Here is a 56,445-nt window from a genome sequence, read left to right on the forward strand (position 1 = left end):
AAACAATGCGGGTGTCGCATGTCTGAAGTTCGTTTTTTCCATAACAGTGACCCGTTCGTCACTCCTGATTTTCCAAGCGAGCTGGTTCGTTCCCACATCAAGTGCATAACAATGCTCCGCGCCGTTCTGTAATGCACAATCGGTAAATCCGCCTGTAGAAGAGCCGATGTCCAATACTATTTTGCCTGTCACGTCCAATTCGAAGACTTCTAATGCTTTCTCAAGTTTTAAACCACCACGACTCACATATTTCAAAGCGGAACCTTTCACATGCAATGGTGCATCCACTTTAACCTTTTCTCCTGGTTTGTCCATTCGTGTTTCAGCCGAGTATACAAGGCCAGCCATGATAGACCGTTTCGCTTGCTCTCTCGTTTCAACGAGTCCTCTTTGGACAAGTAAAATATCAACTCGTTCTTTTTGTTGCCCGTTCGTCATATCTTTTCCCTTTTTCTCACAAGCGTATTTTCGACAGCTTTTTCCATCGTCGCTACGATCGCTTCCGCAGTAACGTCAATTTCCTCTAACAGTTTATCTACACTTCCGTGTTCAATATATTCATCAGGAATTCCAATGCGATCGATGGAACCAGTTGTTGCCTTCGTATCATGGGCATATTCAATGACCGAACTGCCAAATCCACCAGCTAACACTGCCTCTTCGACCGTCACAATTGGTTTACCTGCCACAAACAAAAGATCCAACATATCCGTATCTAGCGGTTTAATGAAACGAGCATTTACAACTTTCACAGAGATTCCTTTGCTAGAGAGCTTTTCAGCTGCTTCCAACGCCATCGGTATCGTTGTTCCAAACGTCAAGATTGTCCCATCCGTTCCTTCGGTCAAAACTTCCCATGTACCAATTGGAATCGGCTTAAGCTGTTCATCCATTTTTACGCCTAATCCATTCCCTCTTGGATAACGCATTGCAATCGGCCCTTCATTGTAGTCAAAAGCCGTTTTCACCATATGTTGGCCTTCATTTTCATCTTTAGGCATCATGATCACAAGATTCGGCAAGTGTCTTAAAAATGCAATATCGAATACACCTTGATGTGTCTCACCATCTGCACCGACAAGCCCAGCACGGTCGATGCCAATGAAAACATTTAACTTTTGCCTCGTAATATCATGTAGCATTTGATCGTATGCGCGTTGGAGGAACGTTGAGTAAATCGCTAAAAACGGTTTCATCCCTTGTGTCGCTAAGCCACCTGCCATCGTAGCAGCATGTTGCTCAGCAATCCCGACATCAAAGAAGCGTTCAGGAAATTCTTCAGCAAAGGACTCCAGTTTCGAACCAACCGGCATTGCAGGTGTAATGGCCGCAATCCGTTTGTCCTCTCTCGCTAATTTCCTTACCGTTTCTGCAACTAGTCCACTCCAAGACGGCGCTGTTGTTGGCGATTTCACAAAATCACCCGTTTCGATCTTGTACGGTCCAGTTCCATGCCATGTGCCCTTCTTATCTTCTTCGGCAGGTTGGTAACCTTTCCCCTTTTTCGTGATGACATGAAGCAACACTGGCCCTTCCATCTTTTTCGCATACAAAAGGTTACGTTCAAGATCTGCGAAATCATGTCCATCAATTGGCCCTAAATACGTAAATCCGAGCTCCTCAAAAAACACCCCTGATACGAGCAAGTATTTTAAACTGTCTTTCACTCGCTCAGCAGCAGCCGCTACTTTTCCACCAACCGCAGGGATTTTCTTCAGAATATATTCCAACTCGTCTTTTGCACTGTTGTATTTGCCTGCAGTACGCAATTTGCCTAGAACTGTATGCAAAGCTCCTACGTTTGGCGCAATTGACATCTCATTATCATTTAACACAACGATCATATTCGTTTTCAAATGGCCAATATGATTGAGTGCTTCTAATGCCATACCACCCGTTAAGGCACCGTCGCCAATTACCGGAATGACATAATTGGATTTGCCTTGCATATCTCTTGCAGCAGCCATTCCCATCGCAGCAGAAAGAGATGTCGAACTGTGTCCGGTTTCCCATACATCGTGTTCACTTTCAGCCATTTTAGGGAATCCGCTCAACCCTTTATATTGTCGAAGTGTCCCAAACTGGTTTGCTCTGCCTGTTAGGATTTTATGCACATACGCTTGATGACCGACGTCCCATATAAATTTGTCTTCAGGGCTATGAAACAGTTTGTGCATCATGATTGTCAGTTCGACTACACCTAGATTCGGTCCAATGTGCCCACCTGTCGAAGCAAGGTTTTCAATTAGAAACTTTCGTATTTCCTTCGCTAATTCCGTCAATTGCTCTTTATTCATCTTTTTCAAAAAGAACGGATTGGTTATTTGATTCAGATCCATAACGATCACACACCTTTGTAAATTGATTGCCTCTGTTAGTAAGTAATTGTATTCATTATAACAAGAAGGCCTTCCAATAGAAACTTTCAACATTGTTCTGTTGATTAACCACGTATTTACAAGTTGACTTCTTCGAACCCATTGGCTTGCGTTCCGGCGCACGCTTTCCGCGGGGCACGGGTGAGCCTCCTCGTCCGCTTCGCTCCCTCCGGGGTCTCACCAATCGTGCTATTCCCCCGCTGGAGTCGGCGCCTGCACTCCAGCCAATTAGTTTGTGACAGGACTTTATTTACCACACACATTAGAAGATGCTCATCAGGATTGGAGTTCAAAACGGGCGAAGTGCTAAGATGTTCTCTCAACACTCCACTTTTTGTTCGCAAAAGCCGTTCTTCGTTACTGCACTTCCTGCGAGAACAGCACTAGCTGAAAACCCTTGAGCGAGCGAAACGACAGAATAAATTGCTGTTTTAGTTTCTGTAAAAGCACAGAAATACGACAAAGCTCAACTTACACAGTTCGCTTGGCTGAAGTGGTGCCCGCGGAACGCATCCATCTGGACCAAAAATCCAATGTATATCGACGATAATTTGGAAAATCACATAGTCTTACATTCATAAATTTTAATCATCAAGCCTGTTTCAACATTGTTCTGATTGAGCGACGTAGACGTTTCTCCCAATTCTGAGCAATTACCTTTGCAAATTAAACCTACTTACAGTTCCCTTTGAACAATATAATCTGCGAAAAGCGCTAAGTAAGATTTATTACTCGGTAAGAACGAAAGACATTCAATTGCATTCGTATGGTATTTTTCCAGTTGTAGACGGGCACCTTCTAATCCAAGTAAGGATGGATAGGTCGATTTTTCACTATCGGTATCACTGTTCGCAGGCTTTCCTAGTTGTTCGGTCGTTGCGGTTACATCTAGAATATCGTCCTTTATTTGAAAAGCAAGGCCGATGTTACGCGCGTAACTTTGTAATTGAGCGATTTGGTTTTCATTTGCACCTGCAAGGATTGCACCTGCTTCAATACAAAATGATAATAAGGCACCTGTTTTATGCAAATGCACTTCTTCTAGCTGTTCGAGTGATAGGGATGCTTTTTCCCCTTCCATATCAAGGATTTGACCACCGACCATTCCTTTTGCACCTGAAGCTTCCGCTAACAATCGAACTAATGCAAGCGCTTTTTCTGCTGAGGTATGTTCTAATGATGCCAATGCATTGAATGCAGCCGTTTGAAGTGCATCACCCGCTAATACTGCAGTCGCTTCACCGAAAACTTTGTGATTTGTCAATTGACCTCTTCGATAATCATCGTCATCCATGCAAGGCAAATCATCATGTATGAGTGAGTATGTATGTATCAATTCCACCGCGCTAGCGACTTTCAGTGCATCCGCAGACTGTACACCAAAATCCTCTAATACCGCTAAAACGAGAAGAGGACGAATTCGTTTGCCGCCTGCTTTGACAGAATAGAGCATGGATTCCCTCAAAGAGATCGGTGAATAGCCTCCTGTTAATAACTGCTGTAGTTGCTCATCAATCATAGGTATGTGTTTTGTCATGAACATCTCTAACTGTTTATCCATTCGTGTCCTGTCCTTTCGAAGGGTCAAATGAGCTCGATTGACCATCTTTATCAATTATTGTAATGAGTTGCTTTTCTGCATCTTGCAGTTTCCCATGACAATACGCTGACAATTCCATTCCTTCTTTGTATAAAGTGATCGCATCTTCCAATGGCACATCACCTGATTCCAATTTTTGAACGATGCTTTCCAGCTTACTCATTGCTTCTTCAAAACGAAGCGTCTCCTTGCTCATTTGTCTTCCTCCTTTTCCTTCAACTGTATTGACTGAATTTCAGTTTGTAAAGTTCCATCTTGTAATTGAACGGTTAGTTGATCGCCTACTGTCAATGTATTGACAGATTTTGCGACATTCCCTTCTTTATACACAATCGAAAAGCCTCTGTCCATCACTTCCAATGGATTTAGCGCTTTTAACATCCGAAGAGAAGCAGTGAAATGATCTGTTTTATTGCGAAGTTCGATTTGCATTGCTCTCGTCAATCTTTCTGTCAACAACGTTGTGGAGCGACTTTCTTCTTTAATGCGCACATTGGGTGAATAAAAAGCCAACATCTTTGCTAATCGTGAATGTTCTGCAACTCTTGTAGCAGTCAACTCATGTCGACTACGCACGAGTCGATCGTCTAGAGCACTCATTTTCTCAATAAATGGTCGATACAATCGTTCTGGGTATTGGAGAGGATAAGATTGTTGAACGTTTACCAACCTTTTTCTTTCCGTTTTAATTTGATTGGAAAAAGAGCGATAAATTGACCGCTTCCTTTGCAATATCCTGTCAAACAACTCTTCTTTTGAAGGTACTGCTAATTCTGCTGCTGCTGTTGGAGTAGGTGCACGCATATCTGCTACAAAATCTGCAATTGTCGTGTCCGTTTCATGGCCGACTGCACTAATAATCGGGATTTTACATGAAAAAATGGCACGCGCAACAGATTCTTCATTAAATGCCCATAAGTCTTCAATTGACCCGCCACCGCGACCAACGATAATGACATCGATCTCACCGTATTGTTCCGCTTGAATGAGCGCTTGGTTAATAGACGGTGCTGCTTGAGGTCCTTGTACAACAGCCGGAAACAACACAATTTCAGTTAACGGGTATCGACGTTGGATTGTCGAACAAATATCTCGAATTGCAGCTCCAGACTGCGCTGTAATGACACCAACCTTTTTAGGTAAAGTAGGGATTTGTTGCTTCCATCGTTGATCGAATAAACCCTCACTCGCTAATTGTCTTTTCAATTGTTCAAATGCCAAGTATAATGCCCCCACACCATCAGGTTGCATGGACTGGACATATAGTTGATATTGTCCACTCGCTTCAAAGACATTTACATCCCCATTGATAAGAACGTTCATCCCTTCTTCGGGTTTGAACTTTAACTGATTGGCTGCACCTTTGAACATCGCTGATTGGATACGGCTCTTATCGTCTTTGAGTGTAAAGTAGATATGGCCACTTGGGTGAATTTTCACATTGGATAACTCCCCTTTTACAAAGACGTTTCGTAAGTGGGGATCAGCTTCAAATTTGCGTTTTATGTATTTTGTAAGTGATTGTACAGTCAGATATAGATTTTGACTCATCCTTCATACCCCCAAGTCGCTTACGTATAGAAACGCTGTCTTTCTTTTGAAAAACAGCGCTGTTTTGAAATGCTATTGACATCTGACACAGTTAAGTTAACTGTGTTTGCTTACGCTTGTTGCTTGCATCGGCCTTCTTGCAGTGCCGTTTCAGCACTTAACACTGTATTTTTTAACAGCATTGTAATGGTCATTGGCCCTACACCGCCAGGAACAGGAGTGATTGCGGAAGCCACTTCTTTCACCGTATTAAAATCTACATCTCCACACAATTTGCCGTTTTCATCCCGATTCATACCGACATCGATTACGACGGCACCTTCTTTTACAAAATCCGCAGTCACAAATTTAGCTCTACCAATCGCTACAATTAAAATATCTGCTTGTTTTGTAAAAGATGGAAGATCTTTTGTCCGAGAATGACAATATGTAACAGTAGCATCTTTTTGAAGTAGTAATTGCCCCATCGGCTTGCCAACAATGTTGCTTCGCCCGATAATGACAGCGTGCTTTCCAGCTACTGAAATTCCACTGCGTTCCAACATCTCCATAATGCCATATGGTGTACAAGGTAGAAAGCCCTCTTGGCCAATAATCATTTTTCCGACATTCTGTGGATGGAATCCGTCAACGTCTTTATTCGGGTCAATGGATCGGATGACCAAATCTTCATTAATGTGCTTCGGCAATGGTAATTGAACTAAGATTCCATGGATGCTATCATCACTGTTTAACTCTTCGATATGTCCTAACAGTTCTTGTTCTGAAACTGTGTCGGGAAGTTTTATCAATTGTGATTTCATACCAACTTCAATACTGGATTTCTCTTTGTTTTTCACATAAGTTTGAGAAGCCGGATTTTCACCGACAAGAATGACCGCTAGACCAGGTTGGCAACCCTCTGTTGTCAAATCAAGTACACTCGTCGCAATCTCTTCTCTTATTTCTTTTCCAATCGTCACACCACTAATCAATTTTGCAGTCATCTACTTTCCCTCCACACAACCCGTTTTTTATTTCTCTTCGAATTTAGAGAGGACGCCATTTACGAAGCGGCCTGATTTTTCGTCTCCAAATTGCTTGCAGAGTTCGATCGCTTCGTTCAAAATGACACGATGCGGAACGTCTTCATTATGCAGTAGCTCATAAACAGCTAATCGGAGTACCGTTCTTTCAATTTTAGGTAATCGGTCGAGTGACCAATTTTCTAATTTGTCTTTTAACACAGCGTCAATTTCTTGTCGGTTTTCAATCGTCCCTTTAACGAGCGATTCATAAAATGCATTGACCGGTGAGTCTGTAATATAAGCAATGGCTTCATCCACAGTCATTTCAGTGTTGTCTAATTGAAAAAGGGTTTGTACCGCTTTTTCACGTGCTTCTCTTCGTTTCATTGTTTCGTCTCCTTCATTCCTATATCTCTTGGGCTTTATCATAGCATACTCAGTTGATGAAGATATAGTAGGACAAGTTGAAAAGCACCATCCTATGGACGATGCTTTTCAACTTCACTCTGTGTCAGCCATTGATTCAAATGCGATTCCTGTAATATGAACGTTCACTTCTTTCGTTTGGAGTGAAGTCATATTGTAAACGGTTTGGCGAATTTGCTTTTGGATGTCGGTTGCAACGTTCGGGATCGAATAGCCGTACCGAACGACACAATACACATCGATTACAAGTTTGTCGTCAACCCACTCCGTTTTAACGCCTTTTCCGTGGAATACTTTCCCGAACTTCTCAGCCACTCCTGTTGCAAAGCTACCTTTCGTCGTCGCTACACCCTCGACTTCGTTTGTAGCAATACCGATAATGACTTCGAGCACTTCAGGAGCAAGCTGGACTCGACCTAATATTGCGTCACCTTTTGAACTCATTCCAACGAACGAAGGATTTGTTTTTTCAGCCATTCACTGTTCCTCCCTTACTATCGTGTACGGTCCTATAAAAGCATGCATTACTTCATTACTTGGTATTTCTCCAGGAATTTCGTATCGAAATCACCCGATTTAAATACTTCATGATCCATTAAATTCACATGGAATGGAACGGTCGTATGAACACCTTCAATGATAAATTCTTCCAGTGCTCTTTTCATTCTTGCGACAGCTTCTTCACGTGTATCAGCATGTACAATGAGTTTTGCCACCATAGAATCATAGAATGGCGGAATCGAATAACCTGGATATACTGCAGAATCGACCCTAACGCCGAAGCCGCCTGGTGGCATATACATTTTCACTTCACCAGGAGAAGGCATGAAATTCTTCGATGGATTTTCTGCATTTATGCGACATTCGATTGACACACCCGTAAACGTAATGTCTTCTTGGCGATACTGCAATTTTTCACCCGCAGCAACACGCAATTGTTGTTTAATCAAATCGATGCCAGTAATCATTTCAGTAACCGGATGCTCAACTTGAATCCGTGTGTTCATTTCCATGAAATAGAATTTCTCATTTACATGGTCGAAGATGAACTCAACAGTCCCTGCACCTCGATAATTAACAGCTTGTGCAGCTTTAACAGCCGCTTCACCCATTTGCTCACGCAATGTAGCCGTTAACGCTGGAGATGGTGCTTCTTCAACGAGTTTTTGCATTCGTCTTTGAATGGAACAATCGCGTTCCCCGAGGTGAATTGTGTTTCCATGCTTATCTGCCAACACTTGCACTTCAACATGGCGGAATTCTTCAATGAACTTCTCCAAATAGACGCCAGGGTTACCAAAAGCAGCAGCCGCTTCTTTTTGTGTAATCTTAATCCCTTTGACAAGCTCTTCTTCGTTCATTGCGACACGGATTCCTTTACCGCCTCCACCTGCTGTCGCTTTGATGATGACTGGGAAACCAATTTCTTTTGCAACAGCCAATCCTTCCACTTCATCAGCAACAATGCCTTCTGAGCCTGGAACAATCGGGACACCCGCTTGCTTCATCGTTTCTCTTGCGACGTCTTTTGTACCCATTTTTGAAATGGCATCTGCAGTAGGACCGATGAATTCAATATTCACTTCTTCACATAATTCAGCAAAGCTTGCGTTCTCTGCAAGGAAGCCGTAACCCGGATGGATTCCATCACATCCAGTTAACTTTGCAATGCTAATAATGTTTGAGAAGTTTAAATAACTATCTTTTGACAGTTTAGGGCCGATGCAGTAGGCTTCGTCAGCAAGTTCAACGTGAAGGGCTTCACGATCCGCTTCGGAATACACCGCAACCGTTTCAATATCCATTTCTTTGCACGCACGGATAATACGTACCGCAATCTCTCCACGGTTTGCTATTAACACTTTTTTCATCTTTACATTCCTCCTCAGTTTTGTTTGACGAGGAAGAGAGGTTGACCGTATTCAACAAGTTGTCCATCTTCCACGAGAATCTCCACAATTTCACCGGATACTTCTGCTTCGATTTCGTTGAAGAGCTTCATTGCTTCTACGATGCAGACGATTGTATCCGCTTTGACGGAATCTCCTTTTTGGACGTAAGCTGGTGCGTCCGGTGCGGAAGATTTGTAGAACGTTCCTACCATTGGTGAAGGTATTTTGTGCAAAGATGCATCGTCAACAGACTTTTTGCTTTCCGCTGCTGGCGATTCTTCCACTTTTTCAGCAACTTCCTGTTTCGGCTCCTCTTTCTTCACTTCTACAGCAGCAGGCGCCGCTTGCTGAACCGGTTGCTCACTTTGTGGTTGAGCGACCATTTGATGTGTTGCTCCTTCATTCTTTTTCTCGAGTTTAATTTTTGTACCATCTGATTCAAAAGTGAATTTGTCAATGGATGATTGATCAATTAATTTAATTATTTCGCGAATTTCTTGAATTTTCAACATTAGCGATTCTCCTGACTCATTAATATTTATTGGGTTCAAACCTATTTTAGACGTTTTTCGTACATTTTGAAACAGATAACATGTTTTTTGTTTCAAAAACCTTTCAACCAAAAGAAAAAGACCCTTTTCGGGCCTCTAACAAGTTTTATTGATTCATGAAATCAACTTGGACAGTTCGTGCATCGTCCCAGCTCGTCATGACATATTGTGTAATTTCAGCAGCCATCTTCGAGGAATGACCACCATCTTCGGAAATGACAGTAATCGTCACTTTACCATTGTCCTTCTTGACGAACGCTTCAGGGTAACCAAGTGCTCGAATTTGCATCTCCATCATTTCTTCAGCAGATGACGTTTTTGTCAATTCCGCAATTGCGTCATATGCAGCACTTTTTTCTTCTGCTGTCGAGTCCGCTGACGTCATCTTGTCCGTCAACTGACTTTTCAAGTTGCTGCGCTCATTTTGAACGGTCATTCTCATTTCTTCTAACAACATCGAATCCGCATACACGGGCTTTTTAGCACTGTCCGCATCTCCCGGCTTTGATACAGTGACCTTATCAGCATCTCCGAATATTGCCATTGCATCCAAATCCATTGGTGCTTCCTTTTTTAAATAGTAGATTGAGATAACCGCTACGAGACTTAGTAAAGTTAAAAACCACACAGTACGTTTATTCGCTTTCAAGTTGTATCCCCCTTTTTTCATGTTCAACGATGACAATTCGATGTTCTGGCAATTGGAGCACTGCCGATAGAATGCGTGTCAATTCATTTTTCTTCTTACTATTTTCTACACCTTCCGCTACAACTAAAATCCCTTGTAATGAACTAGCTTTTTTCGGAGATGAGCCACTAACCGATAACATATCCGCGAGCGAACTCGACGTGTCGACGTGCTCATAGTGGAAGTAGATAAACACTTCCCCGATTCCTTCCATCTTCATCAGCGCCGTTTCAAGCGCTGCCACTTCCCGGTTCTCTTCCCCCTTCTTTTTCTCCCCTCCAATCGAACCAAAAGTCGTATTGATGAAAATGATGAAGAGCGCGAGCAGTGTACCGATGAAGAGCATATGGATTTTTCGTTTTGGTTTTTGCATTTGATCACCACTTCATCCCTTCGAGCCGGATCTGGTTCGTGTCATCTATGATGCATAATATGCTTGTTCAAAAGAGGGTATGACCAAAAATTCGCGTGATTGAATGAATGATCCAAATTCCTATTGCTATTTTGACAAGTGGAAGGAAATCCGACTCCGATTCCTCAGGTAACAGCAACAATAGGCTAGTAGACAATAAAATAATGAGCATAAGGCCATTCAAAAACTCAAGCATGCCATCCCTCATTTCACTGCGGTTATTAATTTGATTAGAATGACGGTGAACAATGCAGTATAAATAAATGCGAATGCGACCAGAAATGAAACTGCGCATAAGACAAACAATGTTTTACCGATATCATCTAGTACGCCAGTGATTTCCTCATGTGCGAATGGTTCAATCAATGCAGCCGTCCATCGGTAAAGAAACCCTGTCAGTAAAGTTTTAAGCGTCGGCAAAAGAGCGACCGTCCAAATCGTAATAATAAGCCACGCCCCAACAAACACGCTAGCACCAGAAGAATATCTTCCGATCGCCCCCATACTATCTGTTAGAAATGATCCAATGAGTGGAACATTTTGACGAACGAGTTCTTTAATCGGTTCACTCGTAACACCCGTCAGTGCCCAAGATAGTGTGCCACCAGCCGTGATGAAAATGGAATAAGCGGCTACAAGTGCTGAAACGACACCTAATAATGTCGTCCGAAGCAAGTCTGACATCTTCGAAAAAGAGACATCAGGGAGAATCCTTGTCAAAATATCCAATAAGATTGCAGCCGCCAACATCGGTATTAATACTTTATCCGCTAGAAGAACAGCGCCATTGGCAAACAGCAGCATGGCAGGTTGGAAGTTCAACATACTAAAAGAGCCACCGGATGCAATGATACTTGCCGTTAACAACGGATAAATTGAAATGAAGATCGTTGCAATCGATTGGGTAATGGTGCGGATCATTTGGAGGTGTTCAAAAGCTGGTTGCAATACGATTGTCAATATAATGAAGAACAAAAAGAGCCTCGTCCATCTTTTAAAAGACGGAAAAAGGAAATCGACGATAAGTGCCATGAATGATGTAAGGATTACAATGAGGAAACTGGAGAGTACTGTTCCAACAACAGATTGCAGCATATTGAGCATGAATGTAACATCCAATCATTTAATGATTAATTTGGAGAGCGTGCCGATAAGAGTTGAAAGTTGTGGCAACCACAATGACAGAATAGCAATCTTAATAGCAACTTGCGCAACAGAAGCAATTGATTCGTATCCTGATTCGGCAATATGTTTGCAAATTAATTCTGCTAAATAATAGAGAACGACACTTCCGATTAATAACTTTGCAAAAGGGGTAGGCAGTGGGTCGAATAATTGCATGAATGTTTTTCCAAACGGCACGATAATCGTCATACTGACATACGCCAGAAAAATGAAAAAGACTGCCGCATAGAGAACAGGTTGTAGGCTTTTCGACGTAAACGACAACATGATCAGTAGTAAATAAACGACAATTAATTGGAACAGTATACTCATTAGAACGCCATGGACAGCCATTGGAAGAATTCAGCGATTTCCGAGAAGAAAATCCGTAGGAAGCGAAGCATTTCTGCAGCGATATAAATGTATGCTACAAAAAAGAGAAAAAAAGAAAATTCCTTCTTGCCGGTCTGCTCAAAAAAGACATGAAGAAAACCAATCACCAAGCCAATGCCTGCAATACGCAATAGATCATTTAATTCCATTCGGGTGCCCCCTTCATGTAACACCTTATGAGGACGGCTGAGGGATTATGAAGATTTGTTCAACCGAAACTTCATACGGATGCAAAAAAAACACTCCATTTCTCTTTTGTCGAGAAATGAAGTGCCTGTTAAATACAATGTATTAAGCTCTTGAAACGTATGCGCCTTCTTCAGTATTGATAATGAGTTTGTCTCCGATGTTTACGAAGAATGGTACTTGGACGACTAATCCGGTTTCCATCGTTGCTGGCTTCGAACCACCACTCGCTGTATCACCTTTAATGCCTGGTTCAGTCGCTGTTACTTCCAAAGTAACGGTTGAAGGAAGTTCTACGCCGAGAATCTCATCTTTGTAGGAAATGATATGCACTTCCATGTTTTCACGTAAGTAGTTCAATTCTTCCTCAATTTGTGCGGAAGGTAATTCAATTTGTTCGTAGGATTCGTTATCCATAAATACGTGATCGTCAGCGTTTGCATACAAGTATTGCATGCGACGGTTATCGATTTGGGCTTTTTCTACTTTTTCGCCTGCACGGAATGTTTTTTCATTGACGTTACCAGAACGAAGGTTACGTAATTTTGAACGTACAAATGCTGCACCTTTACCTGGTTTCACGTGTTGAAAATCAATTACACGCCAAATGTCTCCGTCAACCTCTATTGTCAAACCCGTTTTAAATTCGTTTACTGAAATCATGCATGTTCCTCCATTATGTCGTTATAGGATTATTAATTCTTTTGGTGAGTGCGTCAAACGGACATTACCTTCTTCGGTAATGATGATATCATCTTCGATTCGAACGCCACCTACTCCTGGTACATAAATACCTGGTTCTACTGTTACAGCCATATTCGGTACAAGTACTGTCTCTGAACGGAAAGACAAAGCTGGACCTTCATGCACTTCTAACCCAATACCGTGCCCTGTCGAGTGTCCAAAGGCTTCACCGTACCCTTTTGACTTAATATAGTCACGAGCAATTGCATCCGCTTCTATTCCAGTCATACCCGGTTTAATCTCTTCTAAAGCTTTTTGTTGAGCAGCACGGGTAATTTCGTAGATTTCTCTCATTTGCTCTGAAGGCTCACCTACAGCGACTGTTCGTGTAATATCGGAAATGTACCCATTATAAGAAGCTCCGAAATCCAAAGTGACCAATTCGCCTGATTGAATGATTTTAGCAGAAGCTACACCATGTGGCAATGCGCCTCTTTCTCCTGAAGCAACAATGATATCGAATGAAGATGAAGTCGCTCCCTGCTTCCGCATGAACATTTCTAATTCGTTTGACACTTCAAGCTCAGAAACGCCTGGTTTAATGAATGTGCAAATATGTGCAAATGCGTCATCGGCAATCTTTGCTGCATCTTTTAGGATTTCAATTTCTTCAGCAGATTTGATCATTCTTAGCTTTTCAATGATTCCCGAAACAGGTTTTAATTCCGCTTGCACCTTTTCATTATACAGTTCGTACATGCCGAATGTCACATCGTCTTTTTCAAAACCGAGCGTTTGAATATTCATTTCTTGCACTTGCGCAGCAACTTCTTCAATGATCGTCCGTTCGTGCTTAACGATTCGGAAACCTTTCACTTGTTCAGCTGCTTGTTCAGTGTATCTGAAATCCGTAATGAAAACTGCATCATTTGCGGAAATTACTGCAACACCTGAACTACCTGTAAAACCAGTGATGTAGCGACGATTATACGAATTGGTTACGAGAATTGCATCTAAGGCATTTTCTTTAAGTGCTTCACGTAATGTTACAAGATTCATAGCTCTACCCCTTTTCTGCGGAGAAGGAAAGCTTGAACTGCTAATTCATACCCATGTGCCCCAAAACCGGAAAGCTGCCCAATGCAGACGGGTGCAATGACTGAATGTTGTCTGAAAGACTCCCGACTATGTATATTGGAAATGTGGATTTCAATGACAGGTACATTTACCGATGACACAGCATCCCGCAAAGCGATACTCGTATGTGTATACGCTCCCGGATTGAAAACGATACCATCGTACCCATCGTCTTCGGCTTCATGTATTTTGTCAATGAGAGCTCCTTCATGATTCGATTGATAAAAGGAAATGTCCACAAAGTTTTCAGAAGCAACTTTTCTTAGATGGTTTTCAATATCTTCCAAAGTTTCCGCTCCATAGATGCCAGGTTCCCTTTTGCCTAATCGATTTAAATTCGGTCCATTCAGAACGAGCAGTTTCACAGCTACATCATTCCCCTCACCTTTTTCTTTCCCATTTTATCACACTGTCCAATAGTCGCAACCTATTTTATCGTGCTTAGCGGAAAGATTTCTTCATATACACAGCGGTTCCAGTTACAAACCTGCTTACAATTGCAAGAATTGAAAAGAATGGGATGGAAAGTGTTTTGAACCCTTCTGTTACGGAAGTAGGTGCATGGATGAGCCACTCAATCGTCACAGCAGCAATCGCACTGATACACAAAGCTGTTACAGACGGTGGAATGCGGGATGTCCGTACAGCTACTTGATAAAATATACCGAAAATGATGAACAGGACAATAAAGAGAACACTCCATTTCCACCATTCATGCGTAGAGCCAAAGAGTAACCATTTCTTCGCCCATCCAATCGGCGACCATTTAATAAAATTAAAATAATGCAACATCTTAAGTGATGCAGTCGTGAACAATGCTGCTACAACAGTTGTCCATATCATTGTTTTTGTCATTGTGCAATTCCCTCCTCACTCGAAGTGTAGGAATGCGACGCAATTTTTAAACCTTTATGGTGGAGTAGCTCTTCGTTTTTTTGTACAATAGAAAGATATAAGATTTGCTATATGAAAGGTATACAACGAACTACAGGCAATTACATTAGCGTGGCATACCAATAAATAGATGAAGGTCAATTGAAAAGAGAAGGTGTTGGAAAATCCATGAGTAAAAAACAACAAGCCCCCACATACGGTGGTCAAGCTTTAATTGAAGGCGTCATGTTCGGAAGTAGGAATCATACAGTTACAGCGATTCGGAGAAAAGACGATTCCCTTGACTACTATTACGTGCCCAAAGAGCAAAAACCACTTGCTGCGAAGCTGAAAAAGATTCCTTTCGTGCGTGGTATTGTTGCACTAATTGAATCTGCTGGCATCGGTTCCAAGCATCTTACTTTTGCAAACGAACGTTACGATGTTATGCCTGGAGAAGAAGTCGACCACACTGAAGAAGAATCATCAAAACTCGCAATGGTACTCGGTGTAGCAGCTGTCGGTGTTTTATCATTCATTTTTGGTAAATTCGTATTTACGCTAGTGCCTGTTTTCCTTGCGCAAATGCTTGAATTCATCGCACCTGGTAAAACAGCTCAAATCCTACTCGAAAGCTTCTTTAAACTCGCGCTTTTATTGACGTATATTTCGTTGATCTCGATGACACCTCTCATTAAACGTGTGTTTAAGTATCACGGTGCAGAGCACAAAGTGATCAATGCTTACGAGAGTGGCCTTCCTCTCACCGTAGAAAACGTCCAAGCCTCTTCTCGCTTGCACTATCGTTGCGGCAGTAGTTTTCTATTGTTTACGGTCATCGTCGGTATGTTCATTTATTTCCTCGTACCGACCGATCCTTTTTGGCTTCGTATTGTGAACCGCATTCTGTTAATACCTGTTGTCATCGGTGTTTCTTTTGAGGTGTTGCAATTTACAAATAGCCTTCGGAATATCCCAGTCTTGAAGTTTCTAGGGTATCCCGGACTCTGGTTGCAATTGTTGACAACCAAAGAGCCTGACGACAAACAAGTGGAAGTCGCAATTGCTTCGTTCAACAAGTTATTGGAGATTGAAGAAAAAGGCATTGAAAACATCGACATCTTAAAGTCCACAACTGAAAAAACAGTGAATACAACTGTTGCTGCGAACTAAAAAGGAAGTGCCGCTAATGGGAGACCACTGAAAAAGTCCGCTAAGAGGTTTTTTGCTGGAACTGTTGATTTGCGTTCCGAGCGGACGCTTTCCGTGGGGCGGGCGGTGAGCCAATCGAACAACGAAGAGTTCGATTTGCCGTATTTCTGCGTACTTCGCGGAAATTAAGGCATCCTTGCTCCCAACGCTGCGCTTTTGCTCGCAAAAGCCGTTCTACGTGACGGCTTTTCCTGCGGGGTCTCACCTGTCCCGCTAATCCCACAGGAGTCGCCGCTCTCCACTCCAATCAACGGAACTCACCTGTATTTAAAGTGATAATTAAACAGTGACCTATCCATTTTCACAGGAAAGGGTCACTGTTTTTATTGTATATGCAGAAATCCTAAAATGTGCTAAAAGCAGTCTATCAAATCGATGAGTCTTATGAAAGAAAAGTTTCCACCTAGAACCACTTCTGACGAAGGGAAAGACGAAATTGAGTATTACCAAAAGGATATCTCCACTGTTGAAAGTAAAGCTCACATTATGTGAATACCAGCTTTACAGGAATAATTGAATGTATTAAAAGAAGTAGTCGAAGATTACACGGATCTGCTTTGGATCTAGATGCGCGTGTTGGTCATTAAACGGCCTATTCTTCATTCTTTGGCTATAAAACTTCTATCGCAATATGGTATGAAGATTGATACAGTAATCGGAGACACAGCTTATTCGGAAAAAGATAATATCCTCTACGCAAATGAAAATGAGCTCCAGTTAGTGTCGAAATTACATCTGCAAATTACACAAGGCACCCGAGCGCGAAAAAGATGAATTTGAATTCAATAAAGATTCAGGCATGTATATATGTAAGGCTGGGCATATGGCCATTCGCAAAGCGCGTACAGGAAAGAAAAACCAGGGAAGCTACCAATCGCGCACTTACTATTTTGACGTTGAGAAATGTTTGCCTACTCCGCGAGGGTTATTACAAGGAAGGGGGCAAAAGTAAAACATATTCAGTCACCATTAAATCGAAAGAACATGAGGAACAGGAAGCGTTTCAAAATAACAATGAAGTTAAGGTAAAATCCAAATCTCACTATAAGATTGAAGCGAAGAATAGTGAAATAAAACAAAGACACGGGTATGATGTAGCCACATTCACGGGCCTATTTGGCATCCAGATGCAAGGAGCGATGACGATATTTGCAGTCAATCTGAAGCGAATACTTACCTTAATGAGGGAAACAGAGTAAGAAATATCAAAGTAAAAAAGGCACCCTTTCGTTCAAAGAAAGAACGAAAGGGTGCCTTTTTATTACAGAGCGCCTTGAAAGATAAAAAACGGAGGTTTTTAAGTAGCCTAGCTAATGGCACTTCCTTTTTTGCATGTTCTATAAATTACAAACCACATTTCAACTGTGCGTTACAGTTTGTGCACGTGTTACAGCCACCCATTTCTTCTACTGTCCCTTTTCTACATACCGGACATGTGTTACCGACTTCCGAGCCAATTGTCACATTTGTAGAACGTAAATCGTGAACAGTATTCACAAGAACGACTTTGCGTTGTTCAATGACTTCTTCCGTCATTTCATTGTTGTCCATGACATTCTCTTCAGCTTTTAGCGTCAACACTTGTGAATCACGGCTTCCGTCCACATACACAGTACCGCCCTTTGCTCCACCTTTGTAGAGACGCTCGTACACACTTTCCACTTGTTCGACTGTATAGCCCCGTGGTGCATTGACTGTTTTAGAAATCGAGCTGTCAATCCAACGTTGGATGATGCATTGGACGTCAGCGTGCGCTTCAGGAGATAAGCTCATTGACGAAACAAACCAGTTTGGCAACTCATTTGGATCCGCTTCAGGATGACGTGTTAAATATTCTTCAACAATTCCCGCTTTCACTTCAATGAACTTCCCTAATCGACCACTACGGTAATACGTGAATGAGAAATACGGTTCCAATCCCGTACTGACACCTACCATTGTGCCAGTCGATCCTGTTGGCGCGACCGTTAATAAGTGCGAATTTCGAATGCCGTGTTCCAAAACGCCATTTCGGATATCTTCCGGCATTTTCTTCATGAACCCTGTTTGGATGAATGCATGACGCAATGCAGCCGTTTCCTCATCATTTTTACCGATTAAGAATGGGAAGCTCCCTTTCTCTTTAGCGAGTTCAATAGACGTCCGGTAAGCGGTCGTAGCGATCGTTTCAAACACTTGTTCAACGAGTTCGTTCCCTTCCGGTGAACCGTACTCTTTTTCACAATAAATCAGCAGGTCGGCTAAGCCCATTACACCTAGTCCTACACGTCGTTCACCAAGTGCTTGCTTTTTATTCTCTTCAAGGAAATAAGGGGTTGCATCAATTACGTTATCTTGCATACGCACACCGACGCTTACGGTTTCTTTCAATTTCTCAAAGTCTACAGTCTTCGCTTCTTTATCCGCAAACTCTGCTAGATTCACTGCTGCAAGGTTACAAACGGAATAGGGTGCTAACGGCTGCTCACCGCATGGATTCGTTGCAACAACTTGTTGCCCGTATGCTTTTGCATTCGTTTCCTTGTTCGCATTATCAATAAAGAAGATACCCGGTTCCGCTGAATACGTAGCACAGATATTGATGAGATCCCATAATGCTCTTGCTTTAATTGTACGGTAGACACGCACTTCATGTCCTAAACGCTCCCACTCACGGACGTCTCCAACTTTGTGCCATTGTTCGTTATAGACATTCATTTGTTCTGCTGTATACTTTTCAACTGCTGGAAAACGAAGCTCATACGCCTCGTCGTTTTCTACAGCTTTCATGAAATCGTCCGTTAACGTTACGGAAATGTTTGCACCCGTCAAGAATTCAGGGTTGTGGACAGAATACGTACCGCCATCTTTTAACTTCATTTCTGCATCACGGATAATTGCTTCATTGAAACCACCCATGCCAGGAATTGTTCGGTAGTTCAGAATCCCTTGATACATCGCTTCCTCTTGTGGAGTTAGAGGTGTGAATTTCAATTTTTCATTCGCTAGCTTTTTAATCAATTCCTCTTCTGTGTTTTCCAAAAGAAAACGGAGAATTCTCGGGTTCTGCATTTTCGAAATGATAAATTCACAAATATCCGGATGCCAGTTCGCAAGCATGATCATCTGTGCACCGCGGCGGCTTCCGCCTTGTTCCACTAGATGCGTCAATTTTGCAATGTCATCTAGCCAAGAAACAGATCCAGAAGACTTCCCGTTCACACCTCTTGCCAGCGTGTTGCGGGGACGTAGTGTTGAGCCGTTTGTACCGACTCCACCGCCACGACTCATAATTTCCATCACTTGTTTACGATGATCTGAAATACCTTCACGCGAATCCGCTACGAACGGCATCACGTAACAGTTAAAGAATGTCACTTCCGTTTCAGAACCAGCCCCATATAGAACACGACCTGCCGGGATGAAGTTCAAGCGTGCCAGTTGATCGTAGAACAGTTCAAAGGATTGTTGACGCTTGTCCTCCGTCGATTCAACGGAAGCTAGACCTGTTGCATTTCTTTTAGCGATTTGCTCGTAAAACACTTCCAACGGTTTCTCAATGACATCTAGCGGTCGAGTGATAACTCCGTTTTCTTGCTCATCCACATTGTCGATAGACGTTCGGTATTCAGGTTCAATCCAGATAGAAGCAGTGCCTTTTTCCATGTCAATGGATTTGATAAAACCTAGTCCTCGTGCAGGAAATTTCGGATCCTCTTTCACTGTCAGAACGACAAAGTCACCCGCTTTTAAAGTCTTTTTCTCTGTGTCCTTGAAAGAGTAGCGATCAATCATGACGAGACGAGATACACCACTATGTACAATCTTCATGTCATCCGTGATTGGATGTACCTGTGGAAACACCGCAATATCCTCATTTAATTGCGCAATGTCCAACACAGGATTTTGTCCACTTGAAACTACAACCATCTTACATTCTCCTTCACGGAATATATTACACACCACATCTAGTGTGTTAACTAGTAAATAATCTACTACATATTGACACCCGCTTCAACTTGTAGCATTTTACATATTTTAACGAATCGCATACCTACTCGATTTCATTCATGAAAAATAGAACAAAAGATATAGGGTTCACTTACGGTATGTCCATTCATCGTTTGCGTACTTCTTTTTCTCTATTTCATGCACAAACTGCTTTTGTTCAATCGACAGCTCAAATGGTTGTAATTGTATAGATAGCGCTTTTTCAAATCCTTTCGAAAACGCATCAATACAAGCATCAATAGAGATTTCTTTATCTGTCAATCGATCGATGGCAACCGCTTTGTTCGGAAGGCTTTCAAGCATACGTTTACGCGATTCCTCGCTATCGAATTTAAACAATGACACTAACTTTTCCTCGTCTAAACTAAGTAAAATAGCGCCATGTTGCAAAATCACACCTTTTTGACGTGTTTGAGCACTTCCAGCCACCTTTTTCCCTTCGACGACTAATTCATACCAGCTCGGTGCATCAAAACAAACTGCACTTTTCGGACGCTTTAAATCATCACTTTGTTTCTTTGTTTCAGGAACGGAAAATTCAGCGTTCAAGCCTAAGTTCCGGAATCCTTCCAGTAAACCTCCTGAGATCACCCGATAGGCTTCAGTTACAGTCTCAGGCATGTTAGGATACTCTTCCGTCACAATGACACTATAAGTAAGTTCGTGTTCATGCAATACACCCCGTCCACCTGTCGGCCGACGTACAAACCCTAATTGATGTGCCTCTACGGCCGCCATATCAATTTCCTTTTCAACACGTTGAAAATAACCGATCGATAATGTTGCAGGCTCCCACTCATAAAACCGTAGAACCGGTCCGATTTCGCCTTGGCTATGCCACTCCATTAACGCTTCATCAAGCGCCATATTGTAAGACGGTGAACACTTTCCTGAATTGATGAAATGCCATACTGTTTTTGACATAACGTTTCCCCCTATTAACTGCAATGCATTTCATTTTATCATTCTCATTGAACATGTGCTACTCATTCTTTATAATGAATGTATAGATAGAAAGGGGAAAATTGATTGTGAGCAGCTTATATATTCTTATTGCACTTCTCGTTGCCATCGTAGTGTATTTCGTTATTACGATGTTGCGTGTGCGTAAATCAGTTACAAATTTAACACAAGAACAATTCATTGAAGGGTATCGCAAAGCACAACTAATCGATGTGCGCGAACCAAAAGAATTCGAATCGGGGCATATTTTAGGAGCACGCAATATTCCGTATTCACAATTCAGACAACGTTTTAAAGAGATTCGTCCAGACAAACCTGTCTATCTATACGATCAAAACGGCGGTAAAAGTTCTCGTGCTGCAATGTTTTTAAAGAAAAAAGATTATGCACACTTGTACCAATTGCAAGGTGGATTCCGTACGTGGACTGGTAAAGTTAAAAGCAAGTAAGCATCTCTAATCACGAAGTAAAAAAAAGTTCTTCCAATTAGGAGGAACTTTTTTACTATTTTATGCTTAGAAACAAAATCGGAACGAACAGCTAAAAGGAGATCCGTGAAGAGGGATCTCCTTTTGCAATTCATTTATTAAACATTCACAAGCTCTTGTTCTTTCGTATATCGTAATACTGGTTGACGCGCCGCCTTTGTTTCGTCAAGACGGCTAATGACCGTCGTATGAGGTGCTTCTTGAACGATTTCAGGGTTCTCTTCAACTTCTTTAGCAATTTGAATCATCGCATCGATGAAAGAATCCAATGTCTCTTTTGACTCTGTTTCTGTTGGTTCAATCATCATTCCCTCTTCAACATTTAGCGGGAAGTAAATTGTTGGTGGATGGAATCCGAAATCGAGCAAGCGTTTTGCCATATCCAATGTACGTACACCCAATTTCTTTTGGCGACGTCCGGATAAAACAAATTCATGTTTACAATGTTGCGTATATGGAAGATCGAAATAAGGCTCCAGTCTTCGCATCATATAGTTCGCGTTTAACACAGCATATTCGGTAACGGCTTTCAAACCATCTGGACCCATTGAACGGATATACGTATACGCACGTAAATAAATACCGAAGTTTCCGTAGAACGGCTTCACTCGACCAATAGATTGAGGACGATCATATTCAAACGTATAACGATCGTCTTTTTTCACTAAAACCGGTTTTGGCAAGAACGCTGCTAAGTCTTTCTTGACACCAACTGGACCTGATCCTGGTCCACCACCGCCATGCGGTCCTGTGAACGTTTTATGCAAGTTCAAATGCACCGCATCAAAGCCCATGTCTCCTGGACGTGCTTTCGACATAACAGCATTTAAGTTCGCACCGTCATAATACAACTTGCCGCCAACCCCATGTACAATCTCTGCCATTGTAAGAATTTCCTCTTCAAATAAGCCTAGTGTATTCGGGTTTGTAAGCATTAATGCTGCCGTATCTGGTCCTACTTTAGACTTCAAGTCTTCAATATCGACGAGTCCGAGCTCATTAGACTTCACCGTAACAGTATCAAAACCTGCAACTGTTGCAGAAGCAGGATTTGTTCCGTGCGCGGAATCCGGAACAAGTACTTTCGTACGGTTGAATTCACCATTTGCTTCATGGAATGCACGGATCATCATGAGTGCTGTCCATTCTCCATGAGCACCTGCAGCTGGTTGAAGCGTCACTTCATCCATTCCTGTAATTTCTGATAAATGCTCCTGAAGGTCATACATGATTTCCATCGCACCTTGAACCGTAGATTCATCTTGCAATGGATGGATATGCGCAAAGCCTGCATAACGAGCTACCGCTTCGTTAATTTTCGGGTTGTATTTCATCGTACAAGATCCTAATGGATAAAAACCAGTATCTACACCATGGTTACGGTTTGACAATGCAGTATAGTGACGCATAATATCAAGCTCTGAAACTTCTGGTAGTTCAGCACTTTCTTCACGTAAAAATCCACTAGGCAAGTGACTGGAAAGATCGATTTCCGGCACATCAAGTGCAGGTAAACTGTAGCCTACACGACCTTCTTTTGTCATTTCAAAAATAAGCGGTTGGTTTTCCTTATGCATGAAGAGCCTCCAATTCCTGCACGAGTGCATCGATTTCTTCTTTCGTACGTTGCTCAGTTACTGCAATGAGCGCATGATTTGCAAGTTCTGGATAAGTTAACGCCAGATCGTATCCGCCAATGAATCCTTTGGTAAGCAATTTTTCATTCACTTCTTTGACGGGTTGTTGTAAATCTACAACAATTTCATTAAAGTGCGCACCCTTGAATGTTACAGTGAAGCCCGCTTGTTCAAATGCTTGTTTTGCATAAGCGGTTTTTGCGATGTTTTGATAAGCCATTTCCTTGACGCCGACTTTTCCAAGAGCTGTCATCGCTACGGACGCAGCGAGTGCATTCAATGCTTGGTTGGAACAAATATTAGACGTTGCTTTATCACGACGAATATGTTGTTCGCGCGCTTGAAGCGTCAATACATACCCTCTTCTACCTTGGTCATCAGTTGTTTCCCCTACTAATCTACCAGGTACTTTACGCATTAATTTCTTCGTTGTTGCAAAGAATCCACAATGTGGACCGCCAAATTGCTCTGAAATACCAAATGGTTGCGCATCCCCAACCGTAATATCTGCCCCCAGTTTACCTGGTGGTGTAAGGACACCTAATGCTAATGGGTTGGACGAAACGACGACCAATGCGCCTTTTTCATGCGTTAGCGTACTAACAGTTTGAAGATCCTCGATTTGACCGAAGAAGTTCGGGTATTGAACAAGAACTGCAGCTGTCTCCTCATCGACTAATTCCGCAAGTTTCTCCATGTCTGTCACGCCATTCTTTTGAGGAACCGTCACGACATCAATGAATTGACCCGAAGCATAAGCTTTCACAACATCTCTTGACTCAGGATGAACAGTTTCAGAAACGAGAATCTTCTTTCGCTTTGTATGACCTGCTGCCAAATTTCCAGCTTCCGCTAATGCTGTCCCTCCGTCATACATCGACGAGTTCGCTAAATCCATACCTGTCAATTCACAAATCATCGTTTGGAATTCAAAAATGGCTTGCAACTCACCTTGTGAAATTTCGGGTTGATAAGGTGTATACGCTGTGTAAAACTCTGAACGCGAAATGACATGATCGACAATGATTGGCTTGTAATGATCATATACACCAGCCCCTAGAAAAGATGCATATGTACGTGCATCTGCGTTTTTAGCAGCAATTTGTGCTAACTCTTTCGTTAACGCTGATTCGGATTTTGCAGGTTTAATGTTTAGTTCACCTTTAAATCGAACTTTTTCAGGAATATCTTCGAAAAGTTCATCAATTGTTGCAATACCAATTGCAGCTAGCATTTCATCCCGATCTGTTTCGGTCATAGGAAGATAACGATGCTTCATATCAACACTTCTCCTCTACTATCAATTATCGTTTATAAAATGGCGTGGAAATTACAACTGCCTTTAGTCTCTTATTACGAATCTCCACTTCGACTTCTGTTCCTTCTGCGGCATGCTCCGTGTTCAACAGCGCAAAACCAATATTCTTCTTCAAGGTAGGCGATTGGGTACCAGTCGTTACTTCGCCAACTTCTTGCTCACCGATGAATACTTTATAACCCGTCCGCGGAATGCCTTTATCAATCATTTCAAGACCAATCAGTTTTCGAGGGACGCCATTCTCTTTCTGAGCAGCTAGTGCAGCTTTTCCGTTAAAATCAGCCTCTTTGTTCAACTTCACCACAAAGCCGATGCCTGCTTCCAATGGTGAAATATCCTTTGACAATTCTTGTCCATAAAGCGGTAATCCTGCCTCAAACCGAAGCGTGTCACGCGCACCTAATCCAGCAGGTACGACTCCTTCTTCAGAACCTGCTTCTAAAATCGTAGACCACAAGGCGACAATCGCTTCATGGTTTCCATAGATTTCAAAACCGTCTTCACCTGTATAACCAGTGCGTGAAACGAGGACTTGGTGCCCTGCAACATCTACATTTTCTTTAAAACGGAAAAATTTAATGTCTTCAAGTGGTTCTTTTGTGAGTTTTTGCAAAACTTGCTGCGCTTTTGGCCCTTGAATAGCGATGAGTCCGTATTCATCTGAACGATCAGTAATTGTGACATCTTCTGTTACATGTTCATTCATCCATGCAACGTCCTTTTCAATGTTCGAAGCGTTCACGACAAGTAAATAGTCGTTTTCTTTTCTTTTATAAATGAGAAGATCGTCAACTGTACCACCATCGGGATAGCACATTGCAGTGTATTGCGCTTGACCGTCTTTCAATTTTGAAACATCATTTGTCACTAACTTTTGTAAAAATGGAAGCGCCCCTTCACCTTCTACAAACACTTCACCCATATGGGATACATCAAATAAGCCCGCATTCGTTCTTACAGCCTCGTGCTCAGCCTTGATGCTAGAGAATTGAACAGGCAATTCCCATCCACCAAAATCAATTGTTTTCCCGCCAAATTGTTGATACGTATCAAAAAGAGCGGTTCGTTTCAATATTTCTGTCACAGACGTCATCCTCCTTAATTTGAATAAAAAAAGACAGAGATCCCCTTATCGCTAAGAGAACCTCTGTCCGTGTACCTGAAAGTTTGACCTTACGGCTTTCCTCGTTGGTGGCCGATCTTCTCGGCACTCTCCAGAGATGCGTCCTGAATGAGTCTTTTTGCCTGAGAGATTCATAACTTCCGTTACTTGCTCCTTCGGCGACGCCTATGCGTGCTCTCCCCATCCAATCATCCGCCCATATTTACGTTCCAATGAAAATGTTTAAGATTCGGACAACAACATATGCTTTCGCCTTATATCTTAACATTTCAAAAACGTAAGCGCAATCCTTTTTCAAGTAATGTTTAAAACACGAACATTATTAACGATAAAATATTTATCGTTCGTTAATGAAGGGGAGGAACATATTTTTATGTGCTAATTGAACTTCCTCTTTTTTGTTAGGTTGATCACTAGAAAACATTCTGACGTATGCGGCTGTTAACAGCCATTCTTCCATCTACACCTTTCAGCCATTCTTCAATCTCAACACTTGGAACCCAATATATTGAGTAATATCATTGAGAGACCGATTCGTCGTTTCTACTCGTATGTGAGCACTTTGTAAATAAAGCGGCTTCCTTTTTAGAAAGAGCGCTTCTAAGTCTCCGCGAGAAGACCGTTGTACAATCGGTCTATTCGTATCGGTGGACACACGCCGCCAAATATCTCGAAATGTTGAATTCAAGTAAAAGACTAATCCAGTTTGCCGCATGATTTCCCTGTTTTCCGCACGCATAGCCACTCCACCACCCGTCGCGATAATGCAGAATTCATCAGGAAATTGACGAAGGAATTCTGTCTCCATTTCCCTGAACTTTGGTTCACCATACGTTTCAAAAATTTGCGGGATTGTCATTCCGGTCCTTGTAACGATTTCTGCATCCATATCATAGAAAGGGATATCTAACAACGTACTAAGCCGCTTACCGATTGCACTTTTACCACTACCCATGAATCCTACTAAATAGACCTTGTTCATAGAATTACCTTCCTAACTTCATCGTCTCTGTTGCCTGCTTATCGTAATAGATTTCAATCGAATCAAAAGTTCTATATATATTACTATGCCACGACACGAGTGTAAATAGAAAAAGGCTCACTGCAACTAGTAAAAGCAACGCAGCAGCCAATACTGTACCTCTTTCATTCCTGACGGAGTCCAATTGCAAATCTCCTCTCACGTATGCGTCCATCCAACATGGTCACTTCCATATGCAACTCTTCATCGTGGCGGGAAAAGATGACTTGAGCAACATTCGTATACATTGGAACATACCCTTGTTGGTTTACCGTCTTCCGAATTACAGCTCCCCTCTGACCGATTTCGATATCTCCTCTATTCGTTTTGAATACAATATCTCGGTCACCGACCAACACATTAAACGTTGAAACTTCTGCTAGCATCTCTTGTAACTCAATGGCGAACAACTCCCATTCAATCGCATAGTAATCAGCCATCTTACTCTCTACAGGCGTTTTCCACAAAAAGAAAAGAACGATAAAATGAACAAATATACAAAATATGACTAATTGAAAAATCGATTCAATGAGTGAATAGCCGGACTCCTGCTTCAACGTTAACCATCTAAACACTTCAAAAATTCCTTTTGAGCATCTGCGTGCGAAACGCAAATTGCATCCTCCGTAACACGCCAATTAAACGTAACGTCTGCAATCGCTACGATTCCCTGCGTCATTCCATACGACCGGTATAGAATTGCTGCATGATAAGCAGCTTCAGAAGCGTGCATCTCTTTCTTTTTACGCTCTAACTGTGCAGACATATTTGCGTACAGCGGGAGAAGCGTGCCAAAAATTACTACCACGATGACAAAGGCTAGGATTGATTCCGACCACGAATATCCATCTTCATTCCTCATAAACAAACACCCTTCCATGTTCCAATTGCAATGTTAGCCGTATATTTCCCGTCGATGTCCGCAAAATAATTGTTCCAAGTTTCGCAATCCGTCCGTTCGATTGGAATTCTATGGCACTAATCCTATTCCCCCCTGCCACCCATTTCATATCAGCGGGAAAATCCGTTGTCGAATATGTCGTTGTATGTGGGGTAAATAAACTATAGGACTTTCCAGAATTCCTAAATCTTACTGCAGTAGCAGTTTCATGGCCGATTGCATAGGCTTGTGCGTGGTGGATGGTGGCAATAAAAGCATCTACAGCTTCCTTTTCACTTTGTTCAGTAAACCAACGATTACCAACATAAAGAATCGTCATGGATACAATACCTACCACGCTAAGGACGAGTAACAACTCAAGGAAGGTAAAACCTCTCTCATTAGTTGTTTCCATTGCCTGCATTTGGTGCAGCAACTACTTTTCCATCCTCAATTGCAACACTTGTACCATCTGGGCATTTATTGTCAGGCAAATAACCATTTGTTACAAGTACTGAAATATCATTGATAGGATCTTTATGGTCAAGCAAATAAGCTTGTAACTGCCCTTGTGCCATCTTAATAAAAGCTTCGCACCCTTTCTGATCAATTGTACTGGAGTGCTTTGTGACGTTCGGTATGGCGATTAATACCAATACCGAAATGATAAGCAAGACGATCATCATTTAAAAGTGCTTTTTCAGGCATTTTCAGTCGTGGTGTTGAGGTTTAAAAATATGATATCATCAACGGTTTTCCATACAGTTGAATTGCTAGCACTTGCTGTCGTATTCCACTTTCGTGATTTTTATAGTGGTTGTGTAAAATAAAGACCACATATACGTTATTGGAATTGTGGTTTTAGAAGTATGCAACCACATTCAAAAAAGAACTTCTATTATATGTAGTTCTCTAAAACAGTGATAAAAAGCCACAAACTCTATTGAGTCGGTGGCTTTTTCGTTATTTTTTTAATGAACAGGATTCGTAAACTCCTTATCCAACTTCCTGGTTGCTAAACTTTTAGCAACTTCTTTATTTCTCGATGAGCCTTTTACCAGTATGTTTCTAAATGGTGGCATACCTTCATCATAAACATTAAGGTACACATCCCATCTTTTCTTAAACTTTAAAATCAGGTAGTCGACTGGTACACCATCTTTGATCATAATGCCAAGCTCGTGATCAATCGCATCAGTTCCAAAACTTTCATCATCGAATAATTTTTCCAGCTTAGACTTCATTCATTTTCACCCCTTTATGCCTTCATTCGACATATAGAGCGGAATACCTTCTTTATTTTCTAATATTTTAAACAAAACAAAAAACCACTCCAGAGAGTGGTCAGTCTATGCACTGTACATATATTATTTTTTCTACAGAAATTCGCTCGTCACCAAATGGATCGGCTAATACGATGAATTTATTATGTAAATCGATTCCATCAACAATCCCCTGATGTTGAATCATCTTGCCATCGTCCCACGTCTTTATAAGTGTTTCACATTTTCGCTTGTAAGCTCTTTCGCTTTCTTCTTGGATTGCTTCTAAGTCCCATTCAGTTAATTCGGGCTCCTCTGTTAATCCGTCTTCTGCAATCCAGTCTCTCAGTTCCGTTATGTGCTCAGGCAGCATCATTGCCGTCCATTTAATTCGGCCACGATCTTTGATGTCTCCTATTATCTTCATTAAATAGCCCTTCTTTCTTTTGGAGTTATTGGAACAAGTGCCAAAACGTTGTCGATTTTAAATGTTCGCTTTGACTTCCTTAGATGACAATATGCACGGAATGACGCTTCCCCAACCTGCAACACTTTGACTCTTCGCTTGCTCACAGAACCATCCTTCGCCATATACATCATATCCAATAACTCGCCAAATCTTACCGACTTCTCCAATGTTTTACGCACATTCGTTCCCCTCCTATAATTTTATTATACAGAACAAGCGTTCTTATGTAAAGAAAAAGAAAAGCATCTCTGTGAGAGATGCTTTTACAAGGTTAAACAGTAGCAAGTAATTCTTCATTAACAATACGTTTTGATTCAAATTCAAAACGCTCTTTGATCATGTCATTAATATATTTGTTTGTGTTGATGAATCGAAGATGATTTTTAATGTAATCGAAGCCAAAAGTGTTCATCAACTCAATTAGTGCTGTGTTTGTAAAACTTGATGTTAAACTATTAACACCTTTAAACGAAAGCACTACTGTCTCCCCACGTCTCAAGGCCACTTTCAATACATCTAAGATGACTTTCCCATCTTCGTTGGAGTAACAGCGTTCTACATGATCCAAGACATTGATCACCATACGAACTCCTCCTCTTCCTCGTATTTGTCCTCTTCTAGTAATATCTTTGTATCAATATTAATATCTAAAAAAGTCCCAGGATAGAACCCAGAAGAGACTTTTGACGACATTTCAATCTTATCATCCCCAAAATAGGTTTGCAATATTCCATATCCCGAATGTATATTTACTGTTCCATTAAGTCCTTTTACCACATTGCTTACTAGCGTGTGTAATCCTGCTCCCATATTTCTTGGAGTGGTTTTCGATGAAACACCTTGTTCAACGGCCAATTCTAAGGCTTCCCCATCGTTCACAGAAGAATTAATTTTACGGATGTTTTCTGGTATTCCAATACCAAAATCAGCAATACTAATTGTCACTTTGTTTTTGTTTGGAAAATGTTGTGCATAAATACATCCTATATTCTCAGAGGAATGATCTATGATGTTATTAAAAATTTCACCCATGCACATTTCTATATTTCCTAGGGTAGATTTTTTAACCCCTAAGCACATTGCAAGCCAAGGGATAAAACTGACTTCTAGCCACTGGTGGCTGTTTTCATAAGTAACTTTTTGTAACTTAATCGTGGTTGATCTAACCTGCGAGTTTTCTCGGAGCTTCTCGCCGGTATACATTAAAAAAAACTCAGAATCGTCAAGGTATTCAATAGGACACCATCTTGCCCGACCGTAAACTTCCGGCAGCATTATACTAGTATCGGTACCCTTTTTATATAGCCATTCAAACAAGTTCCCTAAAGTTGTAATCCCAGCCGGCTCAATAAATCCTAGGCTAGAAAAGTCAAAAGTTATTTCATTACTTTTCGGTAACTTATCATCATTGATAACCTGTGACATTAAATCATTTACGCAATTTCTATCGAGCCTGTACGGAAGAGTAATTTCCATAGTCTATTCCCCTTTTTATTTCTATGTCTCAGGAGTTTCTAAATCGTATAAACTATTATTGATTTGACACATATTACAAAAATAAACTCCCTAATATACCCTTCTCCATAGAAAGGAAAATACCTTCTTAAAATCGAAAAAATTATTACAGAATAAAAACTCGGACAAGTCCTGCAATTTAAACAAAATCAATATGTATGTCGAGAACCCACATTGAGTTGCACGAAACACAATTTACGTACCCAGAGACACGACTACCATACACAATGTTATCCAGTTTCATTCCCTTTTTTATACATCCAGGACACTTGCAACCACTAATCTCTTCAGTCAAAAACTCCAACAAATCTCGGCTACCGTCATAATTCACTTTAACAGTACACAAATCAGAACTACAAAAATCACATATTGGGAACTCATCTGGTTCCATCAACTCTACATCAGACTGACTGAACTGTTCATTACACTCCAAACAATAAACATTGCTCATTTTGTTCATCACAATATCCCCTCCCTTTTGGCTAAGTTCGACAAGTTGATGAGGAAGTCCTTCTATTTTTCAAACAAATAAAAAAAGCGCCCACATCCAATAAAGGACGGGGCGCTTTTACTCTTTCTACACTTTAATGTTTTAGGGAACATTTTACGAGAAAGTATATTAATACTATCATTGACTAATTTTTATTGCAAGTCAAAAATTATTTTACACGTTTCCCGCCATTTAATGCAGCACCTGCAATTGACGTTGCCAAAAACATGGCTTGGTCAAAGGTCATATTACCTTCTACGACATTTTTCTCGTGTTCAGCTGAAGAGAATACACCTTTTTCTCTTGCTAGTTTGTAGACCTTGGCCATCTCAGTTTTTTGCCATTGTGGTAGATTTAACGTTGCTTTCCCTTTATCGTTTGCCACTTGTACTTCACCTTCCTTTTTGTTTAGCTTGAAGTATGCTGCTAACCCATCGGCAATGGCATATCCTTGAGCTTTAAGTTTAGGAGAGTCACGCATTGCTTTAATATCAATTCGAGAGTCCATGAATCCAGCTTCGGTAAGTACTGCAGGCATCTTCGTTTCACGTGTCATGTGGAAATTTGCAGATTTAACACCGCGGTCACGCAGCCCCATCGCGGGAACGATGCGCGAATGGATTGCATTGGCGATAGCTTTAGATGCCGCGCTTGCCGTACCCGACTGGATATACGTCTCAACCCCTCCACCGCTGTGCCATCTGCCTGCTAATGCATTGTGGTGGATAGAAACAAGTACATCAGCCTTCCAACTGTTAGCCTTATCCGTGCGAGCTTTAAGCGATACATCAGTTTTACCTGTCGGATCGTCAAGGCGTCGGATATATACGCCTTCGTACGTAGACAACCGTTCGATGCAAGCAAGCAGTACTACATTATTAAATGACCACTCTCGTTCATCATCGGGGCTGCGCTTGCCTGGCGTGTTAATTCCGTGACCTGCATCGAGTGCTATTTTAATCATTTATTTCATCCCTTTCTTTTTGGCTCTTTGTACCGCATAGCCTGTTCGCTATCCTCCATACCAGCTGTTGTCGGGTCTACTACGACTCCCAAAATGACAAACAAAGCAAATACCGCATTGATAAACCCAGCAGCTTCTTCGCCAATAACGTCCGCTGCTAACTCGTAACCAAACCATCCTGCGACAATCTGTGCGACCAACAAAAAAGCTGGCACCATTGCCAGCCAGAAATACTTATTCTTTACTCTAACTTTCCAGTTGATTTTCATCCTTTTTTTCCTCCCTTTTTACTAATTGACGATGTAAAGCTTCGTTTTCCTTTAGCAATTCTTTTTTATCGATTCGATCGAGCATTGGATGCCTGGCCAGTCGATGATCCTTGCCTGATGGATCGCGATGCATTTTTTCCAATGCATTAAAAAGAACTGCCGGTATTGGCAGTCCCATTTGCGCACAATTTTCTAATACAGATAACCCTTCGTTGACAATAAAGAATGATGTAACACCTAAGATTATCAAGCTATTGGGATCTTGCCCCACCGACATGACCATATACTCAACTGCCGCAGCCATTCCAATCATAATAAATACACCTAACTTTTTAACGACACCAGCAAAGCCGATAGTGCTATCCCACGACTTCGTTACCCATGACCTCATAAGACCAGTAACAACGTCAAGAAGCATAAAGAACACGAGGACGACAACCGCTTCGTTAACTACGTCTATCAAATAAATAATGAAGCTTATCACAAGTGCTCCGATACCTTTAATACCTGTCATTTCCATCCGTGTCACCGGTACTCTCTCCCTTCTGCATTCAAGTACCCCCTTCCCTTTCTCTTTTTAGCCAAAATAACAATCAACATAGTCCTAGCTTCTATATTAAAGGTTCATTTTAAACAGACAGTCCCTTTCAACAACGCTTCAATAATAACTTCTTGCTCCATATTCTCATTTAACAGGCACATCACGGCTTCTTGTTGGGCGATAATCAATTCTTCTTGTGCTTGGTATAAATTCAGAAGAGATTGCTTCAAATCTTTTGTTGCTCCTTCGCCCTCCAAGCATGTCGACAAATCCACTTCACACACCTCCAGTCGATAAAACGACGGGGTGCGTTTCGACCTTTACTAGCCGTATAATTTTCAGCAACTTCTTCCAAAGTCCGATTGCATCAGCATGCTTGATAATCCCCCAGAAGCTCATTAATCGAACTCTCACATCCTCGGCTCGCATAAGGCTGCGTGAGAACGCTTTGACAAAGTATCGGCAAGCGCGCGTAATACGCTTCGCAGTTGTTGTCCTTACCTTGATATGCGTTGTCCATATGCGATAACCGACAAAGTCAATGCCACCGGAAGCAGGCGCAATAACAGTTTTATTGTTCAGCTGTAGCTTTAACTCAAAGCCGAGAAATAGCTCGACTTCTTCAAGAATTGACCGCAGTTCCTTTTTACATTTACCGACAATAAGAAAATCATCCATGTAGCGATACAACTTTTTGACACGCATTTCATGTTTGATGAACTGATCTGCGACATTCAAATAAACACCGGCTCGTAACTGTGATAACAAATCACCAATCGCCATGCCGATGCCGTCGACACGTTCCTGTTCATAGAAGTGATCACCTAAGGGAATACCAAACTTTTCACCATTCGCTTGACGTATGATGTTCAACAGATTCAGAAGCCGTTCATCTTTGAAAATTCTTCTATAAATCCTGTTTTCGACTTCGTGGTCCACTCGGTAGAAGAATTTACTGATATCCATTTTCAAATAATACGTCTTGCCTGGCTGTCGCTCTAATTTACGTAAATCGTTTTGAACGACTTTCACAGCTTGGTGAGCACCTTTTCCTTTACGACAAGCGTATGAATGCTCATGGAATCGTTTATTCAATATAGGCTCGATGATCTGATAGACCGCCCACTGTAACACCCTATCACGGAACGGAAGCGCCATGATCAATCTCTTTTTTGGAGAAAACACGAAAAACTCCCGATGCTTACTAATCTGGTATGTCCCCTCGATCAACTCCTTTTGAAGTTGTATCAAGTTCGACTCCAAGTTGTGCGAGAAACGCAATACATCGTGTCGATAACGCTTGTCTTTCCTTGCATTCAAGTAAGCTTGAAACAGATTTTCATAATCATGTATTTTTTCATATAACCCAGCAATTCTTTTCAATGCCTGACCCCTTTTCTCTCTTTTTAAAGGAGTGCGGACACGTATCACCTTTCGCTATATGCTACTAACTGATTAGCCGCAATAAATGTTTCGGCGCCATGCCGGGGAAGCCAATCCGTTTTCCTCGTCGCTGTCATGGAGCGCTATGCGCCCGATGCTTCGGGACGGGAGAACCGCGGAACGGAAGCCGATGTTCGAATTCACATTCGTGCGAGGGTTGTTGCCATTCGCGTAGAACACACCAGCATTCGAGCCATTCGTGTAATTGCCACCACGATACACGAAGCGAGAACCGATTCACAAAATTGACTGACTCCCCATGAAGCTATTTAGATGATGTAGACTTTATCCAGCCGCCGAGCATCTTGCCGATTTCATTCAGCAACTTGGACCATGTTTCGTATTTTCGAAACGGAAGGAATCCGAGTCCTTGTGCCAATCGGATAAGATGACGGAGATTGTCAAGCTCGATATCAATGTCTTGCAACGTCGTTTTTTTGAAGTATTTCTTATTCGCCCTAATGATCAGCCGAAGTAATTCATACATACTGCGTTTGATTTCTGCTGCAAGCGTGTGCCGCTCCGACTTCGGAAATTGACGCAAAGCTGAATACCCGTACTCGATCATGTCATAGGTTTTTTGAAGTATTTTCAAATCTTCATATTTCGACAACGAATATCCCCCTTAAATGCGAGGACCCGCTATCGCGAGTCCTTTCAGAACACAGTTCACAGATTTCAGTCCACGTACGCGGAACGGAAGCCGATGTTCGAAGACACATACGAGCGAGGGAGGAAGCCATCCGCGAAGAACACACCAGCAGAAGAGCCAGACGTGTAAAAGCCACCACGATACACGAAGCGAGAACCGATTCACAAAATTGACTGACTCCCCATGAAGCTATTTAGATGATGTAGACTTTATCCAGCCGCCGAGCATCTTGCCGATTTCATTCAGCAACTTGGACCATGTTTCGTATTTTCGAAACGGAAGGAATCCGAGTCCTTGTGCCAATCGGATAAGATGACGGAGATTGTCAAGCTCGATATCAATGTCTTGCAACGTCGTTTTTTTGAAGTATTTCTTATTCGCCCTAATGATCAGCCGAAGTAATTCATACATACTGCGTTTGATTTCTGCTGCAAGCGTGTGCCGCTCCGACTTCGGAAATTGACGCAAAGCTGAATACCCGTACTCGATCATGTCATAGGTTTTTTGAAGTATTTTCAAATCTTCATATTTCGACAACGAATATCCCCCTTAAATGCGAGGACCCGCTATCGCGAGTCCTTTCAGAACACAGTTCACAGATTTCAGTCCACGTACGCGGAACGGAAGCCGATGTTCGAAGACACATACGAGCGAGGGAGGAAGCCATCCGCGAAGAACACACCAGCAGAAGAGCCAGACGTGTAAAAGCCACCACGATACACGAAGCGAGAACCGCGGTTGTCGGCGTAGATGTAATCTCCACCATGCGATTCAGCATCCGCAGGAGCAAGTGCGTGATATTTGATTAACTCTGGAACGGTGTAGCCTGCTGCGCCCTTCATCGTTTCGATTGTGCGTCCCATCCCCGCAGTCATTTCTGTGACCCGGCGATTATTTAGGACCATTCCGCCCCCTTCGACATCAAAAAAGGCACCAGTTGCAATCCACTGTGCCAAATCGTCTTTCGGAGTTCTAAAATTATTGTCTTTATGGACATAAATTTGCCCTTCTTCGATTCGCAGGCCATCAACCCATTCAATAACGTTGCCGTTCAAGTCAAAAATACCGGCAGGCGTATGGTCATGACTCCATGTAGCTGGACCTGTTCCTGAAAGTGTCTTTAGCGTCCGGCCATCACCATCTTTTGTATCTGTAATGGCCGTCTCATGAGCTGCCGCATGATCGCGTCCATAATTGTTATTTCCACGTGGCATCGTACCGTTCTTCTTCGACCATAAAGCGATTGCAGCCCATTCCGCATTGGTCATCATGTGCCAACCCGGACCCTTCAATTCACAAGCCGCTTTCGAATTATCCCAGTTAATCGAGTGCGCAACTGCTTGTCCTGGTAACGAGTATGCACGGCCATCATGAATGACGTTCTGATATTTGGAAATCCAAATGCCATCCTTAACAACGCCATCAACGATAAATGCCGGATGCGGAGTGTTAGGCGCACCGTCGATGACATCAGCAAGGTTAAAGCGTGGCACCCACACCATAACTGATGGATTCCCCTTGTCATCGTACATCACCGTGTTCCGTCCGCCTGTCGCGGCTTCTACCGCTTGTCGATATGTGTCTTTAACTGATAGCAAAAATGGCATTATAGTGCTCCCCCTTCTTCAACTGGCTGTTCTGCGGGTATTTCTTCTCCGTATCCTTCCGGTAATGCCCACAAGCGTAATTCCACTTGTGTCACATCAAGAGGACGCACCACTCGTTTATACTGCATATTACCTTCTGTGTCCTCACCATCTGGCACCATTTCGTATTGGCGCGCCGGAATGACAATCGTCGCCACATACCAAGCCCCTAAGCCCTCGCGCATTGTTTTCAATTGATTGTCTAGGCAAACGTCAACAACATGTTGCACGTCTCTTTGCTTTGATTCAAGGTTGATGGAAACCTTGTTGTCGATGAATAACACTTTACCAGAAAGGTTAAACTTTACTTTCCTACCTTCATTAACATTCGTAATAATCAACAGGATTCACCCCTTCAATTTTATGCCGCGTTTGGATTAATTAAAGTCCATATAAAAGAGACCGACTTTGCCGAGCCCGTCATCCTTACTTTAAATCCGTTTTGCGTTTTGTCGTACACTTCTAAATTTCCAACGAGACCAGCATCTCCACTCACAATACTGAGTTGCACATCATAATTCGGCGCGTTCAGTTGTGCGAAGCCGCTTAATCCAATTTGCGTAAACGGATCCGCCGAACGGAAATAACCATTCGTGTTTTCGCTTGTAATTGTTCCTGAGCCTTGCAAAATTCTTTGTTTTTTGTACTTTTCCAGCTCTTGTCCGTTTAATCGAGCAAAATGCAAAGCTAATTGAGTAACGAGGCCGATGTCCAAGTGAGACAATTGAATCCCGTCTTCGATGTTGTTCATGTTCGTTTCATCTACTGGTGTACCTTCGACCATTACGAGGCCTGTTTGATCGTTGATCACCCTGTCTTCCCACAACGTGCGATCATAGTCTTTTCGCATGTTATCCCTCCTTTACAGAAAAACTAAATTCAAACAATCTACCTGTGTTTTTTTCATGTACCTCAGAACCTGTCAATTGAGCTAAAATGTTCCCATCCTTATCTTTAAGACGTACTCGTGTGACGGTTCCTACTGGATCTTTTGTAGTAAGGTATACATGTTTTTTCACTGTATTATCGGATACAATGCTTCTCCTAATCGCGATATTCCTTGTTGTTCCTCCGATTGTATAGTCGGCAGAAGCAACTTTTTGATCAATGTATTTCGCTAAATCTGACAACATGTACGCTGTTATAACTGCCATTAACTGACCCCTCCTGACCGAATTGTTCCGCAAGCATTAGGTCGATGGGAACCCTTTCTTTCTACTATACCTAATCCCATTGCGGCGTTTTGTGAATATGATTTCTGTTCCGTTTTCATTGCTATTTTCCCGAAAATCCCTAAGCCGGATTGGTTCGCAACTTCTGCAAGGACATCTGACACCTCAACGCGACCTATAGATGGCGTAACATTGAAAGGTCCTGCTCTTAATCCACTGGAGGGGATCGCCTTGTGAGTTCCATTTTGAGTTAAGAGGACAACAGGTAATTGCTTTTGTATTGCGAGACCTTTTCCGTTGTCGGGAAGGAATCGGACAACAGGTGCAATCGACATTTTTTCAGAGTCTAACAGATGCAGTTTTCCATTTAACTTAATGTAGTAGATTGCTTTTTGATGAGCGGGTTTGGTATCTTCGACAGCCTCGAACACCGCTTTTTTCAACGGCGTCCCTGCAGGTAGAATGATGTGAAATCTATATTTCCTATTTACCTCCCTCACTTCTGCACTACGATCAGGAACGTAACTATTAACGATTGAACGCATTCGGTTTCTTGTTATAGGAAAGTATTTATTTATCTCAAAAAGTATTTTGTGTACTCTTTGTTCAATTGTTAAATTCTCCGAAGAGTTATCGATTCCTAAAAGATCTTCCCAAAAACCAACTGTCCACGTTGCGTTTTGGGGGTACATTTCACGTTTTAGGTTTACTATAACATCGTTAATCTCTTGCATGGCTCGACCATTTGCTTCAAAAATCGCTAGCGATGTATCATCGTTATTGTAAATCGGAGTGACAGAGTTAAACATGTCACGACCGACTTCAGTCGTGATATTAGGAAGCACTTCCAATCACCTCGATACTTTCAACAATCGCCCGTTCTCCAATCTTTAAAGGGATATTTTCGGTGTTGCTGTTAATCAATAAATTGTCGTAATCAGATACACCGTTAGTATTAATGATGAGGGATCCAACTTTAGCGTATTGTACTAATAATTTGTCAGCTAAATATTTATTGATATTTGATTTAACATCATCAAGTACTTTTAGCGTTTCAAATCCTTCCGCGACAGTTAGCGACATCTTCAGATAAAGTAAAATTGGTGTCAAAGTGTCAACGGTGACAATTGAGCCTATCGGAGCAACACCCTCTCCCATTCCGTCGATCGGATCAATGTAATTCTTCACTGCAGTGATAAGCTCAGGACTAGCAATTCTGTTTTCAGAATCAGTCACTAATACCTTAACAGTGCCTTCTCCGTCCCAAAGCGGTATAGCAGTTGCATCACCGACTCCTGGAACTTCTTTCGCCCATCGTTCATAGTCTCCGCGCGAACCGCTCAAAGGCTTGTTTTGATTTCGTTGTAATATTCTTCCCCTTAGAGACTCATCGCTCTCTGAATCAAGACCGTCTTTTGTAGGTTCGTTGTTTATCAAGTCTGATATTCCCTCGATACCACTTTCAAGGTAACGTATAGATCCCGCTGGTACATTTGCAATAACGCCTGTCGAGAGGGATGTAATTGGAAGTATGACTGAGCCCGACACGTCAATAACACCTTCATCCGCCGTCACGAACCGTTGTGCCTCTTCATCTTCCCCACCTGCGGTCATTACCACAGTTCCCCGCGGGATTGTCGTACCGTTTGTTCCGACAAATGTAACATGACCAATCGAATGCGATGCTGGTTTCCGTACAACGCCAATTGGTTCGCCGTGCCATTCAAGATACTTACCAGTCGCAAACTGCGGGAACATCATCATGACAGTCAACGTTAGCTCATATTCAACTAATCGTGATTTGACCATGGCTGTAGGTTTAGTGTGATCCCAGTACATACCACCTTCCGATGTATCTATGTTTGGTGGCGCCATACGAATCATCGCTTCGTGCGTTTCTTCTTCGGTTGCTCTCAAATGCTCAGGCAGCAAGAATTCTTCCACTCAGCTCACCTCCCCTTTGTATTTCGACATAGTCTGTACTGTACACGCTCTCGAGTTTAAAGCTAATCCAACAGGAATCACCTTGCCAATCAAACGTAAAAGCATCGACTGAAACAGTTCGTTCATCGACCATAAGAGATTCTACAATTGTTCTCCTTATCTCGCTCTCTGCAATGGGTCGCGGGTAGTCTGATGTCGCAATCCGCTCAAACTCTACTCCGAAATCATCTGTGTATGCTGGGTATTTGTAGCGTTCGGTCAAGCAGCATTTGATTGCCCAAAAACGATATGCATCGATAGGATTACCTTTTACCGCCTTGCCTGTTCCTGTAACAACTAATTGCTGGTTGGCATAATCAAATTTATAAGCGTAAACTTCTTGCAAGGTTTCGACTTCTTCATCTGCCATCAAATCTGGGGCGTCAAACGATGGATAGAGTTGATTCACCACTTACATCACCTGCCCTACGACAACAAATGTGTGGCCATCTTCTATCGGGACACAAAGCACGCGATCACCAGGTCTTAGCAATAACTCCAATCGATAATCCTGCACAAAGGTGTCGTATTCTGCGTCCGGCTGTTGAAACAGATTAATTACCGGTTCTAATACCTCATACTCTTTTTCGGGTATCGGGCGATTAAATCCATCAATCAGTAAATTTAAATCGCCGTCCAGGGTACCTAACACGGGAAATCGAATGGCGTTGTTCGCCGCGCTTTTTGATGTATCGTTTAATATACCTGCTAACTCATTAACAAATGGATATCTCGCCATGCTCATCCCCCTCTCAGTTTTAATGTCATCATTCGGGACTGTGTATTCCTTGAAACACTTTCTACAATGCAATTACCGTTAATCGTCCCGGAATTAATCTTTATTAAGTCCCCTTTTCTAATCCAAGGAATATCCGGATGAGTGAGCGGACGATTAATTTCTGGAACACCCTTCTCTTTCAGTAATAGCTGTGCAGCCTTTTTGGCAGCGGACATACTGTCGAAGTTTGAACTGTAGAGGATGTCTTGTATCACACCATAGTTTGTGTTTCCTGTCACAGTAGAGCTGATTGCGGGGCGCTTGTCATTGTTCACCGGTTTCGTAATTGTCTTTTCGCGCTTTTCGCCTTTTGCCAACTTCTTCTTTTTCTTTGGCTTCGGTTTAGGCTCGTTGCCGTAAACTTTCACTTTCGTCACTAGATTTTCAATGCTTCTTTCATCAGAACTACTGTCAACCGTTAAATCGGTAAGTTCATAGATTTTTTTGTTTGTCCCCTCTTTCACAACTTCGAACTTGCCTTGTGTAGACCGAGGTATGAAATTCCCGCCACCCTTTTGCCTTGCCTCTTTAAGTCGCTCGCCAATCGTATCTCCGATATAACCGTTATACATTTTCCTGGCTAACGGCGTATTGGGGCCGTCTATTCTTCCAAGAGGTATACCTTGCTCTTTGGCAATTTGACGAATGCTTCCGCTCGCTGACATACCAGCAGGAAAGAAATAGTGTTCTTTTGAAATCATTGCATTGAATGACGGATCATATGCTGTAAATTCTACTGTGTGGTCATGCGCGATGGTCTTCCAACGCTTTACTGACCCTCTAAAAATTTCCTTCCAGCCATTCCCGTCAGTTGCTTCTAAGATGAGTCGCTTATCCAAAAAAACGTGCTGATGAATCCACCCATCAGCACGTTTCACATTTTTCATCCGGACGGTAATTTTTGCCGCCATTTCACCATCCATCTCATCATGCGAACATGAATCAACTAGACTCGTTATGTCGATTTTAGAGCCGTTAGGTGGCAGTAGTGTCAATTTGTAATCAACCTTTGTTAAGTCAATCATTTCAGCCACCCCGGAGGTATTGTAAGGACTTCTCCAACGTATATCCGATCTGGGTTGCCGCTTCTTAACTTTCCTTTATTGAGGTTCCAAAGCGCTGTCCACTTTATCCCTGCCCCTGTAAATCTACGGGCGATGCTCCACAGTGTATCGCCTTTCTTAACCGTATAAGTTTTGGGTTTTGGTTTTGTATCTCGTGAACTCTTTTTGCTTGGTGTGTTTGGCTTTACTTCTTTCACTGTAAAATCTCGGAACTCAGTAAGGGACAGCGTGTAGCGAATATCACCAAAACCATTCGGTTCACTTGGTTCGAAGGTGGACAAAAAGATGGGTATGTTCCAGTCAGAATCAGTTACGATGAACCTTAATTTTTTTCCTGTTGAACCTTTGGCTTCAGACCATTCCCTAATGACTCGAATTACTTCGTTAGGAGGTAGATCGTTTTCTCGATTAGGTATTGCAGTTTGAAGATTGCCTGGCAGCATGCCTTCCAAGGTGAATTTAATAGGTAGTCGACCTCTAGGCAACTCGATTGTACCTAATGCAATAGGATCGTATACGAGGAGTTTCGTTCCTATCTTCACCTGCATGCGCTCAGGAGGAACAGGAAGCACAAGTGCTTTGTTATTTACTGGATCAACGAACGAAAATTTCACTTCCTGCACCTCCTATGCATATCGATTCGTCAACGCTTCCCGCAATTGCGGGATCACTGCATTGCCAAACTCGTTGATAACAGCTTCAATAATACTTTCCGCGCTATCTGCACCACCACTTTCAATAGCGACGCTAACAGGACCAAAAGAGACTGATGTATTACCGCTAGCGGGAGAATGATTGACGGATGCTGTGCTTGAACTAGCAGTAGTATCAATTAGTGGCTCGACTAGCTTTCCGACCACTCCGCCATTCGCATACGCTTTAACGCCTAACATTCGTCCAGTGCGCTCATACAACTCCATCGCTCGATTCCGACGACCGCTAGATAGCGGGATAATCATTTCGGGACCAGCTTCCCCGACCAGACCGAGATGAGGACGATTGATGTAGCCGCCGTTTGCGTATTTGGTAGCAGAACCAGCCTGCTGACCTCGCTCTCGACCTTTGTTAAAACGATCTTTAACAATGTTAAAGCCGCTTTTTATGCCAGAAAGCGCTGTTCCAGCCCAGCCTTTAACCGTATCCCACTTACCGCTCCACCAATCTTTGCTGAAAAGCGTTGCGCTGATTTGACCTTTTGTTGCTTCCCAGACCGTCGAGAAGGTGTTCCACTTTTCCGAAGTCCAACCTTTTACATAATCCCAACGACCGTTCCACCAATCTCCACTGAACAGTGTATTTCCAATTGCTAATTTCGATGTTTCCCAGATTTCGTTTGCAGACTCCCACTTCTCTGAAGTCCATCCTTTCACGTCATCCCATTTGCTACCCCACCATTCACCGCTAAATAGCGTAGATTCAAGGTAGCCGAAAACGAAGCCTGCTTGTTCAGACCACCAGCCGCCGTTAAAAATCGTGCTGTTGGCAACGCTTTTTACATTTTCCCACTTACCACTCCACCACTCACCGCTAAATAATGAGGAAGACAACGTCTCTTTTGCTTCTGAAAACTTAGTGCCAATCCAACTAGCTGCTTCCGACGCTTTTTCTTTGACGGTATCCCAGTTGTTGCCGATCCATTCGCCGCCGAAGGCTCCTCCAATTCCACCAATTAAACCACCAGCCGCTCCCCCGATCGCGGTACCAACGCCAGGAACTACAGAACCTAATGCCGCTCCTAGAATAGCTCCACCTTTCGCACCCGCAAGACCACCGGCTACACCGCCAACCACACCCGGTCTATCTTCTGCAGACGCCGAACCGATAGCTAATGCACCAAGAAGTGTTCCTAATACAGGAACTCTTCGAAGGAGTTTGCTTCCTGGCGCCGTTCCGCCACTAGCCGCCTTGCCACCTAACCACTTAGGAATCCAACTTCCACGAGGTTTTGCATGACGAGCAGATCTTGATGCTACCCCTTGATAAACCTGAACGTCTTTTGCTGAGATGAATTTGCCGTCTTTTTGATGCCATCTACCTTGGTTGTCTTGATAAGCTCCTTTGGGCATTCCGGCAGACTTGGCAGCACGACTAGATTGGATTTTATCGTAACCACCTTTTACTTTACTGCCACCCCATTTAGCTGCTCTACCGACAGCCCCACCTACTCGCAAAAATGGGGATAGTATCATACTGCCTGCAGCTCCTGCTAGCATAGTAGCTGTAAGCGCTCCACCGATCGACCCCGCAGAGGGATCTTTAAATGCATCTTTCCACAAATCTCCGATTGAGCTTACCCCTTCTTTAATGCCTAAAACAATGCCATCGAATATTGCCTTTCCAATGGACAATCCTGTGTCGGATGCCCACGGCTTACCGGATGACTCCCACCATGAGCTTACCCCCGGTTTTCCTCTATCAGTCCACCATTGATTGATGTCGCTCATGATAAAATCAATCTTTCCTTTAAAATCAAGACTCATGAAGTCATCATTATCTAGGTATCTGCTACGAATAAACTTGAAACCTGTTTCTAATCGAGAGAAAACAAATTCGGATGCTTGCCTACCGTGTCTTTCCATCGTGCTTTTCCAACGTCCCCAAGTCTCTTGGTTGTCTGCCAACCATTGATTTATTGCATCAAGGCGAGGCTTCATGGGATCAAGGAATCCTGTCCCGAATGAACGGAATATGGAAGATCGGTATCCTTTTAAAGTACTAATAATACCCGCACTAGTTTCCGAGAGTTTTCGTGCTCCACCATCAAACTTTTTCGCGAGTTGCTCGATAACTCCCGAATAACCAATTTTGTCAAATTCTTTTTTTGAGACTTTCACGTTAAACTCTTTCAAACGCTCCATTTCGCCCATTTGGGCATCAGCTAAACTTTCCATAGCATCCGAAACAGTTTTACCTGGTGTTAACGCAGCCATGTCTGAAGCCAACCTAAGCAAATCTTGCGCTTGTTTTACATCACCATTAGAAACACCTATCCCTCTTGTAAGAGCAGGGAATAAATCGACAGAGCTGAAAGGCGTGGTGTCAGCGAATTGCCCCATCCATGTAACGAGCTCCTTCGCTTGCTTGACGTTACCGTTCAACCAGTGCGTCATGGAAACTTCATATTCCTCAAAACTCATGGCCGCTCCCACAGTTGCATCCTTTAACTTATTCACGCCGACATAAGTGAGGGCAATCGTGATCACACTAGGTATGCTAGTAATCATGCGACCTACACCTCTGATTGTGCTGGATGCCATATCAAGGGCGCGAAGTGTGAATCTGTAGTTTCGATTTGCGACTCGGTTAACAAAACCAGATATCTGTGATACAACTTTCGAAGCTCGATCAGCCGCGCTCACTGTCAGTTGCCACTTGGAAGCAGTCAGTGAGTGGAGTCGCTCTCTAGTGGTCCGCATGCCCTGTTGAAACTTCGTTACATCCTTTTCCGTTTTTTTAACGGATTTACCGAGGGTATTGGGACCTTTCGCCGCGCTCTCTGCTGTTTTCTTAAAGCTCTCGACATCCTTCTTCGCTTCGTTAAGTCCTGCAGAATAGTCATCTTTTGTTTCAATAGGGATTTCAATTCTGTACACTTCGCGTGCCATTCACTCACCTCCCTTTTCCAAATATGTTCGATAACTCTTTGCGTTCTTTATTTTCTTTGTCCAATTGCAAAATGGTTGATTCGAAAACGAATCTCTGAATCTCATCAGATTTTCCTAGAATTTCATCCGGCGTCCTGCCGGTGCGTTGAAATATTTCGTGCAGGAGAGTTACTCGTCCTCCTGCACCGATGAGTTTTTTATCAAATCGCTGCTTTCAGTACCGAAACCGGATAGTTCATCTATTTTTTCAATGATTGCCGATTTCTCTCCAGCTTTTAATACTTTATCAATCAAGTCGATACCATTAAGAACGTTTAGTTGGTTCCATGCCTGCTTGTTATTCCAAAGCTTTTTGCGGTCTTCTGCTAGCGTCGCATGATAAATGAGCGAGGAACGGAAACGTGTTACGTTTGTTTCTTCAGCTACCTTAACGCCGCCGAGATTCTTAGCCTTTTTGAACTTAGTTGCTTGATCTTGTAAGTCGTTGTATTCCTTTTCGGATAGTCCGCGAATATCGAAAGAAAAGAACTTTTTTCCGTTACGAATGATTTCAATTGTTGCGGTGTCTTCCTGGTTATCTTCATAAGCACCTAAAAGACCGCGAAGGAAATCTTCCTCCACGGCCAACAATTCTTCTTGATTCATTTTTTCTTCTGCCATCTTTTACCCCTCCGATTATGCAGCATCTGTGCGAAGCACGCCTGTAAAGTTTAGGATTGCACCTTTTGACCGATCACGAAGACCTGTTAAAGCTTTCTGCAAAAGCACCGCATCGCGAACAATAGTCTCTGTAAATGTTAACGTCAATGTATAGCTTGTCGGAATAGCCCACGTAATCTTCTTACCAGCAGGATTATAGTCGGTGTTCGTAAAGTTCACTGCCATTTGCCACGTATTGACTTCCGCTAAAAAATTTCCGTTTTCGTCGTAAAGCTCTCCGTCTTTACCTGTTAAAATGTTGCGAGGATCAAACTCGCCAGCGTCGAGCGCTTCTTGAATCTCAGGTGGTAAATTTGCGCGAAACGTCCACTCACGGCTAAGCACTTCGCCTGGTGTTACGTTTGCCAAAGTGACATCACCATCAGGTACACAACTACGGAATATATAGCGTCCATTACTCATCCTTTTTCAACCCCCTCAATACTGAAAGCCGAATGCTAGATATGCTTTTTCAAGCCCATCAAGATCGACCAAGTTTTCGAATTTAAACCATGCAGAATCGCCCATCGGTGCATTATCGCGATCGACAACCATTTCACCGGATGCAAGAGCACCTTCACGAATCATACGACCGATTTCACCATTCGCCAATGTAATTAAGAACTGCCTACCATCCAATCCATTGTCGATATTGTTCGCCATCGCCTTTGCGATTTGTGCAGTAATACGATCGATTAGTTCATAGCGCGTTCGTACGCGACGGAATTTCTTCCAACCTTCATCCTCATCCTCGCCAAGAGACACGAGCGTGTTAATGCCGTAGTCAATTTGAGGGATGCCGTCAGAGTTAAGAGAAAAGACCATCATGCCATTGCGAGCGGCTTCGTTGTATTGACTAGACGTCAATTCACCTTTAATACCCACGCCACCTTTTATGGTTCTACCTGTCAAGCTAGATTTGTAAGAACCCGATACGAATTCTCCAAGCACTCTCGCTGCAGCTGTCGCTCCCTCGATTACCCCTGATGTCGTTTCGACACCATTCCCAATGTATCCCACCGCAAAGTCATTAAATGCTTTTGCGTGGGCGATACGCGTTTCAAAAGGAATGTCTGTCTTTTCGCCAACAAACATTGTCATACGATGTCCCTCACCAATTTTCCTGCGGACAAATGCATGTAATGCCGCGTGAATCACAGGGTCTTCTGAATCTACAGTGATAGAGTCAAAGAATTTCGTCTCCGCAATAGGAAAAGCGTCGGTATAGTCAGTAGCTACAGTGTTCGGGTCTGTCCCACCGGTCATTTCTTGATTTGAAATCGTTTTAACGACGCCTGTCTCTGCCGTTGATGCTACTAAGAACTTACTTTTAGCATTCACTGCCGAGACTAATTCAGTTGCTTCATTTTCCCCAGCCTTAAAGGCAATCAATTCTACTTGTTTTCCATTTTCAAATAAAAGCAATTCCTTTTGTGTTGGATCTAACGCTTCGCGCACCGTCACGTTGAATATGCGCGATGTCGGGTAAAGTGTTTTTAATAAGACTGCTCCTGCCGTTCCTGCAACTAACGACAATGTGGATTGTGTGCCTCCTGTGCCGATTCGAACTACTTCGACTGAGTAAGCACCACCTTGAAGAATTTCCTTCACGACTTCAGCACCTTGACCTGTGCCGACTAACTCTTCAACCTTATTATCATTTTCAACAGTAATTACTTTGCCAAGAGGTCCCCAATTTGCTTTAATCACTGCTGCTCCTACTCCGAGCAAACCCGAATATTGAGCATATCCGCCAGCGTTATACCAACGCACAAATACACCAGGTCGAGCTTTTTGCTCTCCTAGCTTAAACATAGCTCCAATAGCCATTTAGTTCACACCTCTCTATTTTTAAATTTATCAATCGCTGATTTCACTTGAGTGCGAGTTAGCTCGGTTCCTTCGACTAAAGCTAGCGAGCCCGCCAAAACCTCTGGCGTCACACCGAAAGCAGAGGGTAAAGCTTGAATTTCTTCTCGTGTATAAAGCGCTTCGTTGGATACAGCCTTAGCTACGTCTTCTGCTGTCACCTTTTGCGCTTTGATATTTTCATTCGACATGAATTACACCACCTTTTTTCTCGTCAAAATATGCATGTTTAAGAGTAGGATAGACACCCTTATCTTTTAACACGCCGAATTTTACAGTTAACTTTATCTGTCCATCTCTAAATGGGTCATATCCATCATCAGCAGATATGGATATGAAGCGCATTTTTGACTTATCCGACATCCTCACGCTGTGGTCAATAGCCAATTGACGAGTTGCTTTGTCCACGTACTTCCTTCGCACCGAAGCATTAGGAGCTATCACATGTCCATTCACTTGAGCCGTTATCCACGCACCCCAATTCATCGGCTCTACCCTTGTCACGGATTCAACACGCCAGTAAAGTGCAGGTGTGGCGTCTGACGGCTTCCACAACAAAGGGTTTAACTGCAGTTCTGGGAACCGGTTGATTGACCAAGCTTGCAATGCGCTCACCGGATCTGGCTCAATCGCTTGATGCGTTAACCACGCCAACGAATAAATCTGGAAACGTAATCCCCTAGTCAGAGCATCCCATTCGTCATCCACAATGTCTTCGGATGCTGTTCCGATGTATTCGATGTAATGAGGGATACCAACGACGTCGATGCGCTTCTGGTGTAGTGCAGCTATTACTTCCTTCGAAACTGCATCAACCCGCTTAAATGTCGTGCGTTTGACGTACGGCCAAACTTCATAGACCGCTGTATAATTTGCGTACTGCTCACCTGTGTCTTGGGAGCCTTCGCGAAGTATTAAAGATGGCTTTGGGAGTTGTGGTCCAGCAGCCGATGGCTCCCAAACTTCACCATTTACACTGAGCACCTGAGCGACAAGGATATTACGTAATTCTTCTCTCATTGTCATCCCTCCCAGTACTTCCTAACTGCGTGCTTTATATCCGGCCACTGTTTGTCCGCAGTCGGGCGAATAACAGGTTGTTTTGGCATTCCCTTGGTGGACTTAGCAAAGATTACTCTGCCACCCATCGTAAAACGTAATGCTTTTGCATGCGTTGGAACTATCCGTTTCTTATGAGGACCATATAAACCGGTACCTTCCTCAAGATATGTTCCGACTTTCGAGCCGTGAGCTAGATAGATGGTTGCGCCATTTTTCCTCTTCTCTCCCCCGCCGTGAATAGCACCCCTTGTGTTCCCTGTATGATTCTTCCATGGAATATTCGCTTTAGCTTGGGACTCTAAATTCTTACCGATATTCATCGACAAAGCTTGCAGTCCGGCGACTTTGCTTGAAATAAATTCTTTTGTTTGATTGCCGAACGCCATACTACATCACTCTTTCCAGTTCGCCTTGATATCCAACAATCTGACCGTTTATCGTTTGCGGGTAAACAGCCTTTACAAGGAATCTCATACCCATCGCTACGAATTCATCTTTCACTGTTGTCCCTGCTCGAATGTCCGATTGATAGTCCGCGAGCAATCCGAAGTACCGATCTACCTGTTTTTCTCCAGCTAGTGTAGTTACTGTTTGATTCGTATTTGAGTGTGAAACAAATATACGGACAGTGAAAGGGCCTACATCACTCTCAGCCTCTTCGATGTATCCGCCGCCTTTTCGTTTTTCCGTACGATGAATTGTCACGACTACGGGGTTCTGCTCAATATTCCATTTTGTGTGCGCTCTACGCATTTCAACAAGGCTCTTCATCACATCACGTCCGGCGTGCGGAATTTAAGGATGATACTACCCGAATTTTCATCCGTCACATGATTATCTGCAGCTTTATCTGCATATTGTTTGGCCATGGCAAGCGCGTGAGTATACCGGTCTTTCATCGATGTCAAATCGTACTTTTCGTTACCTGTTGAATAGGATTGGATGTCTCCTTGAATAAGACCGGCTTTCAGTGTCCATATATCTGCGGCTAATGAGAAGATATTTGTATGTTCCAAGAACATTTGTGCAAGATCATCATCTGTAAATAATGGCTCTCCCCCCACCCCTGCTGGAATGGGGTCATTAACCATTAAACGTAATCTTTTGATGTCCAACGCAGTTGGATTCATCTATCTCACCACCTTCTTATTGTCCAGGAAGTGTGATTTCTTGAACGTTTTCATCCAATGCAGCGAAAACGCCTCTCCAGAAGTCTCCTATGATTTGCGCTTCCACTAAACGTGAAAGGTCACCGATTGTAGAATTGATTTGCAGGCCTTGCTTCACCAACTCTTTGAATCCGCGTTTTGGTCGAATCAAGTAAGCTTTTCCTTGTGGCACACCATCGTAAGTGTAAGTTTTTCGTGAAACGGTCGTTTCCCATCCGTCATAGTAAATGATATCGGTAATACCACTTGTCGAACCGTATGGCGTTGCCTGGATCGTCATGCTTCCAAGTGCGTCCTGGATGTCCTCTTTGTCTGCGGAATTCGCAAGAAGAATCGTCCCAGGTCGTTTAGCAACTCGCGCATCCTTCAAAGCTTGTCGAAGTGTAGCGCGTAATGACAGCATGTAATGAGCACCAGTTTTACTCTCGAGCGCTTTGCCGAGCTCATTCGTGTATTGTGCCGCTGTTTTGTTAGATGCTTTGTAGCTGTGCTTGATAATTGGACCAAGATGTAGGTGGTTTAATAATGCGTTGTGAGCCTCACCAAATGCCTTATTCATAATTTCGAAATTGAACATCTGATTAAAGATTTCCATTTCCTTTGTGTATTCAAATCCAGCAGCATACCCTTTTAAACGAGCAATAGGTCCATTTTCCGCTTGGAGTGAACCGAACTTTACTTCTTCTCCTTCCATGTGCTCGAAAAAGACAACTGTTCCCGATTGTGCCCATTTCGCTTCAAACTCTTTTGGGAAATTAGGGTCAGTAATTGTCTCGTAGATAGGTTTATACAAAACAGGAACCTCTTCACGACCCAACTCCACATCCAAGACAACTTTCTGTACCAGTTCTTTCCGTGATGTTTCAGACGTCATCATTTCACCAAGAGGTTTGTCAATGTCGATGATTTCCATTTCGCCGTTAACAATCTTCTTTGGAACAGCTTCCTGTTTCCCATTAAAAACAAAAGGAACCTCGGTTTCGATGGTTCCTTTACGACGTTGCTCTTTTAAACTTTCGATAGAATGTGTTTTCATTGTTTGTCTCCTCCCCTTATACCTGTGGTCCTAGAATGAACCAGATGACGTTATTTTGGTCTTTTGCTGATGTAACTCTACCTACTTTTCGATATGGCACTGGATCCGGAGAACCACCGTTGTCTGCATCTGGTGTGAACTTCCCGCCTGTGAAATAAATTGGGGCACCGACAGGGAATGCCTTTGTTGTCATGATTTGATCTGTCTCAAATTCAGCCTGCTCGATGTTTAAAATAACTTCTGCAGTTTCGCCTGCACCAGTCTTCACTGATTGCATCGCAGTACCGAAGAATCCATCTAACTCATAAAATGCGCCTGCTTCGATAGACGTACTTGCTGGCACCGTTACTCGAACGCTTTTGCCATCTGAAACTTTTGCACGGTATGCTTGGTGCGTAGTTGTTGGAATTGCTCTTGCTTCTCCCATTTGTTAAATCCTCCTTATTAAAGCGACACGCGCTTTGTTTTAAATTGGCCAGTCTTTTGTTGCGTAGATCCACTACCTACACCCGCCGGTTTGTCTGTATGATAATTACTAATAATAGATTTCACGCTTTCATCAGCAAGGAAACTGTCCATTTCCCCTGCGATTTGCTCTTCTGTCATTTCTGGTTTGATTGCATTAGCGTGATATGACCACAATTTGCCGATAACAGTCTTGAAATCATTAATATCCTTACGGACTGCTTCTGATGTGATTTTCTTTTCCATCATTTCACCGACAATCTTTTGAAATCCTGCTGTTTCTTGTTCTTTCATAGCCTTTGCAGCATCCTCAGCGATTTTCACAACATCCATCTCACCGGACACGCCGAGTGCTTCTTCTACCTTCTTCAATTTACCAACGGATGTAGTGATTTCGTTCACCCACTTTTGGTCAATATCTGCCGCGACTTCTTCTGGCTTCCATCCCATTTCTCCCGCAATCATCGGGACTGTGATTTGTTTGTTAGCAAGCATTGTTTTCAATGCAGCTAGTACTTCTTCTGGATTCATTGCTTTTCCTCCCTTATTGTCTTTCATTTCTCCTGTTGGACCTTCTCCGTTTAAATCCCACATTTCGCCACTCATAGCTACTATGCGAGTATTCATACCAGCGCGATCTAGTGGTGTCCAATCAATAGACATCGGTTCGTACCCGACAACATTCGTTTCTTTGCCAGTGCGTTGCAGTTTCGGCATCCCGAAGATAGATACTTGCCTAATGCGACCGGACTTAATCCAACGTTTTAGATCTTGCGCTGCAGCATCCACAACGCCACGAAAATAAGCAATCTCTCCTACCATCTTCGCGCCTACCCAATGGGTAACTGGTGGTAAAAATTGATTGCTTACATCCTCGGGCTTCTGATGACCAAGGAAACCATTTAGAGTGTTGCTGTTAACCGCATTCACAATATCCCTCAAAGAGTTAGCGGTGTAGTTCCATCCGCGCTTAGACTTGGAAGCAGGAATTTCTACCACCACCTCTAATGGCTCTGAATCCCCTTTCTTCAGTTCGTCGATGTTTACGGACGGAGCAGTCGGAATGTCATCGACTCTCATTTCGCCAGCAAGATTACCGAACAGCTGAAAGATTTGCTGTTGGCTTTGCGACATTTCGCCGCAGATGATTGGGTTTTTCATGTTCTCACCTCCTTTTGGTGTGTTTCAGAAGAACAAAAAAGAAAACAGTTTGATAAATCAACTCCAGTAATCTTTTCATCATGAAATCATCCCGCCTTTATAAACATTTTGATACCACCGCTCAATATCTTGATGGGCAAGTGGGTTTTGTTGCCACTCAATCAGTCTATCAACGAATGTATTCATATCCTCAACAACTTCCGATAGTGTACACAAACAATTCGGATGCGCTGGATAGTCGGGTAGTTCATGTCGCCTGTACACACCTTCACCCAAACCATTATCTGTCGATGCAATGGATTTACACTTGTCACAAGTATTGCCGCCGTTTGAGGTACTCCACTTGATGCCTTGGTTGGACGGATTCAATTCAGCTGCTTGAATAGCTGCTTCACCAAAAGCCGCCGCCATTTCAGTACGAGCAAGACGTAAGGATTCATAACACATGTCCATTGGTATATTGCCTTCGAGCCGAGCTATCATTTCGGGGTATTGGGATACGAGCGATTTCGCTCCGTTTCGAACGTAATCCTCAAGCATTTCTGCCACTTTATAAGGATGTTCTCCTGTCGCGATAGCTTCTTGGATAATAGCGCCCATACTTTGTCTAGCAACGCGACTTTGCCCCCATATGCGATCGGAGACAGTCAATCCTTTGAGGACTCTCGTTTGCATTGCTTCGACAGCTGCCGAATGTTTACGAAAGTATACTCGCTCAATCGGCTGCCAATCAATCTTACCTTTCTGCAATATTCGCAAGGTGGCTTGCTTAGATTGATGCATACCCGCCTCAACACTAATAACATAACCACGTTTGAACAGCTCACTTAACCCCTTTTCAATAGTAGTCGCGCTTTCAGCTACTTTAGCGGCAAGTAGAGCAGGAATCAGATGGCTTTGCCCTTCTTTTTCTAGTCGACGGATTTCATTAGCAAGTTCATCGGCAGCCTGTTGGAATATCAATCGCACATCACGGTCTTGTTGAAGGATTAGTTCTATTAGTTGTTTTCTAGCTTCGAGAGAAAGTGAGCTGTATTCTGACAGGTGTGAAATGTCCATTCATCAATCTCCCCTTCCGCCGAGTGTTTGGTTAATCCGGTTCAATTGATCTTGGAGATTTTCTTCATCAGGCATCCGCAGGCGATTCAGTCGCGTCTGCTGGATACGGTCCTTCTCACTCTCGCCTTCTTCGGCTTCGTATTCATTCATGGTGTCGATTAATTTTGACAGATAGTTAATGGCAGACTTTTCACTGATTATATTGTTGTTGAGTGCTGCCACGAGAGCATTGACAACATTTAATAATTCTTCGCTAATTTCTTGTGAGGTTCGCGGGTCAATGTTCACCCATTGCAATTCTGTTGCGAATGTCTCAAAAGTTTTATTTTCTGATTGAGAAGTCATAGCAAGTGCGATTCTCGCCAATCTTTGCCAGTTATCCGCAAAGTGCTCCCGCTTTCGCTCGATCGAACGGATAAGAATCGGCATCTGTTCTTTTACCGATGATAACGAAGAGGGTGTATGCACACCAAAAACAAACTCCGGTGTCTCTGATGTATCAACAATGCAATAAAAAATAAGTTTCAAGAGTGCCTTTGCATCACCAGTAGCCGACTTCGCTTCAATGAATTCCGCATCTTCATCATCACCGAACATTAGTATTTCATGTCCATCTAAATTCAATGTGCCGCCTTTCTTTGCAAAATCCGCAGGATCGCTTACACCGAAGTTATTGCGGAGGAACCTTGCCACATCTTTCAGTTTCAACTTTAATCTTGGCGTACTGTGCATCTTACTCCCTTTCATCGCATGAAGCATCACATCATGATACGCCTTTAGGAATGGTTCAATCGGCTCCAAGTCAGATTGACCGTAGACACCCTCATCGCCCTCGTTTTTGAAATGAACAATCGGAATGAAGTCCCAGGGTGTCGATTCAATGCCTGGTTCGACATCAGGAGGTGTATCGCCATCAATCTCGATTTCCCGCTCTCCACGACGGATGCGTTGGGTTATTGCCGCTTTCTTTTTATTGCCTTTTTCATCTTCCCAGTCATGAGAAGACACGAGCACATATTCTTGTATCACTCCCGTCAGTGGGTGCCGAATAATATCCTTCACTTGTCCAGGAGGTATGAAGTTGTACACCAACCTAACAGGCTGCTCAGGATAGAGCGATGTGTCTTGCTCTTCTTCACGAGTAACCCATACGTAGCAGTCGCCATCGCGCAAGCTATCGCGCGTCGTCCGTTGCATGTTGGATATGTTCGATTCAAAGAATGCATCCAGCACTTCCTGCGCTTCCTTATCGGTGCTTTTGAATGCAGGGACACCCATAAAACTGACGGTGTTATTAATGACCGATTTCGCGAATCCGGCACCTAGTTTGTAATCGTCGTGCGTGTTGTAATAGAGTTGCTTGGTCAACTCGTAATCGACCTTGCTGCTGTCCAGCTTATAGCCACTGCCGAGTGTTCCAGTCGTCAAACTGCCCCAACCGAATGGCAACAGTATTCTTGATCGTAGCTTGGATATCTCGCCGACCGCTTTGTTGTACCATTTAGCCATGTACTCTCACCCCCCTCATTAATGCTGCAGTGTAGTCATCCATCGGCTCTTGTCCGGTATTTGCAAACGCCAACACAAGCGCATCTGCTCTGTCCGGAGAGCGCAAACCACGCATTTTCATTTCATCCTTACTTTCCAACTGAATTTTTCCTTTCGATGTCACTCTGTATTTACGAGTGGATAGTTGCCCGATCAAGTCCTCGTCATTCGGAATCTGAATGTCGCCATCGTGAATAAAATCTCGAATGGTCGCCCACGACTCCGAACCCCAATTAAAGTAGTTTTCCGGATTCAAAGCTTTGCCGCCGTTATGACAGTCAATCACTTCGATATATAGACCTTCTTCTTGAATAATTTCTCTTAATCGGTCTGTCACGCCACCACCAACGCCGTCATCATCAATTTTTATAACGCAAGAAGGACGACCGTATTTGAGCATTAATTCCTTTGCAAGACGAATCACATGACCAGCAGTCGTCATTGTGTCTTGTTTTGTATGTGTTTGCAATAAAGGAACATAGTTTCCGATTCGTGGAATGATTACCGTCTCGTCATCTCCATACCTAGAAACGTCTACGCCGATTTCAAGTGGCGCATCGTTCGGTATAGCAATTCGCCCATCATCAGCCATATAAACTTCTCGCATGGCTGCAGCTTCAACTTTTTCCAAGTGAATGAATGTATCTGGTTCACTCTTCGGAAATTCTCCAAACACACGAACACGGACAACATCACTATCTTTTCCGTACTTCCTTATAAGCCGCTCGATGTTCTCTTTGCTCGCCCTGGATGAATCATAGCTGCTTACCTTATGCGTTTTGTAATCCGACCTGTCACGGTGATGAGAATCATAAAAAACCCCACTCGTCCGAGTAGGGTTTCCGCACATTAATAATTTATTTTCCGCGCCGGATAAAGTACCGAGTATGGCTTCCATGATATTATCTGCAACACCCGACGCTTCATCGACGATAAAGAGCATGTAGTCT

The 56,445-nt window shown here is 42.9% G+C and carries 69 protein-coding genes, 1 pseudogene and 2 riboswitches (2 of these 72 only partly in view); of the genes and pseudogenes, 3 read left to right on the top strand and 67 right to left on the bottom strand.

Annotated elements, in window-relative coordinates:
* The 19 genes from ACVHUV_RS14050 to ACVHUV_RS14140 all read right to left on the bottom strand — a co-directional run.
* Window positions 1–438 carry the 5' portion of a TlyA family RNA methyltransferase gene (locus ACVHUV_RS14050; RefSeq protein WP_462085015.1) on the bottom strand. Its footprint begins 384 nt before the window's first position, so 438 of the gene's 822 nt are visible here — the first part of the coding sequence; its start codon is at window positions 436–438; its stop codon lies off the left edge, out of view.
* Window positions 435–2,339 carry a 1-deoxy-D-xylulose-5-phosphate synthase gene (gene dxs, locus ACVHUV_RS14055; RefSeq protein ID WP_462085016.1) on the bottom strand — a complete coding sequence of 635 codons (1,905 nt, stop codon included), beginning with the start codon at window positions 2,337–2,339 and terminating at the stop codon, window positions 435–437. The genes ACVHUV_RS14050 and dxs overlap by 4 nt, the downstream gene beginning before the upstream one ends.
* Before the next feature lie 715 nt (window positions 2,340–3,054).
* Complete coding sequence (locus tag ACVHUV_RS14060) at window positions 3,055–3,939, bottom strand: polyprenyl synthetase family protein (RefSeq protein WP_462085017.1); 885 nt, start codon at window positions 3,937–3,939, stop codon at window positions 3,055–3,057.
* On the bottom strand, window positions 3,932–4,174 hold the full coding sequence (locus tag ACVHUV_RS14065; protein WP_317942015.1) for an exodeoxyribonuclease VII small subunit: 243 nt from the start codon (window positions 4,172–4,174) through the stop codon (window positions 3,932–3,934). Before ACVHUV_RS14065 ends, ACVHUV_RS14060 begins: the two co-directional genes overlap by 8 nt.
* Window positions 4,171–5,529: an exodeoxyribonuclease VII large subunit gene (gene xseA / locus ACVHUV_RS14070; protein WP_462085018.1), complete on the bottom strand. Its 1,359-nt coding sequence runs from the start codon at window positions 5,527–5,529 to the stop codon at window positions 4,171–4,173. The genes ACVHUV_RS14065 and xseA overlap by 4 nt, the downstream gene beginning before the upstream one ends.
* 110 nt (window positions 5,530–5,639) lie before the next feature.
* Window positions 5,640–6,515 (bottom strand): bifunctional methylenetetrahydrofolate dehydrogenase/methenyltetrahydrofolate cyclohydrolase FolD, encoded by an 876-nt coding sequence (folD, locus tag ACVHUV_RS14075; RefSeq protein ID WP_317942017.1) that lies wholly within the window; start codon window positions 6,513–6,515, stop codon window positions 5,640–5,642.
* A gap of 27 nt (window positions 6,516–6,542) precedes the next feature.
* Window positions 6,543–6,923 (bottom strand): transcription antitermination factor NusB, encoded by a 381-nt coding sequence (gene nusB / locus ACVHUV_RS14080; protein WP_317942018.1) that lies wholly within the window; start codon window positions 6,921–6,923, stop codon window positions 6,543–6,545.
* Between the two features lie 114 nt (window positions 6,924–7,037).
* Window positions 7,038–7,439: an Asp23/Gls24 family envelope stress response protein gene (locus ACVHUV_RS14085; RefSeq protein WP_317942019.1), complete on the bottom strand. Its 402-nt coding sequence runs from the start codon at window positions 7,437–7,439 to the stop codon at window positions 7,038–7,040.
* A 47-nt stretch (window positions 7,440–7,486) separates the two neighbouring features.
* Entirely contained in the window at window positions 7,487–8,833 is a 1,347-nt protein-coding gene (gene accC, locus ACVHUV_RS14090; RefSeq protein WP_317942020.1) for an acetyl-CoA carboxylase biotin carboxylase subunit, read from the bottom strand.
* Between the two features lie 14 nt (window positions 8,834–8,847).
* Window positions 8,848–9,366, bottom strand: coding sequence for an acetyl-CoA carboxylase biotin carboxyl carrier protein (gene accB / locus ACVHUV_RS14095; RefSeq protein WP_371389556.1), 519 nt, complete (start codon window positions 9,364–9,366; stop codon window positions 8,848–8,850).
* Window positions 9,367–9,511: 145 nt separating this feature from the next.
* A complete protein-coding gene (locus ACVHUV_RS14100; RefSeq protein ID WP_317942022.1) occupies window positions 9,512–10,054 on the bottom strand; it encodes a SpoIIIAH-like family protein in 543 nt (180 codons plus the stop codon).
* Window positions 10,041–10,466 carry a SpoIIIAG-related protein gene (locus ACVHUV_RS14105; protein ID WP_317942023.1) on the bottom strand — a complete coding sequence of 142 codons (426 nt, stop codon included), beginning with the start codon at window positions 10,464–10,466 and terminating at the stop codon, window positions 10,041–10,043. Before ACVHUV_RS14105 ends, ACVHUV_RS14100 begins: the two co-directional genes overlap by 14 nt.
* A 243-nt stretch (window positions 10,467–10,709) precedes the next feature.
* Window positions 10,710–11,609 carry a stage III sporulation protein AE gene (locus tag ACVHUV_RS14110; RefSeq protein ID WP_317942024.1) on the bottom strand — a complete coding sequence of 300 codons (900 nt, stop codon included), beginning with the start codon at window positions 11,607–11,609 and terminating at the stop codon, window positions 10,710–10,712.
* 15 nt (window positions 11,610–11,624) lie between these two features.
* Window positions 11,625–12,002, bottom strand: a complete 378-nt coding sequence (locus ACVHUV_RS14115; RefSeq protein ID WP_462085019.1) for a SpoIIIAC/SpoIIIAD family protein — start codon at window positions 12,000–12,002, stop codon at window positions 11,625–11,627.
* Complete coding sequence (locus tag ACVHUV_RS14120; protein WP_317942026.1) at window positions 12,002–12,211, bottom strand: SpoIIIAC/SpoIIIAD family protein; 210 nt, start codon at window positions 12,209–12,211, stop codon at window positions 12,002–12,004. Before ACVHUV_RS14120 ends, ACVHUV_RS14115 begins: the two co-directional genes overlap by 1 nt.
* 142 nt (window positions 12,212–12,353) lie before the next feature.
* Entirely contained in the window at window positions 12,354–12,911 is a 558-nt protein-coding gene (gene efp, locus ACVHUV_RS14125) for an elongation factor P (protein ID WP_317942027.1), read from the bottom strand.
* A 21-nt stretch (window positions 12,912–12,932) separates the two neighbouring features.
* A complete protein-coding gene (locus ACVHUV_RS14130; protein ID WP_462085020.1) occupies window positions 12,933–13,991 on the bottom strand; it encodes a M24 family metallopeptidase in 1,059 nt (352 codons plus the stop codon).
* Window positions 13,988–14,434 (bottom strand): type II 3-dehydroquinate dehydratase, encoded by a 447-nt coding sequence (aroQ, locus tag ACVHUV_RS14135; RefSeq protein ID WP_371389551.1) that lies wholly within the window; start codon window positions 14,432–14,434, stop codon window positions 13,988–13,990. The genes ACVHUV_RS14130 and aroQ overlap by 4 nt, the downstream gene beginning before the upstream one ends.
* A 76-nt stretch (window positions 14,435–14,510) precedes the next feature.
* Window positions 14,511–14,924 (bottom strand): hypothetical protein, encoded by a 414-nt coding sequence (locus tag ACVHUV_RS14140; RefSeq protein ID WP_317942030.1) that lies wholly within the window; start codon window positions 14,922–14,924, stop codon window positions 14,511–14,513.
* A 207-nt stretch (window positions 14,925–15,131) separates the two neighbouring features.
* Here ACVHUV_RS14140 and ACVHUV_RS14145 point away from each other — a divergent pair, with 207 nt between their 5' ends.
* Window positions 15,132–16,115, top strand: coding sequence for a DUF1385 domain-containing protein (locus ACVHUV_RS14145; protein ID WP_317942031.1), 984 nt, complete (start codon window positions 15,132–15,134; stop codon window positions 16,113–16,115).
* Window positions 16,116–16,510: 395 nt separating this feature from the next.
* Window positions 16,511–17,353, top strand: a pseudogene (locus tag ACVHUV_RS14150) (transposase); the annotation flags it as partial.
* Window positions 17,354–17,498: 145 nt separating this feature from the next.
* Here ACVHUV_RS14150 and ACVHUV_RS14155 read toward each other — a convergent pair.
* Both ACVHUV_RS14155 and lipM read right to left on the bottom strand, forming a co-directional pair.
* Window positions 17,499–20,063 carry a vitamin B12-dependent ribonucleotide reductase gene (locus tag ACVHUV_RS14155; protein WP_462085021.1) on the bottom strand — a complete coding sequence of 855 codons (2,565 nt, stop codon included), beginning with the start codon at window positions 20,061–20,063 and terminating at the stop codon, window positions 17,499–17,501.
* Between the two features lie 168 nt (window positions 20,064–20,231).
* On the bottom strand, window positions 20,232–21,068 hold the full coding sequence (gene lipM, locus ACVHUV_RS14160; RefSeq protein WP_462085022.1) for an octanoyltransferase LipM: 837 nt from the start codon (window positions 21,066–21,068) through the stop codon (window positions 20,232–20,234).
* A 107-nt stretch (window positions 21,069–21,175) separates the two neighbouring features.
* On the opposite strand from lipM, the gene ACVHUV_RS14165 reads away from it, so the two are divergent.
* Window positions 21,176–21,556, top strand: coding sequence for a rhodanese-like domain-containing protein (locus ACVHUV_RS14165; RefSeq protein WP_317942034.1), 381 nt, complete (start codon window positions 21,176–21,178; stop codon window positions 21,554–21,556).
* A 137-nt stretch (window positions 21,557–21,693) separates the two neighbouring features.
* On the opposite strand, the gene gcvPB is transcribed toward ACVHUV_RS14165, so the two are convergent.
* From gcvPB to ACVHUV_RS14395, 46 genes are all read right to left on the bottom strand, one after another.
* Entirely contained in the window at window positions 21,694–23,172 is a 1,479-nt protein-coding gene (gene gcvPB, locus ACVHUV_RS14170) for an aminomethyl-transferring glycine dehydrogenase subunit GcvPB (protein ID WP_462085023.1), read from the bottom strand.
* Complete coding sequence (gcvPA, locus tag ACVHUV_RS14175; protein WP_462085024.1) at window positions 23,165–24,511, bottom strand: aminomethyl-transferring glycine dehydrogenase subunit GcvPA; 1,347 nt, start codon at window positions 24,509–24,511, stop codon at window positions 23,165–23,167. The genes gcvPB and gcvPA overlap by 8 nt, the downstream gene beginning before the upstream one ends.
* A gap of 25 nt (window positions 24,512–24,536) precedes the next feature.
* A complete protein-coding gene (gcvT, locus tag ACVHUV_RS14180; protein WP_462085025.1) occupies window positions 24,537–25,643 on the bottom strand; it encodes a glycine cleavage system aminomethyltransferase GcvT in 1,107 nt (368 codons plus the stop codon).
* A 50-nt stretch (window positions 25,644–25,693) separates the two neighbouring features.
* A riboswitch (glycine riboswitch) is annotated at window positions 25,694–25,772 on the bottom strand.
* Window position 25,773: 1 nt separating this feature from the next.
* Window positions 25,774–25,865: riboswitch (glycine riboswitch) on the bottom strand.
* Window positions 25,866–26,142: 277 nt separating this feature from the next.
* Window positions 26,143–26,655 (bottom strand): shikimate kinase, encoded by a 513-nt coding sequence (locus ACVHUV_RS14185; protein ID WP_462085026.1) that lies wholly within the window; start codon window positions 26,653–26,655, stop codon window positions 26,143–26,145.
* Between the two features lie 4 nt (window positions 26,656–26,659).
* Complete coding sequence (locus ACVHUV_RS14190; protein ID WP_317942039.1) at window positions 26,660–26,839, bottom strand: hypothetical protein; 180 nt, start codon at window positions 26,837–26,839, stop codon at window positions 26,660–26,662.
* Window positions 26,820–27,269 (bottom strand): competence type IV pilus minor pilin ComGF, encoded by a 450-nt coding sequence (gene comGF / locus ACVHUV_RS14195; protein ID WP_462085027.1) that lies wholly within the window; start codon window positions 27,267–27,269, stop codon window positions 26,820–26,822. Before comGF ends, ACVHUV_RS14190 begins: the two co-directional genes overlap by 20 nt.
* The gene (locus ACVHUV_RS14200) at window positions 27,254–27,556 is read right to left on the bottom strand and encodes a hypothetical protein (protein ID WP_462085028.1); all 303 of its coding nucleotides are present in this window, start codon (window positions 27,554–27,556) and stop codon (window positions 27,254–27,256) included. The genes comGF and ACVHUV_RS14200 overlap by 16 nt, the downstream gene beginning before the upstream one ends.
* Window positions 27,546–28,010: a competence type IV pilus minor pilin ComGD gene (gene comGD, locus ACVHUV_RS14205; RefSeq protein ID WP_462085029.1), complete on the bottom strand. Its 465-nt coding sequence runs from the start codon at window positions 28,008–28,010 to the stop codon at window positions 27,546–27,548. The genes ACVHUV_RS14200 and comGD overlap by 11 nt, the downstream gene beginning before the upstream one ends.
* A complete protein-coding gene (gene comGC / locus ACVHUV_RS14210) occupies window positions 27,976–28,260 on the bottom strand; it encodes a competence type IV pilus major pilin ComGC (protein WP_462085030.1) in 285 nt (94 codons plus the stop codon). The genes comGD and comGC overlap by 35 nt, the downstream gene beginning before the upstream one ends.
* 285 nt (window positions 28,261–28,545) lie before the next feature.
* Window positions 28,546–28,818 (bottom strand): hypothetical protein, encoded by a 273-nt coding sequence (locus ACVHUV_RS14215; protein ID WP_462085031.1) that lies wholly within the window; start codon window positions 28,816–28,818, stop codon window positions 28,546–28,548.
* 100 nt (window positions 28,819–28,918) lie between these two features.
* Window positions 28,919–29,263: a YolD-like family protein gene (locus ACVHUV_RS14220; RefSeq protein WP_462085032.1), complete on the bottom strand. Its 345-nt coding sequence runs from the start codon at window positions 29,261–29,263 to the stop codon at window positions 28,919–28,921.
* Window positions 29,263–29,484, bottom strand: coding sequence for a transcriptional regulator (locus ACVHUV_RS14225; RefSeq protein ID WP_462085033.1), 222 nt, complete (start codon window positions 29,482–29,484; stop codon window positions 29,263–29,265). The genes ACVHUV_RS14220 and ACVHUV_RS14225 overlap by 1 nt, the downstream gene beginning before the upstream one ends.
* 92 nt (window positions 29,485–29,576) lie before the next feature.
* Window positions 29,577–29,888 (bottom strand): STAS-like domain-containing protein, encoded by a 312-nt coding sequence (locus ACVHUV_RS14230; protein ID WP_462085034.1) that lies wholly within the window; start codon window positions 29,886–29,888, stop codon window positions 29,577–29,579.
* Window positions 29,882–30,781 carry an ATP-binding protein gene (locus tag ACVHUV_RS14235; protein ID WP_462085035.1) on the bottom strand — a complete coding sequence of 300 codons (900 nt, stop codon included), beginning with the start codon at window positions 30,779–30,781 and terminating at the stop codon, window positions 29,882–29,884. Before ACVHUV_RS14235 ends, ACVHUV_RS14230 begins: the two co-directional genes overlap by 7 nt.
* 698 nt (window positions 30,782–31,479) lie before the next feature.
* The gene (locus ACVHUV_RS14240; RefSeq protein ID WP_462085036.1) at window positions 31,480–32,274 is read right to left on the bottom strand and encodes an N-acetylmuramoyl-L-alanine amidase family protein; all 795 of its coding nucleotides are present in this window, start codon (window positions 32,272–32,274) and stop codon (window positions 31,480–31,482) included.
* A gap of 5 nt (window positions 32,275–32,279) precedes the next feature.
* Window positions 32,280–32,543: a phage holin gene (locus ACVHUV_RS14245; RefSeq protein WP_462085037.1), complete on the bottom strand. Its 264-nt coding sequence runs from the start codon at window positions 32,541–32,543 to the stop codon at window positions 32,280–32,282.
* Window positions 32,521–33,063, bottom strand: coding sequence for a phage holin family protein (locus ACVHUV_RS14250; RefSeq protein WP_462086919.1), 543 nt, complete (start codon window positions 33,061–33,063; stop codon window positions 32,521–32,523). Before ACVHUV_RS14250 ends, ACVHUV_RS14245 begins: the two co-directional genes overlap by 23 nt.
* Window positions 33,064–33,167: 104 nt before the next feature.
* Entirely contained in the window at window positions 33,168–33,359 is a 192-nt protein-coding gene (locus ACVHUV_RS14255) for a hypothetical protein (RefSeq protein WP_462085038.1), read from the bottom strand.
* 1 nt (window position 33,360) lies between these two features.
* Window positions 33,361–34,467, bottom strand: a complete 1,107-nt coding sequence (locus tag ACVHUV_RS14260) for a reverse transcriptase domain-containing protein (RefSeq protein ID WP_462085039.1) — start codon at window positions 34,465–34,467, stop codon at window positions 33,361–33,363.
* A 325-nt stretch (window positions 34,468–34,792) separates the two neighbouring features.
* A complete protein-coding gene (gene avd / locus ACVHUV_RS14265; protein ID WP_462085040.1) occupies window positions 34,793–35,140 on the bottom strand; it encodes a diversity-generating retroelement protein Avd in 348 nt (115 codons plus the stop codon).
* A gap of 228 nt (window positions 35,141–35,368) precedes the next feature.
* A complete protein-coding gene (avd, locus tag ACVHUV_RS14270; protein ID WP_462085040.1) occupies window positions 35,369–35,716 on the bottom strand; it encodes a diversity-generating retroelement protein Avd in 348 nt (115 codons plus the stop codon).
* A 65-nt stretch (window positions 35,717–35,781) separates the two neighbouring features.
* Complete coding sequence (locus tag ACVHUV_RS14275) at window positions 35,782–36,786, bottom strand: formylglycine-generating enzyme family protein (protein WP_462085041.1); 1,005 nt, start codon at window positions 36,784–36,786, stop codon at window positions 35,782–35,784.
* Window positions 36,786–37,166: an AAA family ATPase gene (locus ACVHUV_RS14280; RefSeq protein WP_462085042.1), complete on the bottom strand. Its 381-nt coding sequence runs from the start codon at window positions 37,164–37,166 to the stop codon at window positions 36,786–36,788. The genes ACVHUV_RS14275 and ACVHUV_RS14280 overlap by 1 nt, the downstream gene beginning before the upstream one ends.
* Window positions 37,167–37,186: 20 nt before the next feature.
* Window positions 37,187–37,675, bottom strand: a complete 489-nt coding sequence (locus tag ACVHUV_RS14285; protein WP_462085043.1) for a signal transduction protein — start codon at window positions 37,673–37,675, stop codon at window positions 37,187–37,189.
* 1 nt (window position 37,676) lies between these two features.
* Window positions 37,677–37,979, bottom strand: coding sequence for a hypothetical protein (locus ACVHUV_RS14290; protein ID WP_462085044.1), 303 nt, complete (start codon window positions 37,977–37,979; stop codon window positions 37,677–37,679).
* Window positions 37,979–38,842 (bottom strand): putative phage tail protein, encoded by an 864-nt coding sequence (locus ACVHUV_RS14295; RefSeq protein ID WP_462085045.1) that lies wholly within the window; start codon window positions 38,840–38,842, stop codon window positions 37,979–37,981. Before ACVHUV_RS14295 ends, ACVHUV_RS14290 begins: the two co-directional genes overlap by 1 nt.
* Entirely contained in the window at window positions 38,832–39,941 is a 1,110-nt protein-coding gene (locus ACVHUV_RS14300) for a baseplate J/gp47 family protein (RefSeq protein ID WP_462085046.1), read from the bottom strand. The genes ACVHUV_RS14295 and ACVHUV_RS14300 overlap by 11 nt, the downstream gene beginning before the upstream one ends.
* Window positions 39,919–40,389, bottom strand: coding sequence for a DUF2634 domain-containing protein (locus tag ACVHUV_RS14305; protein ID WP_462085047.1), 471 nt, complete (start codon window positions 40,387–40,389; stop codon window positions 39,919–39,921). Before ACVHUV_RS14305 ends, ACVHUV_RS14300 begins: the two co-directional genes overlap by 23 nt.
* 3 nt (window positions 40,390–40,392) lie before the next feature.
* The gene (locus ACVHUV_RS14310; RefSeq protein ID WP_462085048.1) at window positions 40,393–40,719 is read right to left on the bottom strand and encodes a hypothetical protein; all 327 of its coding nucleotides are present in this window, start codon (window positions 40,717–40,719) and stop codon (window positions 40,393–40,395) included.
* Window positions 40,720–40,721: 2 nt separating this feature from the next.
* Window positions 40,722–41,783, bottom strand: a complete 1,062-nt coding sequence (locus ACVHUV_RS14315) for an XkdQ/YqbQ family protein (RefSeq protein WP_462085049.1) — start codon at window positions 41,781–41,783, stop codon at window positions 40,722–40,724.
* Window positions 41,780–42,436 (bottom strand): LysM peptidoglycan-binding domain-containing protein, encoded by a 657-nt coding sequence (locus ACVHUV_RS14320; RefSeq protein ID WP_462085050.1) that lies wholly within the window; start codon window positions 42,434–42,436, stop codon window positions 41,780–41,782. The genes ACVHUV_RS14315 and ACVHUV_RS14320 overlap by 4 nt, the downstream gene beginning before the upstream one ends.
* A gap of 12 nt (window positions 42,437–42,448) precedes the next feature.
* Window positions 42,449–45,427 (bottom strand): lysozyme family protein, encoded by a 2,979-nt coding sequence (locus tag ACVHUV_RS14325; protein WP_462085051.1) that lies wholly within the window; start codon window positions 45,425–45,427, stop codon window positions 42,449–42,451.
* Window positions 45,428–45,595: 168 nt separating this feature from the next.
* Complete coding sequence (locus tag ACVHUV_RS14330; RefSeq protein ID WP_462085052.1) at window positions 45,596–46,087, bottom strand: phage tail assembly chaperone; 492 nt, start codon at window positions 46,085–46,087, stop codon at window positions 45,596–45,598.
* A 15-nt stretch (window positions 46,088–46,102) separates the two neighbouring features.
* Window positions 46,103–46,549 carry an endoglucanase gene (locus ACVHUV_RS14335; protein ID WP_462085053.1) on the bottom strand — a complete coding sequence of 149 codons (447 nt, stop codon included), beginning with the start codon at window positions 46,547–46,549 and terminating at the stop codon, window positions 46,103–46,105.
* A 15-nt stretch (window positions 46,550–46,564) separates the two neighbouring features.
* Window positions 46,565–47,956: a phage tail sheath protein gene (locus ACVHUV_RS14340; protein ID WP_462085054.1), complete on the bottom strand. Its 1,392-nt coding sequence runs from the start codon at window positions 47,954–47,956 to the stop codon at window positions 46,565–46,567.
* A gap of 5 nt (window positions 47,957–47,961) precedes the next feature.
* A complete protein-coding gene (locus ACVHUV_RS14345) occupies window positions 47,962–48,186 on the bottom strand; it encodes a YqzN/YkzM domain-containing protein (protein ID WP_462085055.1) in 225 nt (74 codons plus the stop codon).
* Window positions 48,176–49,015 carry a hypothetical protein gene (locus ACVHUV_RS14350; RefSeq protein ID WP_462085056.1) on the bottom strand — a complete coding sequence of 280 codons (840 nt, stop codon included), beginning with the start codon at window positions 49,013–49,015 and terminating at the stop codon, window positions 48,176–48,178. The genes ACVHUV_RS14345 and ACVHUV_RS14350 overlap by 11 nt, the downstream gene beginning before the upstream one ends.
* 2 nt (window positions 49,016–49,017) lie before the next feature.
* The gene (locus tag ACVHUV_RS14355; RefSeq protein ID WP_462085057.1) at window positions 49,018–49,443 is read right to left on the bottom strand and encodes a hypothetical protein; all 426 of its coding nucleotides are present in this window, start codon (window positions 49,441–49,443) and stop codon (window positions 49,018–49,020) included.
* A 1-nt stretch (window position 49,444) separates the two neighbouring features.
* Window positions 49,445–49,828, bottom strand: a complete 384-nt coding sequence (locus tag ACVHUV_RS14360; protein WP_462085058.1) for a hypothetical protein — start codon at window positions 49,826–49,828, stop codon at window positions 49,445–49,447.
* Window positions 49,828–50,187, bottom strand: coding sequence for a hypothetical protein (locus ACVHUV_RS14365; RefSeq protein ID WP_462085059.1), 360 nt, complete (start codon window positions 50,185–50,187; stop codon window positions 49,828–49,830). The genes ACVHUV_RS14360 and ACVHUV_RS14365 overlap by 1 nt, the downstream gene beginning before the upstream one ends.
* Window positions 50,188–50,203: 16 nt before the next feature.
* On the bottom strand, window positions 50,204–51,262 hold the full coding sequence (locus ACVHUV_RS14370) for a phage major capsid protein (RefSeq protein ID WP_462085060.1): 1,059 nt from the start codon (window positions 51,260–51,262) through the stop codon (window positions 50,204–50,206).
* A 16-nt stretch (window positions 51,263–51,278) separates the two neighbouring features.
* On the bottom strand, window positions 51,279–51,689 hold the full coding sequence (locus tag ACVHUV_RS14375; protein WP_462085061.1) for a capsid cement protein: 411 nt from the start codon (window positions 51,687–51,689) through the stop codon (window positions 51,279–51,281).
* Between the two features lie 17 nt (window positions 51,690–51,706).
* Window positions 51,707–52,888 (bottom strand): hypothetical protein, encoded by a 1,182-nt coding sequence (locus tag ACVHUV_RS14380; protein ID WP_462085062.1) that lies wholly within the window; start codon window positions 52,886–52,888, stop codon window positions 51,707–51,709.
* Window positions 52,889–52,966: 78 nt separating this feature from the next.
* Window positions 52,967–53,947 (bottom strand): structural protein, encoded by a 981-nt coding sequence (locus tag ACVHUV_RS14385; protein ID WP_462085063.1) that lies wholly within the window; start codon window positions 53,945–53,947, stop codon window positions 52,967–52,969.
* 3 nt (window positions 53,948–53,950) lie between these two features.
* On the bottom strand, window positions 53,951–55,456 hold the full coding sequence (locus ACVHUV_RS14390; protein WP_462085064.1) for a phage portal protein: 1,506 nt from the start codon (window positions 55,454–55,456) through the stop codon (window positions 53,951–53,953).
* On the bottom strand, window positions 55,449–56,445 hold the 3' portion of the coding sequence (locus tag ACVHUV_RS14395) for an AAA family ATPase (RefSeq protein ID WP_462085065.1). Its footprint extends 431 nt past the window's final position; the window shows 997 of its 1,428 coding nt (coding positions 432–1,428); its start codon lies beyond the right edge, outside the window; the stop codon is at window positions 55,449–55,451. The genes ACVHUV_RS14390 and ACVHUV_RS14395 overlap by 8 nt, the downstream gene beginning before the upstream one ends.

The sequence above is a fragment of the Sporosarcina saromensis genome (assembly GCF_054901285.1).

Bases quoted from the DNA above. Each gene is read 5' to 3' on its own strand.
- dxs (WP_462085016.1), bottom strand. From the start codon at position 2,339: ATGGATCTGAATCAAATAACCAATCCGTTCTTTTTGAAAAAGATGAAT.
- ACVHUV_RS14060 (WP_462085017.1), bottom strand. From the start codon at position 3,939: ATGGATAAACAGTTAGAGATGTTCATGACAAAACACATACCTATGATT.
- ACVHUV_RS14065 (WP_317942015.1), bottom strand. From the start codon at position 4,174: ATGAGCAAGGAGACGCTTCGTTTTGAAGAAGCAATGAGTAAGCTGGAA.
- xseA (WP_462085018.1), bottom strand. From the start codon at position 5,529: ATGAGTCAAAATCTATATCTGACTGTACAATCACTTACAAAATACATA.
- folD (WP_317942017.1), bottom strand. From the start codon at position 6,515: ATGACTGCAAAATTGATTAGTGGTGTGACGATTGGAAAAGAAATAAGA.
- nusB (WP_317942018.1), bottom strand. From the start codon at position 6,923: ATGAAACGAAGAGAAGCACGTGAAAAAGCGGTACAAACCCTTTTTCAA.
- ACVHUV_RS14085 (WP_317942019.1), bottom strand. From the start codon at position 7,439: ATGGCTGAAAAAACAAATCCTTCGTTCGTTGGAATGAGTTCAAAAGGT.
- accC (WP_317942020.1), bottom strand. From the start codon at position 8,833: ATGAAAAAAGTGTTAATAGCAAACCGTGGAGAGATTGCGGTACGTATT.
- accB (WP_371389556.1), bottom strand. From the start codon at position 9,366: ATGTTGAAAATTCAAGAAATTCGCGAAATAATTAAATTAATTGATCAA.
- ACVHUV_RS14105 (WP_317942023.1), bottom strand. From the start codon at position 10,466: ATGCAAAAACCAAAACGAAAAATCCATATGCTCTTCATCGGTACACTG.
- ACVHUV_RS14110 (WP_317942024.1), bottom strand. From the start codon at position 11,609: ATGCTCAATATGCTGCAATCTGTTGTTGGAACAGTACTCTCCAGTTTC.
- ACVHUV_RS14115 (WP_462085019.1), bottom strand. From the start codon at position 12,002: ATGAGTATACTGTTCCAATTAATTGTCGTTTATTTACTACTGATCATG.
- ACVHUV_RS14120 (WP_317942026.1), bottom strand. From the start codon at position 12,211: ATGGAATTAAATGATCTATTGCGTATTGCAGGCATTGGCTTGGTGATT.
- efp (WP_317942027.1), bottom strand. From the start codon at position 12,911: ATGATTTCAGTAAACGAATTTAAAACGGGTTTGACAATAGAGGTTGAC.
- ACVHUV_RS14130 (WP_462085020.1), bottom strand. From the start codon at position 13,991: ATGAATCTTGTAACATTACGTGAAGCACTTAAAGAAAATGCCTTAGAT.
- ACVHUV_RS14140 (WP_317942030.1), bottom strand. From the start codon at position 14,924: ATGACAAAAACAATGATATGGACAACTGTTGTAGCAGCATTGTTCACG.
- ACVHUV_RS14145 (WP_317942031.1), top strand. From the start codon at position 15,132: ATGAGTAAAAAACAACAAGCCCCCACATACGGTGGTCAAGCTTTAATT.
- ACVHUV_RS14155 (WP_462085021.1), bottom strand. From the start codon at position 20,063: ATGGTTGTAGTTTCAAGTGGACAAAATCCTGTGTTGGACATTGCGCAA.
- lipM (WP_462085022.1), bottom strand. From the start codon at position 21,068: ATGTCAAAAACAGTATGGCATTTCATCAATTCAGGAAAGTGTTCACCG.
- gcvPB (WP_462085023.1), bottom strand. From the start codon at position 23,172: ATGCATAAGGAAAACCAACCGCTTATTTTTGAAATGACAAAAGAAGGT.
- gcvPA (WP_462085024.1), bottom strand. From the start codon at position 24,511: ATGAAGCATCGTTATCTTCCTATGACCGAAACAGATCGGGATGAAATG.
- gcvT (WP_462085025.1), bottom strand. From the start codon at position 25,643: ATGACGTCTGTGACAGAAATATTGAAACGAACCGCTCTTTTTGATACG.
- ACVHUV_RS14185 (WP_462085026.1), bottom strand. From the start codon at position 26,655: ATGAACAAGGTCTATTTAGTAGGATTCATGGGTAGTGGTAAAAGTGCA.
- ACVHUV_RS14200 (WP_462085028.1), bottom strand. From the start codon at position 27,556: ATGAGGAATGAAGATGGATATTCGTGGTCGGAATCAATCCTAGCCTTT.
- comGC (WP_462085030.1), bottom strand. From the start codon at position 28,260: ATGATGATCGTCTTGCTTATCATTTCGGTATTGGTATTAATCGCCATA.
- ACVHUV_RS14215 (WP_462085031.1), bottom strand. From the start codon at position 28,818: ATGAAGTCTAAGCTGGAAAAATTATTCGATGATGAAAGTTTTGGAACT.
- ACVHUV_RS14220 (WP_462085032.1), bottom strand. From the start codon at position 29,263: ATGAAGATAATAGGAGACATCAAAGATCGTGGCCGAATTAAATGGACG.
- ACVHUV_RS14230 (WP_462085034.1), bottom strand. From the start codon at position 29,888: ATGGTGATCAATGTCTTGGATCATGTAGAACGCTGTTACTCCAACGAA.
- ACVHUV_RS14235 (WP_462085035.1), bottom strand. From the start codon at position 30,781: ATGGAAATTACTCTTCCGTACAGGCTCGATAGAAATTGCGTAAATGAT.
- ACVHUV_RS14240 (WP_462085036.1), bottom strand. From the start codon at position 32,274: ATGATTAAAATAGCACTCGATGCAGGTCACGGAATTAACACGCCAGGC.
- ACVHUV_RS14245 (WP_462085037.1), bottom strand. From the start codon at position 32,543: ATGAAAATCAACTGGAAAGTTAGAGTAAAGAATAAGTATTTCTGGCTG.
- ACVHUV_RS14250 (WP_462086919.1), bottom strand. From the start codon at position 33,063: ATGGAAATGACAGGTATTAAAGGTATCGGAGCACTTGTGATAAGCTTC.
- ACVHUV_RS14275 (WP_462085041.1), bottom strand. From the start codon at position 36,786: ATGCCATTTTTGCTATCAGTTAAAGACACATATCGACAAGCGGTAGAA.
- ACVHUV_RS14285 (WP_462085043.1), bottom strand. From the start codon at position 37,675: ATGCGAAAAGACTATGATCGCACGTTGTGGGAAGACAGGGTGATCAAC.
- ACVHUV_RS14290 (WP_462085044.1), bottom strand. From the start codon at position 37,979: ATGGCAGTTATAACAGCGTACATGTTGTCAGATTTAGCGAAATACATT.
- ACVHUV_RS14310 (WP_462085048.1), bottom strand. From the start codon at position 40,719: ATGGCGAGATATCCATTTGTTAATGAGTTAGCAGGTATATTAAACGAT.
- ACVHUV_RS14315 (WP_462085049.1), bottom strand. From the start codon at position 41,783: ATGATTGACTTAACAAAGGTTGATTACAAATTGACACTACTGCCACCT.
- ACVHUV_RS14325 (WP_462085051.1), bottom strand. From the start codon at position 45,427: ATGGCACGCGAAGTGTACAGAATTGAAATCCCTATTGAAACAAAAGAT.
- ACVHUV_RS14330 (WP_462085052.1), bottom strand. From the start codon at position 46,087: ATGGCAGAAGAAAAAATGAATCAAGAAGAATTGTTGGCCGTGGAGGAA.
- ACVHUV_RS14335 (WP_462085053.1), bottom strand. From the start codon at position 46,549: ATGAGTAATGGACGCTATATATTCCGTAGTTGTGTACCTGATGGTGAT.
- ACVHUV_RS14340 (WP_462085054.1), bottom strand. From the start codon at position 47,956: ATGGCTATTGGAGCTATGTTTAAGCTAGGAGAGCAAAAAGCTCGACCT.
- ACVHUV_RS14345 (WP_462085055.1), bottom strand. From the start codon at position 48,186: ATGTCGAATGAAAATATCAAAGCGCAAAAGGTGACAGCAGAAGACGTA.
- ACVHUV_RS14350 (WP_462085056.1), bottom strand. From the start codon at position 49,015: ATGAGAGAAGAATTACGTAATATCCTTGTCGCTCAGGTGCTCAGTGTA.
- ACVHUV_RS14355 (WP_462085057.1), bottom strand. From the start codon at position 49,443: ATGGCGTTCGGCAATCAAACAAAAGAATTTATTTCAAGCAAAGTCGCC.
- ACVHUV_RS14360 (WP_462085058.1), bottom strand. From the start codon at position 49,828: ATGAAGAGCCTTGTTGAAATGCGTAGAGCGCACACAAAATGGAATATT.
- ACVHUV_RS14365 (WP_462085059.1), bottom strand. From the start codon at position 50,187: ATGAATCCAACTGCGTTGGACATCAAAAGATTACGTTTAATGGTTAAT.
- ACVHUV_RS14370 (WP_462085060.1), bottom strand. From the start codon at position 51,262: ATGAAAACACATTCTATCGAAAGTTTAAAAGAGCAACGTCGTAAAGGA.
- ACVHUV_RS14375 (WP_462085061.1), bottom strand. From the start codon at position 51,689: ATGGGAGAAGCAAGAGCAATTCCAACAACTACGCACCAAGCATACCGT.
- ACVHUV_RS14380 (WP_462085062.1), bottom strand. From the start codon at position 52,888: ATGAAAAACCCAATCATCTGCGGCGAAATGTCGCAAAGCCAACAGCAA.
- ACVHUV_RS14385 (WP_462085063.1), bottom strand. From the start codon at position 53,947: ATGGACATTTCACACCTGTCAGAATACAGCTCACTTTCTCTCGAAGCT.
- ACVHUV_RS14390 (WP_462085064.1), bottom strand. From the start codon at position 55,456: ATGGCTAAATGGTACAACAAAGCGGTCGGCGAGATATCCAAGCTACGA.